The organism is Arthrobacter sp. NPDC056886, assembly GCF_042788715.1.
Lineage (GTDB): Bacteria > Actinomycetota > Actinomycetes > Actinomycetales > Micrococcaceae > Arthrobacter.
Window position 1 is genome coordinate 338145 of record NZ_JBHUBT010000002.1, and the last position, 56669, is coordinate 394813.

Below are 56669 nucleotides of genomic sequence, written 5' to 3' on the forward strand. Positions count from 1 at the left end.
CCGCAGCGAATCGCTCAGGCCCTCCACTGCAAACTTCGTCGCGTGGTACCAGGCGCCCAGCGGCTCGTACATCTTGCCGCCGATCGATGAGATGTTGATGATCCTGCCCGCCCGCGCGGCCCGCATGGCGGGGATCACGAGCTGCGTCATCCGCGCCAGGCCGAAGACGTTCACGTCGAACTGCCGCCGCCCCTCGGCCAGCTCCACCTCCTCGAGCGAACCGTAGGTCCCATAGCCGGCGTTGTTGACCAGGACGTCGATCCGGCCGTGCGCGGCCAGCACATCCCCGACGGCGGCGCTCATCGAGGCCTCATCCGTCACGTCCAGGGCCACGACCTTGACCCCGGAGGCCTTCAACGGCTCCATTTTCTCCACCCGCCGGGCCCCGGCATAGACGGTGAAGCCGGCCGAGGCAAGCGTTTTCGCGGTTTCAAAGCCGATCCCGGTGGACGCACCGGTGACGAACGCTACGGGCTGGGGCATGAGGAAAACTCCTTGGGCGCTGAACTCCTGGGGCAGGAGCGGCCGGAGACACGGACGGCCGGCGCCTCCCAGAGTATCTGGAAAGGGCCGGCCGTCTGGGGTGCTGCTAGTGGGTGTCGACTGCCTCGATCTCGGACTTGTCCTCGCCCCAGAGGGTGTGGAACGTGCCCTCGGCGTCGACGCGGCCGTAGGTGTGCGCACCGAAGAGGTCGCGCTGGCCCTGGATGACGGCGGCCGGCAGGCGCTTGCGGCGCAGGCCGTCGTAGTAGGCCAGCGAGGAGGAGAACACCGGCACCGGGATGCCGAGCTGAACCGCGGTGGACACTACCCGGCGCCAGGCCGGGAGGACCTCGGCGATCGCCTTGGTGAACGCCGGCGCGAAGAGCAGGTTGGCCGGTTTCTCCGCCGCGGCGTAGGCCTTGGTGATCTCCTTGAGCAGTTCGGCACGGATGATGCAGCCGCCGCGCCACAGCGAGGCGATCTCATCCAGCTTCAGGTCCCAGCCGTATTCCTTGGCCGCGGAGGTGAGCATGTCCAGTCCCTGGGCGTAGGAGACCAGCTTGGAGGCGTAGAGCGCCTGGCGGACGTCTTCGACGAAGCTCTCGGGGACCTCGACGGCGGCCTCGCCGCCGGCCAGCAGTTCCTGGGCCAGCACACGCTGCTCCGCCTGCGAGGACAGGGCGCGGGCGAAGACGGACTCTGCGATGCCCGACGTCGGGGAGCCGAGCTCGAGCGCGGAGATGACCGTCCAGCGGCCGGTGCCCTTCTGGCCGGCAGCGTCCACCACGACGTCGACGAACGGCTTGCCGGTCTTCGCATCGACGTGGCCGAGGACCTCGGCGGAGATTTCGATCAGGAAGGAGGCGAGGTCGCCCTTGTTCCACTCTTCAAAGATCTTGGCCTGGTCTGCCGGTTCAATCCCGGCGCCCGAGCGCAGGAGGTCGAAGGCTTCGCCGATGACCTGCATGTCGGCGTATTCGATGCCGTTGTGTACCATCTTGACGAAGTGGCCGGCGCCGTCGGTGCCGATCCAGGCGCAGCAGGGCTGGCCGTCAACGTGGGCGGCGATCTTTTCCAGCAGCGGGCCGAGGGCGTCGTAGGACTCCTTGGAACCGCCCGGCATGATCGAGGGGCCGTTGAGGGCGCCTTCCTCGCCACCGGAGACGCCGATGCCGACGAAGTGCAAGTCCTTCTTGGCGAGCGCGGCCTCGCGGCGGCGGGTGTCCTCGTAGTGCGAGTTGCCGGCGTCGATGATGATGTCGCCCGCCTCCAGGAGCGGCTCGAGCTGCTCGATCACGGAATCGACCGGCTTGCCGGCCTTCACCATGATCAGGACGCGGCGCGGCTTCTCCAGCGAATCAACGAGTTCCTGGAGGGTCTCCGTGCGGACGAAGTCGCCCTCATCGCCGTACTTGGCGAGCAGGGTGTCTGTCTTTTCCACCGACCGGTTGTGCAGGGCAACGGTGAAGCCGTTCCGGGCCAGGTTGCGTGCGAGGTTGGCCCCCATCACGGCGAGGCCGGTAACACCGATGTGTGCTGACATCAAAACTCCAATTCATTTCTGTACACCATGATCTTTGTAGACCATGGATGCACGGCGGTTCATCTAAGACGTTCATCTAGGACTCGGCAGGTTGCGCCGCAAAGGGCAGAACCCGCTCTTGAGGATTTGTGGCTGTCCATAAACCATATGTATTTCCGCGGGCTGCGGGAAAGCAGCGCCCACGTAGCGGAATACTGCGCGTCATAAACAGTCTATGATCCCAGGCGCCCGCCACGCCGGTCGGCCCGGAGCAGGCCCGCAGCATTATGCTTACGACTATGTCAACCAGCCTCCATCATCGTGCCATTGAGCACCTCGGAACCCGGATCGTGGCAGGCGACCTGCCGCCCGGGCACGTCATGCTTGCCGAGCACCTTGAGGACGAACTCAAGGTCTCCCGCTCGGTGGTCCGGGAGGCCGTCCGGGTCCTCCAGTCCCTGGGCCTGGTGGAGACCATCAAGCGGGTGGGCATCCGGGTGCTGCCCTCGAACCGGTGGAACCCGTTCGATCCGCTCGTGATCCGCTGGCGCCTGGCCGGCGAGGGCCGCGGCGCCCAGCTGCGCTCCCTGGCCGAACTCCGCACCGCCGTCGAGCCGGTGGCCGCCGAACTGGCAGCGGCCAACGCCCCCGAGTCTCTCCGCCGGGAGCTCGTGGAGATCTCGCACGCCATGCGCGACGCCGGCCAGGCCGGGGACGTGCCCCGGTTCCTGGAGCTGGACATCCTGTTCCATTCCCTGTTGTTGACCGGCTCCGGCAACGAGATGTTCGCCAACATGGTGGGCCAGGTGACCGAGACCCTGACCGGCCGCACCCTCCACGGCCTGATGCCGGACCACCCGCGGGAGACGGCGCTGCAGTGGCACGTGGAGGTGGCCGAAGCCATCGCCGCCGGGGATGCCGCCGCCGCGCGCGAGGCCTCCAACCGGATCATGCGGGAGACCATCTCGGAGATGGAGCCGAACTGGAAGAACCAGCCGCGGGTGTTCGTCCCGGTCGAGCGGCACTAGCCCGCTGGTCGCCCCACTGGGCGGACCGGATCCCGACGACGGCGGACCGCAGCGCGGCGCGCCTCACGCCGGCCGTGCGCCTCACGCCGGGGCCGGGCGGAAGTCCAGCAGGACCTTCCCGGAAACAGCGGCGTTCCTGGCGACGTCGAACGCTTCGAGCCCGCGGTCCAGCGAAAAGGTGTGGGTGACCACGGGATCCACCAGCAGCGATCCGTCGGCCAGTGCACCTAGAACCTCGTCGATTTCGTCGTTGAACCGGAACGAGCCCACCAGCTCCAGCTCGCGCGTGATGGCCAGGGAGATCAGCACGGGCTGCGGGCCCGACGGCAGGAGTCCCACCATCACCACCCTGCCGCCGCGGACCGCGCCCTTGATCGCCGAGGCCAGGCCCTGGTGGCTGCCCGAGGACTCGATGACGACGTCCGCCTCCACTGCCGCGATCGCCTCGGCATTGTCCCCGTTGAGGACGGCGTCGGCGCCCACGGCACGGGCGATTTCCAGCGGCTTGTCGTGCATGTCCACAGCCACGATCCGGCCTGCGCCGGCGCGCTTGAGGACCGCCACTGCCAAGGCGCCGATGGGGCCGCTGCCGATCACCAGCACCGTCTTTCCCGCCACGTCCCCGGCGCGCGACACGGCGTGCCAGGCGACGCTGGCCGGTTCCGTCAGGGCCGCGGTCCGCAGTTCCAGTCCCACCGGCAGCGGCCGGAGCATCCTGGCAGGCAGCGTGGCGTAGCGGCTGAAAGCCCCGTCCGTGTGCGGAAAGCGTGCGGCGCTGCCCAGATACGTGCACCCCGGGGACAAGTTGGGCCGGTCTTCGGGGTACCGGGCGCTGCCCGGACCGGGCGTGGCGGGATGCACGGCGACGGGCGTGCCGGCCCCGGGCCCCGATCCGTCAGCGGCGGCCCGGACCACGGTTCCCACGATCTCGTGGCCCAGGACCAGGGGAGCTTTCAGGACGGACTCGCCTGCGGCGCCGTGCAGCCAGTAGTGCAGGTCGGAGCCGCAGATGCCGCCGTAGGCCACGTCGACGACGGCTTCATCGGGCGCCGGTGCGGGCACGGGAATGTCCTCGATCCGCAGGTCTCCCGCCGCGTGGGCCACCACCGCGGGCGCCGTCGCCGGGAGTTCTGCCACGGCGCCCATCAGACCACCACCGTCATTCCGCCGTCGATGAAGATGGTCTGGCCGTTGACGAAGTCCGAGCCGGCAGAGGCCAGCCACACCGCGGGTCCGGCCAAATCCTGCACGGTCCCCCACCGGTGCGCCGGGGTCCGGCCCAGGATCCAGGAATTGAACTGCTCATCGTCCACGAGGTTCTGGGTCATCTCGGTGTGGATGTAGCCGGGCGCGATGCCGTTGATCTGCAGCCCGGACCCGGCCCATTCCGCGGTCATGGCCCGGGTCAGGTTCCGCAGGCCGCCCTTGGCCGCCACATACGGGGCGATGGTGGGCCGGGCGAGGTCGGTCTGGACCGAGCAGATGTTGATGATCTTGCCCCGGCCCCGGGGGATCATGTGCCGGGCCGCCGCCCGCCCCACCAGGAAGGCGCTGGTCAAATCGGTGGCAATCACCCGGTCCCAGTCCGCGACGTCGAGCTCCAGCATGGGGACCCGGTGCTGGATGCCGGCGTTGTTCACCAGGATCTCCAGCTGCCCCACGTTTTCCTCCACCCAGGCCACGCCGCGGGCGGCCTCGGCGTCGCTGGTGACGTCGAAGGCGCAGCCGTGGACCCGGCCCGGCGGGTAGTCCGCGGCCATCGCGGCCTCGGCGGCCTTGAGCCGCTCCGGGTTGATGCCGTTGAGCACCACGGTGGCGCCGGCGTCGGCCAGGGCCCGGGCCAGGGCGTTGCCGATCCCCCGGCTGGAACCGGTCACCAGGGCCACGCGCCCCGTCAGGTCAAAAAGTCCATTCATGGTTCGCTGATCCTCATTTGGTCTTGACTGGTGTGTTAACTGTTGTGTTGTCGCTGAGATTCGAGATGGTTTGCCGCACGACGGCGAGGTCCCGGTCCCCCAGCCCTTGGCGCTTGAGTTCCGCGTAGAGCTCGACGCCGGCGGCCGCCATCGGCACCGCGGCACCGGCCGCCGCGGCGCTTTCGAGCACGAAGGACAGGTCCTTGTGCATAAACTTGGCAGGTCCGGTGGGCTCGTAGTTTTTGGCGGCGAGCCGCGGGCCCACGATGTCCAGGACCCGGCTGCCGGCCAGCCCGCCGGCGAGCACCTCGTAGAGGGCGGCCACGTCCATGCCGGAGCGTTCGGCGAGCTCCGCGGCCTCGGCGAGCGCCGCCGTCGTGGTTCCCACGATCAGCTGGTTGCACGCCTTGGCGAGCGACCCCGCACCCAGCGGTCCGAGCCGCCGCACGGCGCTGCCCATCACGCGGAAGAGCGGCAGGAGGCGGCGGAAGTCTTCTTCGCTGGCGCCGGCCATGATGGCAAGGGTTCCGTCCACCGCACCTTTCGTGCCGCCGCTGACGGGCGCATCGACCACGACGGCGTTGCCTCCGCTCGCCTCCGCGACGCGCGCCCCGAATGCCTGCACCGCAGAGGGCGAGACGCTGCTCATGACCACCACGGCGGTTCCGGGGGCGGGCGGCCTGGCCGCCCAGCCGGCAAGGAGGGCGGCGCTGGCATCCTCAATGTCGGACAGATCCGGGAGCATGAAGACAATGACGGGCAGGTCGCGCAGCGCCTCGACCGCGGCCACGCTTGATCCGCCGCGGGCGACGAAGGCATCCAGGGCCGACGGCGACCGGTTCCAGGCGCTGACAGCCCACCCCGCCGCGAGGAGGTTGGCGGCCATCGGCGCACCCATCAGTCCGAGGCCGACGAAGCCGGCCTCCTTGCGGTCCATCTCCATGCTGCCTCACATCGTCGTGGCTAATCTTTACAGTGGTTAATAATTGAAACTGTTCAGCATTCTAGCCTCCATTCAGTATGATGAACACTATGACGACCCAAACCACCGTCGCGATCGCCGTCCCGCTCGAAGCAGAGCTGGTGGACCGCATCCGCGCCGTAGATCCGTCCGTGACCGTCCTCTACGAGCCCGAGCTCCTGCCGCCGGAACGCTTTCCCGCCGACCATGCGGGCGATCCGGACTTCCGCCGGACGCCGGAGCAGGAAGCGCGCTACTGGGACATGCTCAACAAGGCCCAGGTCCTATACGGGCTCCCCAACGAGAGCCCGGCGGGTCTCGCCAGGATCGCCGGCAGCAACCCGCGCCTTGAATGGATCCACGCCATGGCGGCAGGTGCCGGCGGTGCCGTGAAGGCCTCGGGGCTCGACGCCGCGACGCTGCAGAAGTTCAAGGTCACCACCTCCGCCGGGGTGCACGCCCTGCCGCTGGCCGAGTTCGCCGCCCTCGGCATCCTCAACGGCTTCAAGCGCAGCGCGGAACTGGCACAGGACCAGGCCGCCAAGGTCTGGCCCGAGCTCCGCACCCCCACACGCCTGGTCAACGGCTCCCGCCTGGTGGTCACCGGGCTGGGCGAGATCGGGCTCGAGACCGCACGGATCGCCCGCGCCCTGGGCATGATCGTCAGCGGCACCAAGCGGACCGTGGAGCCCATCGACGGGATCGACGAGGTGACGGACAACGACGGCCTCGCCGGCCTGCTCGGCACCGCAGACGCCGTCGTCAACACCCTTCCCGGCACGCCGTACACCGAGAAGCTTTTCGGCCGCGAGGTCTTCGCTGCCATGAAGCCCGGAACCGTCTTCGTGAACGTGGGCCGCGGCACGGTTGTGGATGAGGAGGCGCTCCTGGAGGCGCTCGACAACGGCCAGGTCTCCTACGCCTGCCTGGACGTCTTTGCCGTGGAGCCGCTCCCGCAGGACAGCCCGCTGTGGACCCACCCCAGGGTGATGGTGTCCCCGCACACCTCGGCCCTCAGCGCAGCCGAAAACCGGCTGATCGCCGAGCGCTTCTGCAGCAACCTGCGGACCTACCTCGACGGCGGCGAACTCCCCCACCTCGTGGACACCGTCCACTTCTACTAAGCCCCGCTTCCGCACCAAGCATCCAGGGCGGCCCCACCGGAAACGGTCGGGCCGCCCTTTGCTGTCCGGCGCCGCGCTGGGCGCACTGGGCCGCGTATCCGGCTGGCGACGCGCATCCAACCTGACGACGCCTGCCCCGCTCGGCGACGCGCATATTGCCTGTCGAGGCGGGTATTCCGGTCGCGCCCGGCACTGTGCGCGTCGCCAAGAGCTTCCCGTGTCGCAGAAAAGGCCGTGGCCCCTTCCTAAGTGGAAGGCGACGCGCATCCCCCTGAGCGACACGGGCTCCGCCCAGCGACGCGCACCCAGCTCGGCGGCGCGCATATTGCCTGTCGAGGCGGGTATTCCGGTAGCGCCCGGTATTGTGCGCGTCTCCGGACTATACCCGCAGCGAAAAAGGCCGTGGCCCCTTCCTGAGCGGAAGGGGCCACGGCCTGAAGTGTCCCGCAGGGGCGGGCTGAGAAGGGCGGGTGCGCCTAGCTGGCGTCCTCAATGAGGAGGAGGTCGCGTCCCACCGTCTCGGGAGTGAAGAAGGTGGTGACGAACGAGATCAGTGCGAGCACCAGCGAGTAGACGGCGAGCACCAGCCAGGAATGGTCTGTGGCGGCCAGCAGCGCGGCGCCCACCAGCGGGACCAGCCCTCCGGCCAGGACGGCCGAGAACTCGCGGCTCATGGCCACACCGGTGAAGCGGTACTGCGATCCGAAGAGTTCAGGCAGCAGCGGGCACTGGGGGCCGAGCATGGACTGAACGCCGAGGGCGATGCCCACCACCATGACAACCCAGACGAGCGTGACGTTGCCCAAGGTGACCAGGTAGAACGCCGGCAACGCGATGAGCGCCTGGAAGAGGGCACCGTAGCGGTAGACCGGCACGCGGCCGAACCTGTCCGAGAGGGCGCCGAACGTGATCACCATGACGGCGGCGAACCCTGCTGCAATGAGCAGGCCAACCGGACCGATGAACTTGTCGCCGGGAAAAACGCCGTCCTTGGAGGCCAGGAACGCGATCAGCAGGGCGGAGTAGATCGAGGAATTTCCGTTCTCACCCATCCGAAGTCCGATGCCGATCAGCACGTTCTTCTTGGAGTGCTTCCACAGCTGGCCGATGGGGTTCTTCACCACATTCTTGTGCTTCTCCAGCTCCTGGAACACCGGCGTTTCCTTCAGCCGGAGCCGAATGAACAGGGCCACAACAATCAGGAGCACACTGGCCAGGAAGGGCACCCGCCACAGCCAGCCTTGCAGGGTGGCCTTGTCAGCCATGGCAATGAGGGCAAACGTGCCGGCGCCGAGCAGGGTACCCAGCTGGATGCCAACGAACGGGAGAGAGGCGAAGAAACCACGACGGCGACGCGGCGCGACTTCTGAGATCAACGTGGTGGCGCCCGCCTGTTCCGCACCGGCACCCAGCCCCTGGCAAATGCGCAGGAACACCAGGAGCACGGCTCCCACCATGCCTGCCTGTTCGTAGGTCGGCAGCAGGCCGATGGCAAAGCTGGCGGTCCCCATCAGACCGATGGTGAGGATGAGGACCATTTTGCGGCCGAACCGGTCGCCGATGTAGCCGAAGACCATTCCGCCAAAGGGCCGGGCCGCGAAACCTACGCCGTACGTGGCGAAGGAAGCGATCAGGGCTCCGTCCTCGCCGAGCGGCGCGAAGAACAGCGGGCCGAAGATCAGGGCCGAAGCCAGGCCATAGATGTAGAAGTCGTAGTACTCCAGAGCGGAGCCTACAGAGCTGGCAAGCGTTGCCCGTCGCAGCTGTTCCGGATCGACGACGGCGCCGTCCGCTTCAGCGAGCGGTGTATTAGTACGAGTAGTCACAAGCACTCCCTCAAGAACACTCCAGAACCCCGTTGGCCTGGTGGGATGTGAGCAACCCCTCAAGGAGTCGATCACTATGTTGAACAGAGTACAGCATAGTGATCGACTAGCAAATGAATAATCAGACTTATTCGGGGTGACCCGGGACGGCCCGGCGTTTCGGGCCCTAGCCCATGGGATAGGCCCGGCGTTTCGGGCCCTAGCCCATGGGATTACCCAGGGACCGGGCGAGGTCCTGGAGTTCCTTCACCATCATGGCGCCCTGCTCCTGCGAGTACGTCGCCTTCAGTGCGGTGACCGAGAGGCCCAGGCTGGGGCCGTGTGCACCCCGCGTCGGGACGGCCACGGCCAGGCACACAACACCGGTGGTGGATTCCTCATCCTCGAACGCGTATCCCTGCTCCCGGATGACGGCAAGTTGCGCCTTGAGCTCGGCTCCGGTGCGCAGCGACTTTGGGGTCAGGGCGGGCAGTTCGGCGTCGTCGGCAAACATCTCGTCGACGTCGTGGTCATGCAGTCGCGCTATCAGCGCCTTGCCCACGGCGCAGAGGGAAACCGGCATCTTGTCGCCGATGTTGGACGTCAGACGCACCGCCGGGTGTCCCTCGTAGCGGGCGAGATAGATGACGTTCGTTCCATCCAGCATGGCGATCCGGACCGTTTCTCCCGACAGCGTCGGAGCCTGTTCACAGAAACGATAGAACTCCTGGACCTCGTCGAGGCGGCTGAGGTACGCCGCACCCAGCTCAACCAATTTGCGGCCGAGCGCGAAATCCGCGCCTTGGCGGTTGATAAGTCTGGCCTCCTCGAGCGCGAGCAGGAGGTTGGAGGTTGAGGACTTCGGAATTCCCAGCTCCCTGGCCAGATCACTGAGCGTCAGGCGTCCGGTTGCAGATGCTGCTAGGGCGTCCAGCACAGCGGCGGCGCGGGTGACGGCCGGTGCGGGTGACGCGCTCCCCAATCCGTCGGAGGTTCGGGAAACTCGGGAATCGGCCATGATTCTCCTTCAGGTATCGCGCGCAAGTCGCCGCGCCACTCAATCGAATGCCGTCCAGTCAGCTGAACACTAACCATCATAATGTCTGGCGTCGCGATGCGGGACCCGACCGACGCCGCTGACCCGTCGCTCCCCCGTCAGCGCTCCGCGGTGTGAACCGCCGGTCTGTCAGGCGGCGGACACCACGGGATTGGTCAGCTGGCCGATGCCTGCAATGTGGCAGGTGACAGTGTCGCCGGGAACGATTGGCGCGGACTCGGCGGGGAAACCCGTCAGCACCAGGTCGCCCGGGTGAAGCGTCATGAAGGAAGTCAGATAGGCGAGGATTTCCTCCACCCTCCAGCCGAGATCGGCGGAGCTGGCCGGCCTGAGATCCACCCCGTTGTGATTGATGCCAAGAGCCAGGTCTTCACCCGTCAGGTCCGTGACGATCCACGGGCCCGCAGGCGTGAACGTGTCCTGGCTCTTGGCACTGATCCACAGCTCGTCGGATACCTGCAGGTCCCTGGCGGAGACGTCGTTTCCAATGGTGTAGCCCAGGACTGCGCTCCTGGCGTTGCCGGGTGTTAGCCCGCGGGCCTTGCTCCCGACGACGATTGTCAGTTCGGCCTCCGGCTCGACGCGGCCCACCCCCGGCCGGAGTTCGATTGCGTCTCCCGGGCCGACAACGCTTGTGGTCGCCTTGTGGAAGGCCTGCGGCGGCAGGTCACGGCCTGCGCTGCCGGTATTGTGCGCCATGCCCAGGACGTTGGCGGGGACGCTGGGCGCGAGGAACGTAAATGATGCCTCATCCACGGTGGCGCCGATTTCCCAGCCGCCGCGGGGCGGACTGCCGGCATTGGCCGCAGAACCGGGGAACGGGGAGCTGGTAACCGTCCACAACGTGCCGGCCGCACTGCCAAATTCCGGTGCGTCGTTGGCGACGAAGAAATGTTCGTCCTCGGCCGCAGGGGAAATGGGGCGGACTCTGGCGATTCGGCGGGCAGTGGTTGCGGTCATGAAAACATCCTAGGCGGCAGGTTCCCACGCCCCGGAATTAGGCCATCGAATAGCCTAATTCGGGCGCGTCGAAACGCCGTCGGTGTTTCACATTTCCAATCGTTCACGGTATATTCGTTACAAGCCTTCCACCGCGGCATCCCCCAATAGTCGCGGTGGAAGGCTTTTCCATGCCCGGGTGACGCCGGTGTCCCGGGACCACCCTCACGAGCCGGCGGGACCGCCGATTGACGCCGGCCACGGCACCCTGGGCCTGACATCTAAGCCCCGACACCCTAGCCTCGGGACTCTATGCGGCGTCCGCAACCGCCCCCCGCAGCCGCCAGCCGCCGCCGAGGCCGTCCCGGATCAATTCCATGGTCGTCAGGGCCGATCCGCGGTTGCGGCCCAGCCTTGCCTGGATCTGCCAGACCTCGACGTCCACGCGGCTCAGGCCCTTGGGCATCCGGCGCTCGGCCTCCCACCAGCTGACCCGCTCAAACCAGCGCACCGGCTCGGCCCCGACCAACCACTCCCTGCCCCCGCGGACCACGGCCAGCGGCCGCCCGTCCGGGCCCATCTTCAACATCACGTGCTCCATGCCCCACACGCTAGGGCGGGGCACGGACATTTTAGGGGCCCAGACAATCTATGGCCCGGACAATTCCCAAGCACACGCAAATACGGGGCACAGGCAATTTCGGTGTACGGGCAAAGCTGTACGGGAAATTACGGGGCCCGGAGAATTTCGGAGCATGGGCAACCCAATGAACCGGCGGCCAGAAATCGTCCGAACGGAATCATTTGGACGCACAAAACCCCGCCGTGTGGACCATAGGGTCCTGCATGACGGGGTTTTTAGTGGTGGGTCCTACCGGGATCGAACCGATGACATCCACGGTGTAAACGTGGCGCTCTACCAGCTGAGCTAAAGACCCAAACCGCGGTATCCGTGCCTCAGCGCTTCAACCAACGAACAGCTACTGTACCGGATGTCACCGGCCAAGCGCCAATCGCCATCGCCAAGCCAACAGGCCGTCCCTACAGTGCCGGCAGCTCGGCGGCGAGCCAGGTCAAGGCCCCGCTGACGCCTGCGTCCAACTTGAGGGTGGCGAGATCGTCCCCGCGCGTCGGTCCCCTGTTGATGATGACCACGGCCTTGCCCTGCTTCGCCGCGTGGCGGACAAAGCGCAGGCCGCTCATCACCGTGAGCGACGAGCCAGCCACCAGCAGGGCACGGGCGGCGTCAACCATGGCGTAGGAGCGCTCGACGCGGTCCTTGGGTACGTTTTCTCCGAAATAGACGAAGTCCGGCTTCAAGGTTCCCGCGCAGGCGGGGCAGCGGGCGACGACGAACGATTCGATCAATCCAGCGTCCTCGACTGTGGCATCGGCGTCGGGGGCCATCTCAACCACCCCGGCGGCCTGCGCCCGTTCCAGGAACCCGGGGTTGAGTTCCTCCAGGACACTGGCCAGCATCCGGCGGCTGAACAGCCGGCGGCAGTCCAGGCACACAACCTGGTCGAACCGGCCGTGCAGGTCCACGACGTTGACGCTACCGGCGTCCTCGTGGAGACGGTCCACGTTCTGGGTGATGAGTCCGGTGAGAAGTCCACGCTGTTCGAGCCGGGCCACCGCGGCATGGCCGTCATTGGGATCCGCCCGGCGCAGGTGCGACCAGCCGATGTGGTTGCGGGCCCAGTAGCGTTGCCGGTTGCCGGGTTCGCCGATGAATTCCTGGTAGGTCATGGGGGTCCGCGGCGCGGCGCCGGGCCCGCGGTAATCCGGGATGCCCGAATCCGTGCTCAGGCCTGCACCGGTCAGCACGGCAAACTGCCGCCCGGACAGCAGGGCGTGGATGTCCTGCAGGACCCCGATTTCGCTGCGTTGGAGCTCCGCGGCGGTCTGGGCGGCACTCTCGGCGGCCGTGACCGGCGGGAGGCTGGCAAACCCGGTCATCCCGATTCCTGGCCGCCGCTGCCTCACCGGATCAGTTCCCGCCGAGCCCCGCGAGGGCTGTCCGGTATTCGGCAAGGTCCCGGGCCTGGCCGCGGGGATTCACCACCACGTAGCGGACGATTCCCGCCGCGTCGATGATAAAGGTGCCGCGCAGTGCCATGCCGCTCGCAGAGTCGAACACTCCGTAGGCGGAGGCCACGGCGCCGTGCGGCCAAAAGTCGGCGAGCAGGTCAAAGCCGTAGCCTTCCTTTTCGGCGTAGGCCCGTTGGGCGAACTTGCTGTCCACCGAGACAGCCAGCACGGCGGCATCGGCATCTTCGAACAGAGCCAGGTTGTCCCGGATTTCGCACAGTTCCCCGGTGCAGATGCCGGAGAAAGCGAAGGGATAAAAGACTATGACCACATTGCGGCCGCGGAAGTCCGAAAGTCGCACCGGCTCGCCGAATTGATTGGCAAGCTCGAAATCCGGGGCGGAATCGCCGACGCCGGGAACGGGCGCGACGGCGGCGGGCAGCGCAGCGGCAGACACCGCAGTGGCCTCATGCTGGACCGCTTGGGTCACTTGTTCTTCCGCGTAACCAGCCGGGTGGCGCTCCAGTCCTTCGAGACGCCGGCGGAAGTGGTGTAGTGGAGCCCTGCTGTGGGCGCGGCATCCTGGATGTCCGCCGGCGACACGTAGCCGTCCCGGCCGGACTTGGGAGTCAGGACCCAGACAACGCCGCCCTCAGTGAGGGTGGTCAGCGAATCGACCAGCGTATCAACAAGGTCTCCGTCACCTGCCCGCCACCAGAGAATGGCGGCATCGACCACCTCGTGGTCGTCCTCGTCGAGAAGCTCAGAGCCCGTGAGATCTTCGATATCGTCTCGCAAGTCGAAGTCGACGTCGTCGTCATAACCGAATTCCTGAATCAGGTCCCCGTCTTTGAAACCCAGTTTCTCCGCCACATTTACCGAAGTGGCGGCGTCGGCCTCGCTCACGTGTTGCTCCTATGCTTTGTGAATTGCTTCATGTTTTCAATGGCACTAGTGATTTCCATTACTCCAAGCCAACACCCTTTGAGCTCTCGCTTCAAGCTGTTGGCACCGCGATCCGCCATATTCTGCGTCACACAGGGCGATCAGAAGGCTGCCGGGCAACGCTTCGTCACACAACCAGTATGCCCGTGAAATACGGCGGCAGGTCCATGCGGCGGCTACGCATCCATCTGCCAGCACGACTAGAGTGGCTGATGACGACTACGCCTGCCCGGGCAACCGCCCGGCTATTTACAGGCAGGCGTACCGTGATTGGACCTTTGCCCGGCGCATACGACCGGGCTGTTGTAACCGATATGTCGCACACGTCGCGTTCACGCCTGGCAGTCACCCTGCCCGGAGCTGAGGGTGCCGATAGATGCGCTCAAAGAGAGGTTGGACGTGGCTGCAGGAGAAGATACCTCCCATATCCTCAGCGGGTTGACAAACCAGCTGCCTGATCGTGATCCGGAAGAGACCGCCGAGTGGCTGGAGTCCCTGGATACCCTGATTCAGGAACAGGGCACGGAACGTGCCCAGTACATCATGCGCAGCCTGCTCCAGCGGGCCGGGGCGCAGAGCGTGGGTGTTCCGATGGTCACCACTACGGACTACGTCAACACCATCCCGGTGGACCAGGAAGCGGAGTTCCCGGGCGACGAGGAGATCGAACGCAAGTACCGGGCCTGGCTGCGCTGGAATGCCGCGGTCATGGTGCACCGGGCGCAGCGCGCCGATATCGGCGTCGGCGGGCACATCTCCACCTACGCCGGCGCCGCGACGCTGTACGAGGTCGGGTTCAACCACTTCTTCCGCGGCAAGGACCACCCCGGCGGCGGGGACCAGGTCTTCTTCCAGGGCCACGCCTCCCCCGGCATGTACGCCCGCGCCTTCATGGAGGGCCGGCTGAGCGAGGAGGACATGGACGGCTTCCGGCAGGAGAAGTCCAAGGAGGGCCACGCCCTGTCCTCCTACCCGCACCCGCGCCTGATGCCGGAGTTCTGGGAATTCCCCACGGTCTCGATGGGCATCGGGCCGATGAACGCGATCTACCAGGCCCAGTCGAACCGGTACCTGCACAACCGCGGCATCAAGGACACCTCGGACCAGCAGGTCTGGGCGTTCCTGGGCGACGGCGAAATGGACGAGCCCGAGTCCCGCGGCCTGCTCCAGCTCGCGGCGAACGACAAGCTCGACAACCTGAACTTCGTGGTCAACTGCAACCTCCAGCGCCTCGACGGACCGGTCCGCGGCAACGGCAAGATCATGCAGGAACTCGAGGCCTTCTTCCGCGGCGCCGGCTGGAACGTCATCAAGGTGGTCTGGGGCCGGGAGTGGGATGACCTGCTGGCCAAGGACGAGGACGGCTCGCTCGTCAAGATCATGAACGAGACCGTCGACGGCGACTACCAGACCTACAAGGCCGAGTCCGGCGCGTTCGTCCGCGAGCACTTCTTCGGCAAGACCCCGCAGACCAAGGAAATGGTCCAGGACCTCACCGACGACCAGATCTGGAACCTCAAGCGCGGCGGCCACGACTACAACAAGGTCTACGCCGCGTACAAGGCCGCCACCGAGTTCAAGGGCAAGCCCACCGTCATCCTGGCCCACACGGTCAAGGGCTACGGCCTGGGCACGCACTTCGAGGGCCGCAACGCGACCCACCAGATGAAGAAGCTCACGATGGCTGACCTCAAGGCCTTCCGCGACCACCTGCGCATCCCGATCACGGACGAGCAGCTCGAAGCGGACCTCTACCGTCCCCCGTACTACCACCCCGGCATGGACTCCCCGGAGATCCAGTACCTGATGGGCCGCCGCAAGGAACTGGGCGGATTCGTCCCCGAGCGGCGCTCCAAGCACGTGGACGTCACCCTTCCGGATGAGAAGGTCTACGAAGTCGCCAACCGCGGCTCCGGCAAGCAGCACGCCGCCACCACCATGGCGTTTGTCCGCCTGCTCAAGGACCTCATGCGGGACAAGGAGTTCGGCAAGCGGATTGTGCCGATCATTCCGGATGAGGCACGCACGTTCGGCATGGACGCGTTCTTCCCCACGGCGAAGATCTACAACCCGAACGGCCAGAACTACCTCTCCGTGGACCGCGAGCTCGTCCTGGCGTACAAGGAGTCCATCTCCGGCCAGATCGTGCACGCCGGCATCAACGAGGCCGGTTCCGTGGCAGCCTTCACCGCCGCCGGCACGTCCTACGCCACTCACGGCGAACCGCTCATCCCGGTCTACGTGTTCTACTCGATGTTCGGGTTCCAGCGCACGGGCGATTCCTTCTGGGCAGCCGCGGACCAGATGACCCGCGGGTTCATCATCGGCGCCACCGCCGGACGCACCACGCTGACCGGCGAAGGCCTGCAGCACGCCGACGGCCACTCCCCGATCCTCGCCGCCACCAACCCGGCCGTCATCACCTACGACCCGGCATACGGCTATGAGATGGGCGTCATCGTGCGCGACGGCCTCAACCGGATGTACGGTCCCGGCCCGGCCGACAACGACCCGTCGCGGAACGTGATGTACTACATCACTGTCTACAACGAGCCGATCGTGCAGCCGCCGGCACCGGCGGAACTCGATGTCGAGGGCATCATCAAGGGCATCTACCTGCTGGCGCCGGCCAAGATTGACGGCCCGCGCACGCAGATCCTGGCCTCCGGAGTGTCTGTCCCGTGGGCCCTCGAGGCCCAGCGGGTCCTCGCCGAGGACTGGGGCGTTTCCGCCGATGTCTGGTCCGTGACCTCCTGGACCGAACTGCGCCGCGACGCCATGGCCGCCGAGGAAGACGCCTTCCTCAACCCCGGCCAGCCCGCCCGCGTCCCGTTCGTGACCCAGCAGCTCGCCGGCGCCACCGGTCCGATCGTGGCAGTCACCGACTACATGAAGGCCGTACCGGACCAGATCCGCCAGTTCCTCCCGAACGAGTTCGCCTCACTCGGCGCCGACGGCTTCGGCTTCTCCGACACCCGCGCCGCGGCACGCCGCTTCTTCAAGAACGACATCCACTCGGTTGTGGTCCGTTCCCTGGAGATGCTGGCCCGCCGGGGCGAAGTGGATGCCCAGGCGCCTGCCCAGGCCATCGAGAAGTACCGCCTGCACAATGTCAATGCCGGCACCACCGGCAACGCGGGCGGCGACTCCTAACCGCGCTCCGGCGCAAGAGCGAACGTACGACGGCGGTCCACACCTGTTGGTGGGGCCGCCGTCGGGCGTTTAACCGCTCCAAGTCCCGCCGCCTCCCCCCGTCTTTCTCCGCTGCCTCTCGCCGGGGGGCGGGCCGGGGGCGGGCCAGGAACCGGGCCGGCGGCGCTGTGACCTAGAACAAAGCGAGTTGTAGCCTTCGCACAAATGGAGCTTGGACGGCGCGCCCCGTATGCTCAATGCATGGCAGAGCCGATCACCACTCCCGAAAAACGCAAGCCGGCCTCGAGGGCGATGACTCCGGAAAAAGCCGAAACTCTCAAAAAGCTCCGGGCCAGCGTGGGCCAGCTGTCGACGACGACGCTGCGCCAGCTGGAGAAGTCCCTGCCGTGGTACGGCCGGCTGAACTCGGATGAACGGTCCGCCCTGGGCATGGTGGCCCAGAACGGCATCGCGGCCTTTGTCACCTGGTATGAGCGGCCGAGCTCGCCGTCGTGGATCCTTTCCGACGTCTTCGGCACCGCGCCAACCGAGCTAACCCGCTCCATCAGCCTCCAGAAGGCGCTCCAGCTGATCCGGATCGTCGTGGAAGTCGTGGAGGACCAGGTCCCGGTGATCGCCCCCGAGGCGGACCAGGGGGCCCTCCGGGAAGCCGTGCTGCGTTACTCGCGGGAGGTCGCGTTCGCGGCCGCCGACGTCTACGCCCGCGCCGCGGAATCCCGCGGCTCCTGGGACACCCGTCTGGAGGCCCTGATTGTCGACGCCATCCTCCGCGGCGAAAACACCGACGCGCTGCGGTCCAGGATCGCGGCCCTGGGCTGGAAGGCGCAGGAACGCTTCACCGTGATGGTGGGGAATTCCCCGTCCGAACCCAGCGCCAGCTACGTCAGCGAACTGCGGCGCACCGCGGGGCGCTTCGCCGAGGACGCGCTCGTGGGGATCCAGGGCGACCGGCTCATCCTGATCCTCGGCGGCGTCCACGACCGGGAGACCGCGTACCTGAAGCTCAGCGAGCTCTTCGCCCCCGGCCCGGTGGTCTACGGCCCGGAGGCCGGTTCCCTCCTCGAAGCCAGCGGCTCCGCCCAGTCGGCCTTTGCCGGCCTCACCGCGGCCCGGGCATGGCCTTCGGCGCCGCGCCCGGTGGCGGCCGATGACCTGCTCCCCGAGCGCGTGATCTCCGGCGACGACGCCGCCCGCCGCTCGCTGGTCAAGAACATCTACCGGCCGCTGCTGGCCGCCTCCAACGGGCTGGTTGAGACCCTGGGCACGTACCTCGAGCTGGGCCATTCGCTTGAGGCGACGGCCCGCGAACTCTTCGTCCACGCCAACACGGTGCGCTACCGGCTCAAGCGCGTGTGCGACGTCACAGGCTGGGATCCGCTGCTGCCGCGGGAAGCGTTCGTGCTGCAGACCGCCCTCGTGGTGGGCCGGCTTTCGGCCCCGCCGAAGGCCCCCACGGAGCGGCAGCCTCCCCGCAACGGCTCCTGAACCGTTGTAGACTTCCTACAAACTGACCCAGTGAGCTTGGTGCATGAAAACACGAATGTTCACGCGGTAATTTGGAAAGCTGGTTACGTGCTTGCAATCGTCTGCCCTGGACAGGGCTCCCAGACCCCTGGTTTTCTGGCCCCCTGGCTGGAACTGCCACCCGTCGCAGGCCTCCTGGCCTCCCTCAGCGAAATAGCAGGCATCGACCTCACCGCCCACGGCACCACCTCCGATGAGGAGACCATCAAGGACACTGCGGTAGCGCAGCCCCTGATCGTGGCCGCAGGCCTGGTGACCGCAAAGTCACTCTTCGACGTCGAACTCGGCTCGCTGCCGGTCATCCTCGCTGGCCACTCCGTCGGCGAAATCACCGCGGCCTCGCTCGCCGGGGTGCTGACGGAAACCGAAGCCATGACGTTTGTCCGCGAACGCGCCAACAGCATGGCCGCCGCCGCTGCCGCCACGCCCACCGGCATGAGCGCCGTCGTAGGCGGTGACCCCGCGGATGTCCTGGCAGCCATAGACGCCGCCGGAGCCACCGCCGCCAACGTCAACGGGGCCGGCCAGACCGTCGCCGCCGGCACCATGGAGCAGCTCAAGGCCCTGGCCGAGAACCCGCCGGCCAAGGCCCGGGTCATTCCGCTGAAGGTCGCGGGCGCGTTCCACACCTCGCACATGGCTCCCGCTGGCGCGGCCCTGCAGGCCCTGCGCCCGTCACTGCACCCGCAGAAGCCGCTGGTTCCGCTGCTGTCCAACTTCGACGGCGCGGAAGTCACCGACGGCGCTGCCGCCGTCGACAGCCTGATCGCCCAGGTCTCCCGTCCGGTCCGCTGGGACCTCTGCATGGAGACGATGGTGCAGCGCGGGGTAACCGGCGTGATCGAACTGGCTCCAGCCGGAACTCTGGCCGGCCTGGCCAAGCGCGGCATGCCCGGCGTCAAGACCGTCACCGTCAAGACCCCGGACGACCTCTCCGCGGCCCTGGCCCTATTTGCAGAACTGGAGGGAGGGGCATGAGCGTTCCCACTTTGAAGCAGGCACCCGTGCAGGAAAACACCCGCATCATGGGTGTCGGCGCCTACCGGCCCAGCGTGATCGTCACCAACGATGACGTGTGCCAGTGGATCGATTCCTCGGATGAGTGGATCCGCCAGCGCACGGGCATCGTCACCCGGCACCGCGCGCCCGCCGATGTCAGCGTGATTGACATGGCCGAGGGCGCCGCACGTGAGGCGTTGCAAAAGGCCGGCATTGAGGCCTCTCAGCTCGGCGCCGTGATCGTGTCCACGGTCACCCACCCGTACGCGACCCCCTCCGCTGCCGCGAGCCTCGCCGACCGCCTCGGCGCGACGCCGGCGCCTGCCTTCGATATCTCCGCGGCGTGCGCCGGCTACTGCTACGGCATCGCCCAGGGCGACGCCTTGGTGCGCTCCGGCGCGGCCGCCTACGTCCTGGTGGTCGGTGCGGAGAAGCTCTCCGACGTCATCGACAACACGGAACGGACCATCTCCTTCCTGCTCGGCGACGGCGCGGGCGCCGTCGTGATCGGCCCCTCCGACACGCCGGGCATCGGCCCTTCGGTGTGGGGATCGGACGGCAGCAAGTGGGATGCCATCGGCATGACCCACTCCATGCTGGACATCCGCGAGCTCGCCCTGACCGGCAAGCGCGGCGCCGCTGTCAGCGATGAGGAAGCGGCACTGACGGACGCGTCCCTGTGGCCGACCCTGCGCCAGGACGGCCAGACCGTCTTCCGCTGGGCCGTATGGGAGATGGCCAAGGTGGCCCAGCAGGCCCTGGACGCCGCCGGCATCCGGTCCGAGGACCTTGCCGCGTTTATCCCGCACCAGGCCAACATGCGCATCATTGATGAGATGGCCAAGAAGCTGCAGCTGCCCGAGACCGTCAAGATTGCCCGTGACATCGCCGACGCCGGCAACACGTCGGCGGCGTCCATCCCCCTGGCCACCCACCGCCTGCTTGAGGAAAACCCCGAGCTCAGCGGCGGGCTGGCGCTGCAGATCGGCTTCGGAGCCGGACTGGTCTTCGGCGCCCAGGTGGTCGTGCTTCCTTAGGCAGCCACCGTTTTTTCGAACTAAATACGTTCCGCCCGTTATACCTTTGCACCGCATGTCCTTCACTTTCAGGGCTCGCCCCCATGCTGTGCTCAGCAAGCATTCCCGCACCAAGCCGAACCCTCGGTTTGAATCATTTCCGCCCACGGCTGCCGGTATTTTTCCGGCGGCCGCGGGCAACAACCAGAAAAGGAGCCATCAATGGCTAGCAACGAAGAAATCCTGGCCGGCCTGGCTGAAATCGTCAACGAAGAGACCGGCCTGGCCACGGAAGCTGTCGAAATGGACAAGTCCTTCACCGAGGACCTGGACATCGACTCCATCTCGATGATGACCATCGTGGTCAACGCCGAAGAGAAGTTCGGCGTCCGCATCCCGGACGAAGAGGTCAAGAACCTCAAGACCGTCGGCGACGCCGTCAGCTTCATCGCCAACGCCCAGGCCTAGTCTGGCTTCCGCCGGCAACGGCGGACCCCGGTGCCCGGTCCGGGCGCTCCAGCAGTGCCCGGACCGGACCACCATCAAATGCAAGACCCCAAAGTTTTCCCCTCGCAGGCCCCGGCCATCCCGTTCGCGGTTCCGGATACGGCAGGCGCACCGACAGAGAGTGATCCCATGGCACGCAAAGTAGTCATTACCGGTCTGGGTGCCACCACACCCATCGGCGGCGATGTCCCCACGATGTGGAAGAACGCGCTCAAGGGCGTCTCCGGCGCGCACACGCTTGAGGACGACTGGGTGGCCAAGTTCGAGCTGCCTGTCCACTTCGCCGCACGCGCCTCCACGCCCGCCCTCGATGTCCTGACCCGGGTCGAGGCCAAGCGCATGGACCCGTCCACCCAGTTCGCCGTCGTCGCCGCCCGCGAGGCGTGGGCCGACTCCGGCATCACCGAAATCGACCACGACCGCCTGGCAGTTGCCTTCGCGACCGGCATCGGCGGCGTCTGGACCCTTCTGGACGCCTGGGACACCCTGCGCGAAAAGGGTCCCCGCCGCGTCCTGCCGATGACCGTGCCCATGCTGATGCCCAACGGCCCGGCCGCTGCAGTTAGCCTGGACCTTGGAGCCCGCGCCGGCGCCCACACCCCCGTTTCCGCCTGCGCGTCCGGCACCGAGGCCGTGCACGTTGGCCTGGACCTGATCCGCGCCGGCAAGGCGGACGTCGTCGTCTGCGGTGGCGCCGAAGCCGCCATCCACCCGATGCCGATCGCCGCGTTCGCCTCCATGCAGGCCCTCTCACGCCGCAACGACGATCCTGAGCACGCCTCACGCCCCTACGACCGTGACCGCGACGGCTTCGTGATGGGCGAGGGCGCCGGTGCCCTGGTGCTCGAGGCCGAGGAACACGCCCTGGCCCGCGGCGCGCGGATCTACGCCGAACTGGCCGGCACCTCGGTCACCGCCGACGCCTACCACATCACCGCCCCGGATCCCGAGGGCCTCGGCGCCACCCGTGCGTTGAAGGCTGCCATGTTCGACGGCCGCATCCAGCCCGAAGACATCGTGCATGTCAACGCGCACGCCACCTCCACTCCGGTCGGCGACAAGCCCGAGTACGCGGCCCTCAAGGCCGCCCTGGGCCAGCACGTGGACAGCGTCGCAGTCTCCGCCACCAAGTCCCAGATGGGGCACCTGCTGGGCGCCTCCGGAGCCGTGGAGGCCGTGCTGACCGTCATGGCCGTCTACGACCGCAAGGCACCGGTGACCATCAACCTCGAGAACCAGGACCCGGAAATCCCGCTCGACATCGTCACGACGGCCCGCGACCTGCCCGCCGGCAGTATCGCCGCGCTGAGCAACTCGTTCGGTTTCGGCGGCCACAACGCCGTGATCGCGGTACGCAGCGTGTAGCTCCCTCCTCGCAGCACGCCGAGAAGGCAGATGGCGGCAATGTTCTTCGTGAACATTGCCGCCATCTGCCTTTTGGCGCCTAGCTATGGAATTGCTGCGGTGTAGCGCCTGGTGCGGCCTTAGCCGACCTGGTGGAGCCAGCGCACGGGGGCGCCTTCGGCGGCGTGCCGGAAGGGCTCGAGTTCCTCGTCCCAGGCCTCTCCCAGGGCGAGCGAGAGTTCGTGGTAGACGGCGGAGGGGTCGCCGGCGCCGGATTCGTAGGCATAGCGGATGCGGTCCTCGGACACCATGATGTTGCCGTGGACATCGGTGGTGGCGTGGAAGATCCCCAGCTCCGGGGTATGCGACCAGCGGCCGCCGTCGACTCCCTGGCTGGGTTCTTCGGTGACTTCGTAGCGCAGATGCGCCCAGCCGCGCAGAGCGGACGCCAATTGAGCCCCCGTGCCCGGCGTTCCGGTCCACGACAGCTCGGCCCGGAACATTCCGGGCGCGGCAGGCTGAGCGGTCCACTCCAAGTCCGTCCGCTTGTCCACGACAGACCCTATGGCCCACTCAACGTGGGGGCACAAGGCAGTCGGGGCTGAGTGAACGAACAACACACCTCGGGTCAGTGCAACAGACATTCCATCCTCCATAGCTGTAGGTACGTCTTCCCCAACGACCTGTGCCTGGATGTCTGTCTGTTGCGCGGATCCGAAATTATGCCGGCGGTCCCTGCCAGACTACTAATATACAACCGGGTTCGAAGCTGGGACGTGGTGCATTCCAGCTTCAAGTTCAACTTGAAACTTCCCGGGCGTGAGTTTTATTCTGCCCTACGCCTCCTAATTACGCCAGTGCGATTCGGCGCGTCTTTTCGGGCGCGCCGCGCCCTTCTCCGCGGACCGGTATCCGGGCCGTCCCGGACTCCGCGTTGCGGGGCGATCCTCAGGCCCGGGGGTGCGCCTGCTGATAGCTCTGCCGGAGTCTCTCCACGGACACATGGGTGTAGATCTGGGTGGTGGCCAGACTGCTGTGGCCGAGGATTTCCTGCACCGCACGCAGGTCTGCCCCGCCGTCGAGCAGGTGGGTCGCGGCGGAGTGCCGCAGGGCGTGCGGTCCGGTGGCGGCGGTGTCCCCCAGCCGCTCCAGCATCCCCTTGATCACGCTGCGGACCTGGCGCTGGTCCACCCGTCCGCCGCGGGCGCCCAGGAAGAGTGCGGGGCCGCTGGTCCCGGTGGCGAGGGCCGGCCGGCCGCGGCGCAGCCAGTCGTCGACGGCGAGCGCCGCCGGCAGCCCGTAGGGCACCGTGCGTTCCTTGTTGCCCTTGCCGAGCACCCGGAGGGTCCTGCGGTCCGGGTCGAGGTCGTCCACGTCCATCCCGGCCAGCTCGCCAACCCGGACGCCGGTGGCGTAGAGCAGCTCCACCATGGCACGGTTGCGCAATGCCAGCGGTTCCCCCTCGGCCGAGGCGGATTCGGCGTCGTCCACGAGCCGCCGGACCTGTTGCTGGTGCAGGACTCCGGGCAGGGACTTCTCCCGCTTCGGGGCCTTGAGCCGCAGGGCGGGGTCGGCGTCGATCAGTTCCTCGCGGACAGCCCAGGCGGTGAAGGCCCTGGCGGTCGCGGCGCGGCGGGCCAGGGTGGCGCGGGACTTGCCGGACTCGCTCTGGGCGCCAAGCCAGCGCCGCAGGGTCCCGAGCTCCAGCCCGGCAAGGTCGTGGACCCCCTCGGTTGCCGCGTGCGCCAGCAGGCTTTCGACGTCGGAGAGATAGGCCCGCACGGTATGGGCGGACCGGCCCCGCTCGGCTTCCAGGTAGCGGCCGAAGTGTGCGGCGGCAAGCTGCATGGCGGCAGGCAGCGCGGCGGGGGGATCCTGTGTAGACACCCTCCTACTGTCGCAGTAATCCCGGGGCATTCAAGGAGCCTCTCGGCGAGCCGCGCCTTCCCGGCGGCGCTCATCACGTCAGTCTGCTTTCCCGGAGCGTTTCCAGCCGCCGTGCCGGGATTCGGCCAGGCCCAGCAGTCCCAGCCTGCCAAGCCCGGCGCGGACCGAGTCCGGGCTCAGTCCGGCCACCGTGGCCAGCTTCTCGATAGAGCTGGTGGTGCGCAGCGGCAGGGCATCGAGCAGGATCAGGTCCTCCAGGGTCAGGCCGTCGTGGACCTCCGTCCGGCCGGCCTTGTCCGGGGGCATCGCCTGGCCGCTCGGGGAGGCGAGCTCGGCGATTTCCCCGGCATCCGTGACGCACACGGCCCCGCCTTCGCGCAGCAGCCGGTGGCAGCCGGCGGAGTTGGCGCTGTGGATGGATCCGGGCACGGCGCCCACGGCCCTGCCGAGGGTTTCGGCATGGTGGGCCGTGTTGAGGGCGCCGGAGCGCCACCGGGCCTCGACGACCACCGTAACGGACGCCAGCGCCGCAATGAGGCGGTTGCGTTGCAGGAACCGATAGCGGGTGGGTGCGGACCCGGGCGGGACCTCGGCCAGGACTGCGCCGTGGTCCGCCACGGCCCGGAGCAGGTCCTCGTTGCCAGCGGGGTAGAAGCGGTCCACTCCCCCGGCCATGACGGCAATGGTGGGCACGCCGCCCGTGCTGCCCGTGCTGCCGGCCAGGGCGGCCCGGTGGGCGTGGGCGTCGATCCCGTAGGCACCGCCGGAGACGATCGTGAAGCCACGCTGGGCCAGCGAGTACGCGAGGTCACCCGTCACCGAGGCCCCGTAGCTGGTGCTGTCCCGGGAGCCCACCAGGGCTATGGCCATGGCCGCCGGGGGCAGTTCCTGCTCGACGCCGCGCCACCACAGGCACAGAGGCTCCTGCAGGCCGAGGTCCGCCAGTTGCCGCGGCCACAACTCATCCGTGGGAATGATGATCCGTCCGCCGAGCCGCTGCATGGTGGCCAGATCCCGCTCCGGCGCGAGGTCGGGCACGCGGGGGGCCCAACGCTTCAGCGCCTCGGTGAGTCCCGACCAGCCGCTGCCGGAGCCGCTCTCCGCCAGGATTCCGGTGATCTCCTGCTCGAGCCCGGGACCGGCAGCGAGCCCGCCGCTGGCAATCCGCAGGGCGTCCTGCGCTCCCGCGGCCTGCACCAGTGCCAGCGCCGCCGCGTCCTGCGGTTCGAACAGCCGGGACAGGGCGGCCCGGGTTGTTCGTTCATCATCGATCATGGTGGTTCCTTTCGCGGAGGCTAGGGGCGGCGCGGGTTTCGTGCGGCAGGCTCAGGGGGAGGCCGCGGCCTGGCGAAGGCCCAGCGCCTGCCCGACGTCGTCCCCGTCGGGCACGTCGCGCCGGGAGAGGTCCGCAAGGGTCCAGGCGAGGCGCAGCACGCGGTCGTAGCCGCGTGCTGTCAGCACACCGCGCTCCAGCGCGTAGTCCAGGATGCGGGTGGTGGGGGCATCGAGCCGGAGAGCCCCGCGCAGCAGCCGCCCCGGCACCTGAGCGTTGGTTTCCATCCCGAACGGCAGCAGCCGCTCGAGCTGGCGGCTCCGGGCGGCCCGGACCCGTTCTGCAATGCTGGCGGTGCCCTCCTCGGGCGCGGGCTGGCCGAAGCCGGCGAGCGACACCCGCTCGACTTCGAGCTGGATATCGACCCGGTCCAGCAGCGGCCCGGACATCCGGGCCTGGTATCGGCGGCGCATGGTGGGGGTGCAGATGCAGTCCACCCCTTTGCCAGTAGCCTTGCCGCAGGGACACGGGTTGGCCGCGAGGACCAGCTGAAACCGGGCGGGATAGGCCGCTGAGCCGGCGGAGCGGTGGATGACCAGCTCACCGCTTTCCAGTGGCTGCCGCAGGGCGTCCAGGACGCCGCGGTCATACTCCGGCGCCTCGTCCAGGAAGAGCACCCCGCGGTGGGCGCGGGACGCCGCCCCGGGCCGCGGCAGCCCGGACCCGCCACCGATGATGGCCACTGCGGTGGCGGTGTGGTGCGGGCTCTCGTAGGGTGGCCGGCGCAGGAGTTGCACGGAGCCGGACGGCAGCGAACACAGGGAGTGGATGGCGGTGACCTCCATGGCCTCGGTGTCGCCCAGGTCCGGCAGCAGGCCGGGCAGCCGCTCGGCCAGCATGGTCTTCCCGGCGCCCGGCGGTCCGGTCAGCAGCAGGTGGTGGGCGCCGGCGGCGGCCACTTCCAGGGCGTGCCGCGCCGCTGCCTGGCCGGAGACATCGCACATGTCCGGCACCAGCGCGGGTCCGTTGTCCCTACCGGGGCCGTCTATGTCGTCCGGCTCGGGTTCGAAGTCGAGCGCCAGGTCCTGCGGGTCGGCGCCGCAGTCGAACGCGAGCCGGGCCAAGGTGGCGTAGCCCCGGACCTGTGCGCCGGGGACGAGCTCGGCCTCCGCCACGTTGGCCCTGGCCACGACGACCTCGGGATAGCCGGCCCGGACGGCGGCCATCACGGCCGGAAGGATGCCCCGCACGGGCCGCAGCCGGCCGTCCAGGCCGAGCTCGGCGATAAAGACGGTGCGGCCGGTGGGCCGGATGTCGTCCGCCGCCAGCAGCACGGCCATGGCGATGGCGAGGTCGAAGCCCGAGCCGCGTTTGGGCAGGGACGCCGGGATGAGGTTGGCCGTGATCTTCCGGCGGCTCAGCGGGATCCCCGAGTTCTGTGCCGCGGAGCGGATCCGTTCCTTGGCCTCGTTCAGGGAGGCGTCCGGCAGGCCCAGGATCACGAACGCCGGCAGGGTCTGGCCGATGTCGGCCTCGACCTCGACGATGTAGCCGTTGAGGCCCACGAGCGCGACGGAATAGGTCCGGCCCAGCGCCATCTAGCCCACCCCCTTGAGGTGCTCGACGGCGGGCTCCCCGACGCCGTCGTCCAGCACGGCGATCACGTCCACGCGGCGCAGAGGCATCCGCAGCTCGTGGTCCCGGCACCACGCCGACGCGAGCCGGTGGAGGCGGGCCAGCTTGTCCGCTCCGACCGCCTCGAAGGGATGCCCGTACGCCAGGGATCGCCGGGTTTTCACCTCGGCGATGACCAGCGCGTCGCCGTCGAGCGCGACAATGTCGATCTCGCCCTCGGCACAGCGCCAGTTACGGTCCACCACCCGCATGCCGAGCGATTCAAGATACCCGGCGGCGACTTCCTCCCCGCGCCGGCCCAGCACATCCTTGGCTCTCATGACACCAGCGTGGGGTACCGCTACTGACGAACACAGGGCACAGTTCGGCTATGTGGAAACCTGATGGCCCGGCCCCCGTTTGAGGGCGATGTCGGTCCGGCAAAGAAACGTGGCACCAAGCAAAGCGGAGTCAGTCTGAAGCTGGCACCTCGTCTTCGGGTAACTGAAGTTGCTGGTCTAGTGGCCCGCCGGGCGAAGTAATGAACTGGTCTTTCCAGGCCGGGTCAATGATCATGAGAGACTTCACGCCTTCGCCAAACTCAGCACTGTAGTAGTGCTGCAGGGCCTTTTTCTCCATTTCGCTCAGCGGTGTTGAGGAGTCCAAGACGTCAAGGTATTCATTGACAGACCTGAAGTCGAGATTGGCAGATCGCCCGCGTACAACTCGGTAAGCCTTGGTAACGAATGACTGCCCCTTATACCGGTCCTCTGAGCTCACCGGTGTCGGGCTTATCACGGGAACGGTCAGGGCCTTATCAAAGTCTCGAACAATGCGAAGCAGTTCATCAACCTTTTCGGACAATGATCGATCCGGCGGCCTGAGCGCCGATCTGGCGTTGGCTAGGTGTTCGAGGGCTGCAGCCAACTGTTCCCACTCGTTATCGATGCGGCCGTCCAGCGTGTCCTGGCGAATATTTGGGCCGTACTCGTTCACCGACTTCATCAGGGACTTGAAGCCTTCGATGTCCGCCATCTTCATTTGAAAGTTCTTGAACGGACCCACAACGTCGTTGGTGTCGTCAATGTCCAGCAGGAGTACTCCGAGGCGCTTCCTGCGGTCCCCTACTTGTCGGGACAAGGCGCCGGCCTCATAGTTGAGCCACTGCTCTTGTTGGTTGGCCTTGGTTACGCAGATGATGCCAAAGTCGGTATCAGTCAGTTCTTCCTCGATCTGAGCCAACCACTGCTCCCCGGCCGGAATCTCTGGACTGTAAAAAGTGGTGACAGTATCGAACAACCGACCAATGGCCTCGTTCAGGACTCCGGCAAATTCGCAAGAGTTCTTAGACCAGCTAATAAAGACCTTCAAGACTTACCCCAGGTTCGCTCTGACAATTCATGTAAAGGCTACCAATGGGCATCGCATATTCAGCTCACCCACGAGGAATATCCAGCGGCCCGACACCTAGCACCAGATCGGGTGTCCAAGACTTTTCGGCGGAGTTGCATGGAAAGGCTCCCCAATGGCACTCAGCTCCAATCTCGCCGACGTCGTCGCCCACGTCGCCTCTCCCGCACCGGCAGCTAGCGCCTGGAGCAGATCACCACCCATGAAGGCGTTTCGCACGAGTACATTTTCTGCCGCTCCCGGCATCGCCTCCGAGAAGACATGGTTACCCGCCGTAAGCCGGCTGTATTTCCGTCGGGGGGCGCCGCAGAGCCAACTAGCCTTCTGCGTGCAGATCGCCCTCGTTAGGGAAGAACGTATCCGGGATGATCATGAAGTGGTCAGAACGGATTATTTCTCCTGAAGTCAGACTGACGACCCCTCGAACTTCATACATCTTGTCGACGCCCTGACTGTTCCCCTGCGGCGCTTGAAGGCGGAAATGCCACGTTGCAATCTCTTCAGCCTGCAAAACTCGACGCGTACCCATGACATCCGAGATGTCAGCGGACGCCGTCGGGTAGCCTCCAAGCTGTAAGCCTTCGGCTCGGAAAAAACCCCAGCCAGTTGGAGGATCTTTCCACTCAAACGAAATGCTCTCGACTCCGGCCGGTCGGCCCACGCTACGAACAGTTACCCCTACGAAGAACTCGTTATATATTCCATCGTGACGAGGCGTTCCGACCACACTCGCTTGTGCGCTGACGACGACCCGGCGCCGGGTACGGTAAGCAACCAACCAGGTCCAACTAAGGCTTATTACAGAGACGATGAGGGCGCCGGTGGCGGTGATGTCCGATGTTGTCATGAAGCTAGTTTCGCCGTCGCCATGACGGCTGGCTCGGCGACCCGCAGGTGCCAGACTCATTCCATCAGTCGACCGCACCCGAGGGGACGCTCCCCTGCACGCCCAAGCCCCTAGACCTGAGCGGCACAGCGCGCGCGGTAAGCGTGCGTGCCTTGTTTTCGGCGGCACGCCGCCCGCCGCGGCCGCTTCCCTCTCTTCTCGCTTAGAAAGGCCCCTCCGCCGCCTTCGAGCAGTACGAACTGAGTATCCCGGAGCCGCAGTGCCCCTCCATGACCGCAGCGACGATCGACACGCTCCAGATTATCGAGCTCTCTATCCGTCACACCCGTCCCGGCCTGGCGACCGGCAAGGCCTCGCCGCTCCTGGCGGAGACCGATCAGCAACGGGCGATGCTGGTTCACCTCCCGGGCGTCCTGGATCTCCGTCTGGAAGGCAACGAGGCTCCGGGCGAGTCCGGCGTCAGGTGGTCCGTCTCACGCGCCGCCCACACCCGCTGGAGCCGATGACTTGGTTGGCAGCAGGCAAGTTCCCGCTTCGGCGCCAGTTCCCCCGGGAGTTCAGGCGAGCACGTCCTGGACACTTTGCCGATGCTTGTCCTAGGCGCTACCACCTTCTCCTCGTCTGGCGCATGCCTAGCGATTCAAGATACCCGGCGGCGACTTCCTCCCCGCGCCGGCCCAGCACATCCTTGGCTCTCATGACACCAGCGTGGGGTACCGCTACTGACGAACACAGGGCACAGTTCGGCTATGTGGAAACCTGATGGCCCGGCCCCTCAACGAGCTAGGCGCAACCGATCAGTTCGTCGACGAGAACCGGCATACATCCAGCTGTCGCTGCAGGGGCACAAGTCGAATGAGAAGAGTATCCGCAGCTTGTTCAGCACGGCAGATCGCATACTTAAGGCCGGACAGGAAGAACCGCAGGAGGAACAGGAATGAAAGTACTTTTCCTCGATATTGATGGAGTCGTCAACCGTGTGGGTACGAGACAGCGCTATCGCGGCTTCATGGGCATCGACCCTGTCCTGGCATTCAAGGTCGCCAAGATCGTCCTCGACACTGATGCAGCCATTGTCCTTACGTCCACATGGCGGCATTTCCAAGGCGGCCGTGAAGAAGTCGACCGACACGTCTACGAGACCTTGGACGTTACTCCGACAGCCGACACGGGTTTTCGTGGCGAGGAGGTGAAGATGTGGCTGGACCAACATCCGGACGTTACCCGCTTTGCCATTCTCGATGATGACACCGATTTCTATGATGATCAGCCGTTATTCAAGACCAACTGGCAAACGGGAATCACTGACGAGGTTGCGCAGCAGGTAACCGAGTATCTAAACAGCAAGGAGAAACCCCCGGTGGAAGACAAGGGTGAAAGGTGAACGGCTGCTAGCCGAGGGAAGCTGTTGACGCCACGGACTTCCCGAGAATTGGTCCCAGCAAGGCGCTGAATTCGGCATTCAGATGGTTCGTATCGAAGTAGACAACCACTCCCCCGATCACCGCGTAGCAGTCTCGACGGTCGCAGAAGTGGTCCGTCAGGTCGATCAGGGAAACGCCGGGATTCCGAGCCGACCGGGCGGCCACAGTGAGCGGATCCTGCGGCTGCGCCACTGCCCGCGGAACAGCGCACCGGGCCGGATCGGCCTCATTCAAGGACACGCAGTCCGCGGCTCTCACACCGGCATTCAACGGGGGGTCCGCCAGCACGTAAACTCTGGCGCCGGTATCCGTCCACTTCTTCCAGGTCCGCTGGAACCCCTCGCCAAACTGCTGCCGTTCCGGGGCCCCGGAGCCGTCGTCGACTTTCATATCCCGGGCGAATGCCGACGAAAAGACGGCGGCCGGCCGGTCCTTGGCCACGGCACCGGCAACGGCCGCGGACCAGTCCATGCACCGTCTCGCTTCGCCCGGGTTGGTCTTGCCCTCATAACCAATGAAACGAACGTCAGCCACGGGGCAGCCGCCGAGCATGGCCGTCTTGACGAGCCAATGCCGCTCCCGGGCAAGGGCAAAGATGGCACCCTGCCACTGCTGGGCGTGGGAATCCCCCACCAGCCAGACAACCTTGGGATTCGGCCTGCCGGAGGAGAAATCACACGAAAGGTGAGTCTTGGTTCCGCCCGCCATCAGGGCCGTGAGCGCGGCGCCGCATTCCGGTGGCACGTTCCAGTACTGGTTTGCCTCTGTCAGGACGGGAACGGTGGCCGGCCCGAAGCGGCCAGGGCAGTGCGCGCCTGGTTCCATGGCCCGGGGTCCGCGGCAGGGCGAATTCCTTGCTGCTTCGATAGCCTCCTCCGCGGCAGCGTTCTGGACCCCCCAGGCCCAGGCTTGGCCTGCCGCTATGGCGCCGATGACCGCAATGCCGGCCGCCATCGCCAAGAAGCTGCGGCGGTTACTGAGGGCTAGGATCTTGGCCTTCTGCCCGCGGTCTTCGACAAATACCTTGGTGACGGCGGCCAAGGCAACCGTGACGAGTACGATGGCCAGCTTGTCTACCGAACTCAGTTGTCTGTCCAGCACGAACGGGGCGAGCACAATGAGCGGCCAGTGCCACAGGTACACCGAATACGAAATATTGCCAAGATACTGGACGGGGCCCAGGGCAGTGACCTTGTCATGCACCAAGGGTCGCCGTCCGCCGCTGGCGATGACCAGTGCCGTCCCCAGCACCGGCAGGAGCGCGGCGACGCCGGGAAAGTCGGTCTGCTCGGTAAAGAACAGACCGGAGAGCAGTACCAGGGCCAGCCCGGACAAGGATGCCGCATTGGCCGCTGCCCGCCCGAGGGCAAGCCGGGGTCCAGCGACGGCGATCAACGCCCCGGCACCGAACTCCCACGCACGGACCGGGGTCGCAAAGTACGCCTGGTTGGGGGCGAATTCAGTCATCAGCACAGACACGATCAGGCTTAGGATGCAGAGCGCACCGATGCCCAGGCCAAGCACCAGCTCCAGGCTCCGCTTCAACCGGCGCGCGAGCAGGAAAAGTCCGACCAGAAGCAGCGGCCACAGCAGATAGAACTGTTCCTCCACTGACAGGGACCAGTAGTGCTGGGCTACCGTAGCGGACTGCGTCGACGCCGAGTAGTCGACTGATTTGGCGGCCAGCACCCAGTTTTCGCCGTAGATGGCGGTAGCCAGGATTTCCTGGGCCGTGGCAGGCCAGCGGGAGAATGGAAGCCAGATCATGACCGCTGCGCTGGCTGCTGCCAGCACCAGGAATGCGGCCGGCAGCAGGCGCCTGACCCGCCGGGAGTAGAACGATGCGAGGCCCAAACGGCCCGTTGCGGACAGCTCCTTGTTCAGGTGCGACGTGATCAGGTAACCGGAGATGACAAAGAAGACGTCCACGCCCACGTAACCGCCGGTCAGCCGGGCGGGCCACAAATGGTTCAGCACCACCAGGCTGACGGCCACAGCCCGGAGCGCCTGGATGTCCGTTCGAAAAGGTGCCCGCCCTGTCCGTGCTGGCGGAGACTCCGCAGGCGCGGACTCGGACAAAAGTGCTGTGGGCATGGAGGAAACGATAGTGCATTCGCAGGAACGGCCCGGCCACCGTCAGAGCCTCCGGGAGAACCGAGCCCAGGCGCGTTACCGCAGGTCAACTGCGGATCGCATGCTCGCGCAGAAGACGGCCGAGGATTTCCGCCGGGCAGGCCCGCCAGGATTCAAAACCGTGACGGCCTTGACGGGACCTGTTGAGGCAATTGTCAGGCCGCGAAACGTAGCCAGGGCCCGCTTGGCCCGCCTAGGCTTTTCCCAACCCCCTGGCACTCCGCGGGGGCGCCCGTATTCTTTCCAAAGGATCGGCGTATGGAAGATCGCGCGGCTCCGACGCTGGCGGAAACCCACCCGCTGGGAACGTACCAGCCCACGGAACCACTTCCCCGCGAGCCGGGTGGGCAGGCTGCGCCCAATTGGTTCCCGCCAGCGCCGGGGCGCCAACCGGCGTCGGAGTCAGCACCTGCGCCAGCACCCGGGCGCCATCCTGCGCCAGCTCCCGCGCCAACCCGGCCTGAACCAGAGCCTGCGGTGCCGGCTGGAAAACGCAAGCACCGGATCCGGCGGCTCCTCGCAAGGGTCTTCAAGCTCGGCCTCGCCATGGCGGTCATCACCGAACTGGCCGCCGTCGCGTTCGTCTGGTTCGCTCCCCCGCGTACTGCATTCATGCTGCAGACCGGCGGCCCGATCGCCTACCAGTACGTATCCCTGAACCACATCAGCCGCTACGTCATTGCCGCGGCCGTTGCCCACGAAGACCAACAGCTGGGAACCCGTGTTGGCGCGTTCGACGTTGATGAGTTCCGGGACAGGGCCCTCGCGTACCTGCAGGGCAAGGAAGACCCGAGCGGTTCCACGGTCCCGCAACAGCTCGTGAAGAACATCTTCCTGTGGCCGGAACCGAACCCGCTGAGGAAGGGCCTGGAGGCAGGCCTTGCGACCGAGTTCAGCCTCACCCTGAGCCCGCAGCGGATCATGGAGCTGTATCTGAACTACGCACAGTTCGGCCCGAAGCTGTACGGCATCTGCGCAGCGAGCTGGTACTACTTCGACGAACCGCCATGGAAGATGTCCGAGTATCAGGCTGCGCAATTAATGGGCGTCTTGCCGCTGCCCACACTCGTCACCCGGTCCGCCGAAGGAGGGATCTATCTGGGCCCGGGGGTCCACCCCAAAGTGTGGGACTACGTCAACGGTGCGGCCAACGTATGGGTCCCCAAGCAGATCGAAGGTCTCGGCGGATGGAAGGCGGCCGTGGCCACCATCGGCATCTCCGACACAGCGACCGACCACGCGGCCGAGCGTGGAACCGCAAACCCGGATGGCTGCAGTTCGTATCCGGCGAGTGTGCTGGATCTGCTGCGGCAACACGGCATTGCACTGGACCGCAACGGGCACCCAGCGCCACTGCGTGGCTAGGAAACCGCGGCTAGGAAACTGCGGGGCTAGGAAACCGCGGCTAAGAAAACCGGGGCTAGCGCCCCAGGATCAGTTGCCCAGGTCCTCGACCTTGGGCAGGGCGAGTTCCTCGCTGCGCGGCAGTTCCTCGACGTTGACGTCCTTGAACGTGATGACGCGGACGCTCTTGACGAACCGGGCGGAGCGGTAGACGTCCCACACCCAGGCGTCCTGCAGGGTCAGGTCGAAGTAGACCTCGCCGTCGGCGCTGCGGGCCTGCAGGTCAACGTGGTTGGCAAGGTAGAAACGCCGTTCGGTCTCGACCACATAGCTGAACAGCCCGACGACGTCGCGGTATTCGCGGTAGAGCTGTAGCTCCATGTCGGTTTCATAGTTTTCAAGGTCCTCGGCACTCATGGTTCCATCTTGCACCATCCGGCGCCGGCCGTGCGCCACAGAGCGCCGGCCGTGCGCCACCGGCCGCCACCGTAGGGAGCACCTGCCGCTAGAGCAGCTGCCAGCTGACCCGGTGGTAGGGCGTGGGACCGGCGGTCCGCAGCGCCTCCTTGTGCGCCGCGGTGCCGTAGCCCTTGTTCTCATCCCAGCCGTAGGCCGGGTACTGGGTGTGCAGCTCGCACATCATCGCATCGCGCTCAACCTTCGCGAGGATGCTGGCCGCGGCGACGCTGAGGCACTGCATGTCGGCTTTCACCAGTGTGTGCACCGGGGCGTCGCAGCCGGGTTCGGCGGGAGCCTCGTCAAACAATGAGGGCTGGAGATCGGGCGAGAGCCAGTTGTGGCTGCCGTCCAGCAGAACCACTTCGGGCCGGACGCCGGCGGTGAGGACCGCGAACCAGGCCCGGTTGCCGGCAAGGCGGAGGGCGGCGATGATCCCGAACTCGTCAATCTCGTTCGCGGACGCGTGTCCGACGGCGGAGGCGACGCACCACTCCCGCACCAGCGGCACCAGCCGCTCCCGGTCCGCGACCTTCAGCAGCTTGCTGTCCCGGACATCGGCCAGGAGCTTCTGCTGCTGCAGGTCCACGACGGCGATCCCCACGCTGACGGGGCCGGCCAGGGCGCCGCGGCCCACCTCGTCGATGCCTGCGAGAAGCCGGGCGCCGGAGCTGCGGAAGCGGTGTTCGTAGTCGAGGGTGGGGGCGGCTGACATGGTGGGAGGCTTACTTTCCGGACGGGGCGGGCACGGCCCGGAAGACGTCCGGGTAGTTGTCCAGGGCCGATATCCTGTTCAGCGGCCACGCGATGACGGCGGCCTTGCCTTCAATGTCGGACTCGTTGACGAAGCCGCCGTTGGTGTCCATGTGGGCGCGGGAATCCGCGGAGTGGTTGCGGTTGTCGCCCATGACCCAGACCTTGCCCGCGGGCACCACGACGTCGAAGTCGCGGACCTGGGGAATCTCTGCGGGATTGATGTACTTCTCGTTCAGCGGCGTGCCGTTGACGGTGAGCTGTCCGCCGGCGTCGCAGCAGACCACGTGGTCGCCCGGGAGCCCGATGACGCGCTTGACCAGGTGCTGTTCCGAGTTATCCGGAAGCAACCCGACGAACGTCAGCCCGTCCTGCACCCAGGTAAACGGGCCCTTCCTCTTCTCGGCCGCGGGGGCAAGCCAGCCCTGGCTGTCCCGGAACACCACGACGTCCCCGTGTTGGAGCGCCATGGGCTCCGGCACGAGGAGGTTCACGAAGATGCGGTCGTTCACATCGAGCGTGTTGACCATGGATTCGGACGGGATGTAGAAGGCCCGGAACAGGAAGGTCTTGATCAGGAAGGACAGCACGATCGCCACGATGACCACCGTGGCAACCTCTTTCAGCCACAGGAAAAGCGGACTGTGCTCTTCACGGGCTTTGGCCTTTCTGGCCCGGCGCGAGGACGCATCCGCGTGGGCGGGACCGGCGGCCCGGTCCCCGGCGGCCCGGTCCCCGGCGGCCCGGTCCCTGTCGGCCCGGTCCCCGTCTGTCCGATCAGCCCGCTGCGCTCCGGTGCCTTCGTCCTCCGATGCCGACGCCGGCCCAACAGCTCGCGCCGCAGGCCCCGCCGCGTCCGGCACACCAGCCGGTGGATCCGCCGGCTCGTCCCCGGGGACCGCCGAGGCGGTAACCCGGGGTCGGTCCTGACCCTGCGGATCAGGAGTGCGCGGTTCGGTCTCGGGCATCTACTGTCCGTTCGTCGTCGTCGTTGCCGCGGCCGGTTCGGGCCGCGCTACTGCTGCAAATCTATCAAGCGGCCAGATGATCTGTACCGGTCTGCCAATGACGCGTTCCAGCGGCACCATGCCGCCGCCGGGGGCGCCGAGGAGGCTCCGGGAATCGGCCGACAGGGAGCGGTGGTCCCCCATGAGCCAGAGCCGTCCGGCCGGCACCTCAACAGCGAACTTCACCTTGCTGGGGGTGTCACCCGGATACAAGTACGGTTCCGCAACTTGCTGGCCGTTGACTGTGAGCTTGCCGCCGGCATCGCAACAGACCACGCGGTCGCCGGGCAGCCCGATGACGCGCTTGACATACGTGGTGTCGCTGCCCGCGAGGCCCAGCCAGCGGCCGGCTTCGGCGAGGGCATCCACCACGGGGCCGTTGCCGCTGTTGAGCGGGGCGAAAGAGCCGCGGCCGTCAAAGACCACCACGTCCCCCCGGCCCAGGGGTTCAGCCTGGAATCCGGTCCGCGCCACCAGGATCCGGTCCCCGGTGTGCAGGAGCGGTTCCATGGAGGCGGACGGGATGAAGAAGATGTCCACCCACAGCGAGCGGACCACGGCACTGATGGCCACGGCGAGCACCAGCGCCAGCAACGCAAAACGCCAGCCCGGTTTCCTGGGCTGGCGTTTTGGCTGTTCCATGTTCCGTATCCCTTGGCGCTGTCGTGAACTAAATTGCGCTGTTGCGGATAGCTCCGGCGCCGCATTAGCTGACGCACCGGGTACGGTCCGTGGAGCCGCGGTGGAAGCCTGCGGTGTAAGTCGGGAAGGACTTACTTGGCGGGCTGGAAGTCGCGCTTTTCCTTGATCTTCGCGGCCTTACCACGCAGGTTACGCATGTAGTAAAGCTTGGCGCGGCGCACGTCACCCTTGGAGACGAGCTCGATCTTGTCGATGATCGGGGAGTGCACCGGGAAGGTACGCTCTACGCCGACACCGAAGGAGACCTTGCGGACGGTGAAGGTTTCGCGGACGCCATCGCCGTGGCGGCCCAGGACGAAGCCCTGGAAGACCTGGACGCGGGAGTTCTTGCCTTCGATGATGTTCACGTGAACCTTGATGGTGTCACCCGCGCGGAACTCGGGAACATCGGTGCGCAGCGAGGCTGCATCTACGGAATCGAGGATATGCATTGATCCACTCCTGGTGAACGCCACAGGTCACTCACGTTGGGTTACGGCGGCCAAGCCCGGGGGCATTTGCCGCCCGGAAATTTCCGCCGAAAGTTTGTCAATCCGGCCCTGTCAGGAATAGACGGGACCGGGGTGCCGGGCTGTTGGTAGCGCTCCCCCTGTGGCAGGTTCGCAACCCAGCAGGCACAAGGACTAATTTTGCCACATTTTGTGCGGGTTAGCCCAATCCCGGCGGTTAGGCGTCGGGACGGCGCACCAGGTGACCGTCGACGACGTCGTACCCCAGGTCAGCGAACGCCGTGCGGTCCGCGCGCGGCAGCTTGCCGGCGTCGAACTCCGCGAGGAGGTCGGGGCGGCGTTCGGCGGTGCGCCGGTACTGCTCGTGCCGGCGCCACTGGGCGATCTTGCCGTGGTTGCCGCTCAGCAGCACCGCCGGGACGTCCCGCTCCCGCCAGCTGGAAGGCTTGGTGTAGACGGGGTACTCGAGCAGCCCGTCCGAGTGGGACTCCTCCACGAGGGACTCGGGGTTGCCGACGACCCCGGGCAGCAGCCGCCCGATGGCCTCCACCATGGCCAGCACGGCCACTTCACCGCCGTTGAGGACGTAGTCCCCCAGGCTCATCGGGCGCACCGTGAAGTGGTCCGCGGCCCATTCCAGGACCCGTTCATCGATGCCTTCGTAGCGTCCGCAGGCGAACACCAGCTGGTCTTCCTCCGCCAGTTCGTGCGCGGTGGCCTGGGTGAAACGCTCCCCCGCCGGCGACGGGACGATCAGGACCGGCTTGCCGGCGGATCCGGCAGCGTCGGGAGCTCCCGGTACGCCGGCGTCCCCGGCGCCTTCGGACTGCCCGGCGGCTTCAGCACGCTCCGCCCGCCCGGCGGCCACGGCGGTGAGGGCCTGCGCCCACGGCTCGGGCTTCATGACCATGCCGGCGCCGCCGCCGTAGGGGGTGTCATCCACGGTCCGGTGCCGGTCGGTGGTGAACTCCCGCAGGTCGTGGACCCTCAGGTCCAGCAGGCCGTCCTGGCGGGCCTTGCCGATCAGCGACAGCTCCAGCGGGGCCAGGTACTCCGGAAAGATGCTGACGACGTCGATTCTCATCTACGCGTTGCCCCGCGCTTCGGGGTTCTGGTCTTCCGGGTGCTGGTCCGGGCTTTTCTGGTCATCCGGGTTCTGATCTTCAGGGCTTTTCTGGTCGGGGGCCTCGTCGGTGTTGACCTCGAACAGTCCGGGCGGCGGGGTGACCAGGACGTACTTTTCGCCGACGTTGACCTCGGGCACAATCTGCTCCACGAACGGGATCAGGACTTCCTTGCCGTCGTTCGCGGTGACCACCAGCAGGTCCTGGACGGGCAGTGTGTGCAGTCCGGAGACCTTGCCCACCACGTTGTCGCCCACCCGGACGTCCAGGCCCACGAGCTCGTGCTCGTACCAGCCCTCATCGTCGTCGTCGGCGCCGATTTCTTCGGTTTCGATGAACAGCTTCGCGCCGCGCAGGGTCTCGGCCTCGTTGCGGGTCTCGATCTCATCGAAGGCCAGCAACAGGATGTCTTTGTTCCAGCGGGCGCTGAACACCGTCAGCGGCCCGGCAGAGGCGGGTTCCACGATGAACTGCGTGCCGGGGACAAAACGGTCGCCGGGCGCGTCGGTGAGCACCTGGACGGTCACTTCGCCGCGGATGCCGTGGGGCTTGCCGATTCGTGCCACCTGGAGCTGCATCTGTTCCTCTGTTCGGGGTTGGTGATTCTGTAGGTCTGGTCCGTAGATACGGGAAAACAGTCCGGCCCCTCCACCATTATCTGGTGAAGGGGCCGGACTCAAGACAAGTAGTGCTGAAAAGCGTTACCGGCGGCGGTCGGTGTCGACGACGTCGACCCTAACCGGCTCGCCGTCCGCCAGCGCCGCAACCACAGTGCGCAATGCGCGTGCGGTCCGGCCCTGCCGGCCGATCACCCGTCCGAGGTCGTCCTGATGAACGCGCACCTCGAGGGTTTCCCCGCGGCGGTTGTTCTTCGCACTGACCTTGACGTCCTCGGGACTGTCAACAATCCCGCGGACCAGGTGTTCGAGCGCTTCTGCCAGCAATTTACTCAGCCTCGGTGGTCTCTGCTTCGGCGGCGTCGGCGGGAGCCTCGGCAGCTTCGTCCTTCTTTGCCTTCTTGGTGATGGCTTCCGGGATGATCACGGAACCCTTTTCCGGGGTAACGAAGGCAGCCTTGGGAGCCTTGGTCTTCAAGGTTCCCTCCTGGCCCGGGAGACCCTTGAACTTCTGCCAGTCACCGGTGATCTTCAGGATCGCGGCAACCTGCTCGGACGGCTGTGCGCCGACGCCGAGCCAGTACTGGGCACGGTCCGTGTCGACCTCGATGTACGAGGGCTCTTCGGTCGGGTGGTACTTGCCGATCTCTTCGATGGCACGGCCATCACGCTTGGAGCGTGAGTCCATGACGACGATGCGGTAGTACGGTGCGCGCATCTTACCGAAGCGCTTAAGGCGAATCTTTACGGCCACTTTTGTGGTCACTCCTGTTTCTGAAACGGGGTCGAGCCCGGCGTTCTGCACCCGTGGGGCGGGCCGTACTTGGGGGTTCTAAAGGACAAGATCCAGACGCGGAGAGAGGGGCCACGCAGATCGAGTACCTGTTCATTGTGCCAGATCACCGGCAGGATTTCGACTTGACACGGGCCCGGCGCACCAGCGCGCGGCCTGGACAGGTCGACAGACAGGGCTGTGCGCGCCGGTCAGGACGTCCAGACGTAGAGGCCAGACCTGGTGGCGGGGTCCACTCCGGCGGCGAGCTCGGCGATCCGGCGGACATAGCCGCGCGCCTCGTCCGGGCCGAAGGGCATGTCCTCCTCGGCGGCCCAGTTGGCCGCGACGTCCTCAAGGACGTCGCCCTCCCCCTCGGTTTCATAGGTGAGCAGTTCCGCCAGCGTGCGGACCATCGCGGCGGGGACGCCGAGCAGGGAGTCGCTGGCCACGTCAACCATGGCCAGCTCATAATCCGCGCCCGGCGCGTGCACGGCCACTCCTGCGAGGTCTCCCAGCCGCTCCACCTCGAAGTCACTGATATCCGGGATCCGGACGGCCCCCGGTGCGGCCGGGCCGCCGCCTTGGAGTGCGCCGGCGCGCTTGAGGGCTTCTTCGTGGGTGGACACAAAGAGTTCGGTGAATCCCATGCAGCTAGTCCTTAAGGTTCGGCGGTACGCGGACCGCTGTTTTCGCACGTCGCCTCAGCCTAGCGCGCTTCGGCCCGGCCATCCCGCGCCACCTCCCCGCGGACATGCCCTCTCCTGGCGGCGACCAACGGACATATAGGCGCTATGTCCACTCCCAGGCGCCGCAAATGGACATGTCCGGCGGCCCTGTCAGCCACATGGGGACATGTCCACCTCAGGCCCGGCCATCCCGCGCCACTTCCCCCCGCGGACATGCCCTCTTCTGGCGGCCACCGATGGACATATAGGCGCTATGTCCAGTCCCGGGCCCGGCAAATGGACATGTCCGGTGGCCCTGGCAGCCACATGGGGACATGTCCACCTCAGGCCCGGCCACGCGCCCGGACCGGCCCGGACTGGGGACATGCCCTCGCCGCGGACATGCCCTCCGCTGGCGGCGACCAACGGACATATAGGCGCTATGTCCACTGGTCGCCGCGGCCAATGGACATGTCCCTCAAGCCTCGGCCTTAGCGCACGGCGACACGGATCCGGTTGCGCCATGGGTCCTCGAAGCGCAGCTCGGCGCCGGTGTGGTGCGAGTCGACGCCGGCGACCTTGAGCCGGTCGGCCAGGGCCGCGACGTCGTCAGCGGACGGCACTTCGATGAGGACCTCACCCAGGCCCAGCGTGTCGCGCCGGGGGCCCGCGCCGCGGCTGTTCCAGACGTTCATGGCCATGTGGTGGTGGTAGCCGCCGGCCGAGACGAACAGCGCCTGGCCATGCCAGCCCGCGGTCTTCTCGAAGCCGAGCGTGCCGACGTAGAACTCATGCGCCGACTGGACGTCGCCCACCTGCAGGTGGATGTGCCCGACGCCGGCGGCAGCCTGGCGCTGCCCGGTCACGGACTCCTCGGTCAGGTACTGCTGCAGGTAGCGCTGCGGCGGCAGGGCGAGGCTGTCCATGACGACGTTCTTGCCCTCCCAGGACCAGGCCTCCCGCGGCCGGTCCCAATACAGCTCGATGCCGTTGCCTTCGGGGTCGTTGAAGTAGAAGGCCTCACTGACGAGGTGGTCCGCACTGCCGGTGAAGGACTGGGGCTCATACTGGGCCGCGCTGGCAATGGTGGCCGCCAGGGAGGGCTGGTCCTCGAAGAGGAGGGCGGTATGGAATAGCCCAGCCTCGCCGCGGGACGGAAGATTCAAGCCAGGCGCGGGTGCCAGGTGGACCAGCGGCTTCTGCTGGCGGCCAAGGTAGAGCCCGCCGTCCTGCTCGGCCACCGTCTCCAGTCCGAGCGCCCGATGGTAGTAGTCGGTCATGAGCTTCATGTCACCGACCTTGAGCATCACAGTGCCCATGGTGAGTTCGGCAGGAAGGAGGTCCTGGGTGCTGGCTTCTGCGGTCATTGAAACGCTCCGTGGGTTCTGTAGCCACCGGCTTTCGGTGACTCTGCATAGAAGTAAATTACTTGAAGCTTCAATTTATTCCTAATGGCCGGCTGGTTGCCTGTTCACCGGCAGCCCGCGCAGCACGATGTGCCTGAGGTGGCGGAGCGTGGCCGGCCGGCTCCGCGGATCTTCGGCGGCGACCAGGACATCCGCGCTCGCCCCTTCACCGATGGACTCCGCGCCGAGCCACGTCCGCGCGGACCAGCAGGCGGCGTCGAGAGCGGCTGCGGCGGGAAGGCCTGCGGCGTGCAGGGCCTGGATCTCGTCCACGATCCGGCCGTGGCTGATCACGCTGCCGGCGTCGGTGCCGGCATAGATGGCCACCCCCGCCTCGCGGGCTTCGAGGACCCGCTCCGCCCGCCGCTCCCACAGCGAGCGCATGTGGGCGGCGTAGCGGGGGAACTTGGCCTCCGCCCGGGCGGCGATGTCCGGGAACGTGGCGATGTTGATCAGGGTGGGCACAATTGGGACGCCCTGTTCGAGGAAGCGCGGCAGGTGCCGGGGCAGCAGCCCGGTGGCGTGCTCGATGCAGTCGATCCCGGCGTCGAGCATGTCATCCAGGGTGTCTTCGGCGAAGCAGTGGGCGGTGACGCGGGCCCCTTCGTCGTGGGCGGCCTGAACGGCGTCCTTGACCGTCCGGGCGGGAAAGCTGGCGGCGAGGTCGCCAGCGTCGCGGTCGATCCAGTCCCCCACGAGCTTGACCCAGCCATCGCCTGCGCGGGCCTGCTTGCGCACCGCCTCGACGAGATCCTCGGGTTCCACCTCCACGGCCAGGCCCGGCAGGTAGCGCCGGGTCCTGGCGAGGTGCCGGCCGGAGCGGATGATCCGGGGAAGGTCCGCGCGCTGCTGGAGCCAACGGGTGTCGTGGACCGCGCCGGCGTCGCGGACCAGCAGCGTCCCGGCGTCGCGGTCCGCCAGAGCCTGGGATTCCGCGGTGGCCTCGGAAACGTCCCCGCCCGGGCCCAAGCCGATATGGCAGTGGGCGTCCACGAGCCCGGATATCACCCAGCCGTCCAGCACAAGGTCCGGGGCGGCGGCCGGACGGCGGAAGGTCAGCAGGCCATCCACCGACCAGAGCCCGCGGCGTTCCTGGTCCGCCGCCGTGAGGATGGGGCCGCTGAACTCGATGATGCCGGTCATGGCCTAAAGCCTAGTCCCACGTAGGTCCGCCGGCCGCGTCATACTCGACAGCCGTCAACAGGTGCGTGGTAGCTTCGTCTACGACCACACGGGTGCCCTTGCAGGGGCTGAGATCGGGCTGACGCAGCCTGCGACCGTTGAACCTGTCCGGGTAATGCCGGCGAAGGAAGTGAGTATTTTTCGTGAATACCCAATTGACGCAGCACAGCCCTGTCCACATCCAGTCAGCCCACAACGAATCAGCAGCCGCCACGCGGTCGCTGAAGTCCCACTCGCTGGCCTTCACCACAGACCCGGACCATGGCATCCGAGTCCCGGTGACCGAGATTGCGCTGGAACCCTCACCGGGCGGCGCCCAGAACGCTCCGTTCCGGGTCTACCGCACGGCCGGCCCGGGCAGCGAGCCGGTCCGCGGGCTCGAACCGTTCCGGGCGCCCTGGATCGAGGCCAGGGCGGACACCGAAACCTACGCCGGCCGGGAACGGGAGCTGCTCGACGACGGCAAGTCGGCGGTGCGCCGGGGTGCGGCGTCGGCCGAGTGGCGGGGCGGACGCCCGGTGCCCCGCCGCGCGGTCGAGGGCAAGACCGTCACGCAGATGCGCTACGCCCGGGACGGTGTCATCACCCAGGAGATGCGGTTCGTCGCACTGCGCGAGAACTGCGACGTGGAGCTGGTGCGCAGCGAGGTGGCCGCGGGCCGGGCGATCATTCCCAACAACGTCAACCACCCCGAATCCGAGCCGATGATCATCGGCAAGGCGTTCCTGGTGAAGATCAACGCCAATATCGGCAACTCCGCCGTGACCAGCTCCATCGCCGAGGAGGTCGACAAACTCCAGTGGGCCACACAATGGGGCGCGGACACCGTCATGGACCTCTCCACCGGGGACGACATCCACACGACGCGCGAGTGGATCATCCGCAACTCCCCCGTCCCCATCGGCACGGTCCCCATCTACCAGGCGCTGGAGAAGGTCAACGGCGAGGCGAACGCCCTGACCTGGGAGATCTTCCGGGACACCGTGATCGAACAGTGCGAGCAGGGCGTGGACTACATGACCATCCACGCCGGGGTGCTGCTGCGCTATGTACCGCTGACGGCCAACCGGGTCACCGGCATCGTGTCCCGCGGCGGTGCCATCATGGCCGGCTGGTGCCTGGCGCACCACCAGGAGAACTTCCTGTACACCCACTTCGACGAGCTGTGCGAGATTTTCGCGAAGTACGACGTCGCGTTCTCCCTGGGTGACGGGCTGCGGCCCGGCGCGACGGCGGACGCCAACGACGCGGCGCAGTTCGCCGAGCTGGACACCCTGGCCGAGCTCACGCAGCGGGCCTGGGAGTTCGATGTGCAGGTCATGGTGGAGGGTCCCGGGCACGTGCCGTTCCACCTGGTCCGGGAAAACGTGGAGCGCCAGCAGGAACTCTGCAAGGGCGCCCCGTTCTACACGCTCGGGCCGCTGGTCACCGATATCGCACCGGGGTATGACCACATCACCTCGGCGATCGGCGCCACGGAGATTGCCCGTTACGGCACCGCCATGCTCTGCTACGTCACGCCCAAGGAACACCTCGGCCTGCCGAACAAGGACGACGTGAAGACGGGCGTGATCACCTACAAGATCGCGGCCCACGCCGCCGACCTCGCCAAGGGCCACCCGGGCGCCCACGAACGCGACGATGCCCTGTCCAAGGCGCGGTTTGAGTTCCGCTGGCGGGACCAGTTCGCGCTGTCCCTGGACCCGGTGACGGCCGAGGCCTTCCACGATGAGACGCTGCCCGCGGAGCCTGCCAAGACGGCCCACTTCTGTTCGATGTGCGGGCCCAAGTTCTGTTCCATGCGGATCAGCCAGGACATCCGGGACGAATACGGTTCAGCTGATTCGCAGGCGGCCCTGGCGCAGATGGCGGCCGGAATGCGGGCGAAGAGCAATGAGTTCCTTGCCTCGGGCGGCAAGGTCTACCTGCCGGAGCCCGCGGTGGGAGGCCCCGCAGCCTTCTAGGGCAGCTTCTAGGACGCCCGGGCGTGCTGGTGGCGGCTGACCTCGGCGATGTACGAGCGGATGGCCCGGTCCCCCTCGGTTGAATCCTGGGGCCGGTGCCCTCCCGGCGCCGTGCGGTGCAGGGCACCGGTCTCGCGCAGGTAGCCGGCGATTTCCTCATACAGCGGTTCCCAGCCCCCGGTCAGGACCAGCGTCGGCACGCCCGGCACGATCTGCAGCGGGGCCTCCCACGGCGGCGCCTGCAGGCGGAGCCGGCGCGCAGCCCGGAGGGCCTCCGGCGTCGTGGCCCCGGGGGCGTCCGCCGCAAACGCGCGGCGGATGAACTCCCGCTGGAAGTCGTCGTCGCTGAGGTTGTGCCGGACGTCGAAGAGCGGCTGCATGAGCGCCCGGTGCGCGGCGGTGGCCGGGAGCTCCGCGGTCAAGGACAGGCAGGCCGGTTCCACCAGGGTCAGCGACTGGACGAGGTCGGGACGTTCGACGGCGGCCATCATCGCGGCGATGGCGCCCTGCGAATGGGCCACCACGTGGCCGCCGGCCTCGCCGCGGCCGTCGTCCGCCAGCGACGCGAGCACGATTGCGGCGTCGGCGGCGAAGTTGGATTCGAGCGGTTCCGCGACGGCGTCAAACCCGTGCCGCCGCAGGAACAGGGCGTCGTAGTCCAGCGCCATGCCGTGCTGCTTTGGCCACGCGGCGGCACCGAAGCTGCCATCCCCGTGGACGAAGACTACGCGCTGCTTGAACATTGTCTAACCCTATGGCACTTCGGTGCTGTTGCCGCCGCGACACAGTCCCGGCGGCCCCCGGCAGGTGCGGCTATTTGCTGCCGCCGAGGAACTTGTCGAAGCCCTTGGGCAGGTTCAGCTGGGATGGATCGAAGTCGCCGCCCTGCTGGCCGAACGACGCTCCGGTGGGCAGCGGCTTGGGGCCGGCGGCCCGCCGGGCCTCGGCGTCGCGCAGTTCCTGCGCAGCCTTGGCCGGATTGCCGGAGCGGGCCTTCTTCTTGGGCGCGGACTTGGCTCCCTTCCGGGCACCGCCCCCGCCGCCCATGCCGGGCATCCCCGGCATGCCGGGCATTCCGCCGCCGGCGGCCATCTTCTTCATCATCTTCTGAGCCTGGGCAAAGCGCTCCAGCAGGCCGTTGACCTCGGAGACGTGCACGCCGGAACCGCGGGCAATGCGGGCCCGGCGGGAGCCGTTGATGATCTTCGGGGCTACGCGCTCGTGCGGGGTCATCGACCGGACAATGGCCTCGACGCGGTCGATCTCGCGCTCGTCGAACTGTTCCAGCTGCTGGCGGATGTTCTGCGCACCCGGCATCATCATGAGCATTTTCTTCATGGAGCCCATGTTGCGGATCTGCTGCATCTGGGCGAGGAAGTCATCCAGGGTGAAGTCTTCCTGGTCGGCGAACTTCTTCGCCATCCGGGCGGCTTCATCCTTGTCCCAGGACTTCTCGGCCTGCTCGATCAGGGTGAGGACGTCACCCATGTCCAGGATGCGCGAGGCCATGCGGTCCGGGTGGAAGAGCTCGAAGTCGTCCAGGCCTTCGCCGGTGGACGCGAACATGACCGGCTTGCCGGTCACCGACGTGACGGAGAGCGCGGCACCGCCGCGGGCGTCGCCGTCGAGCTTGGAGAGCACGATGCCGGTGAAGTTGACGCCCTCATCGAACGCCATGGCCGTGTTGACGGCGTCCTGGCCGATCATGGAGTCGATCACGTACAGGACTTCGTTCGGGACGATCGCGCGGCGGATCTGGCGCGCCTGCTCCATCATCTCGGCGTCGATGCCGAGACGGCCGGCGGTGTCCACGATCACGACGTCGTGAAGGGTGCGCTTGGCTTCCTCGACGCCGGCACGGGCGACGGCGACCGGGTCCCCGGCAGGGTGGTCCAGCTCGGTGGACGTGGCGCCCGGGTGCGGGGCGAACACGGGCACGCCGGCGCGCTGGCCGACCACCTGCAGCTGGGTGACGGCGTTGGGGCGCTGGAGGTCGCAGGCCACCAGCATGGGGCTGTGGCCCTGGGCCTTGAGCCACTTGGAGAGCTTGCCGGCCAGGGTGGTCTTACCGGCGCCCTGCAGGCCGGCCAGCATGATGATGGTGGGTCCGGTCTTGGCGAGGCGGATCCGGCGGGTCTCGCCGCCGAGGATCTCTACAAGTTCCTCGTTGACGATCTTCACGATCTGCTGGCTCGGGTTCAGCGCGCCGGAGACTTCGGCGCCGAGGGCACGCTCGCGCACGCGGCCGGTGAACTCCCGGACCACGGGCACGGCTACATCGGCGTCCAGGAGGGCACGCCGGATCTCGCGGACTGTGGCGTCAACGTCCGCCTCGGTCAGGCGGCCTTTGCCACGCAGATTCTTGAAGGTTGCTGTCAACCGGTCAGAGAGTGAATTGAACACGCGCCGTGCACTTCTTTCAGTGGATCTACAGGTGGCGGCCGGTGCGGCACGCCAGCGTCGCGACTGGTGTTCGCCTGAGCGAACCGCCTCGACAACAGGACTCGACTATCTAGGGTACCAAGATGCGCCTTCAAGATGGCATGCTGGCTTAGGTGACCAGCCAAACAACTGTAAAAACCCTGCTCATCCTTGGTGCTTCCGGCGATCTTACGGGCAGGCTCCTGTTGCCGGGGCTGGCCCGCCTGGTGGCCCGGGGCCGCGCCGACGGCCTCACCCTGGCCGGGGCGGGATCGGATCCCTGGACGCCGGAGCAGTGGCTGGGCCGGATCGAGGAGTCCTTCGCGGACGAGAATTCCCAAGCCGATGCGCACGGCAAGGGGGAACTCAAACGGATCCGCCAGGAGAGCATCTACCACCAGCTCGATGTCACGGCCAAGGGCCAGCTCGCCGGGCTGCTCGCGCAGCTGGAAGGCCCCGTAGCCGTCTACTTCGCCCTGCCGCCGCACGTCAGCCAGCTCGCGTGCGAGGCCCTGGCGCCAGAGGACGTGCCCGCCGGCACCCGGCTGGTCATGGAGAAGCCGTTCGGCTCGGACGAGCAGTCCGCACAGCACCTGAACAAGACACTGGCGGCGCTGGTCCCGGAGGACCACATCCACCGGGTGGACCACTTCCTCGGCAAGGCAACCGTTCTGAACATCCTTGGCCTGCGGTTCGCGAACACGTTCCTGGAGCCGGTGTGGAACCGGCAGCACATCGAAAAGGTCGAGATCATTTTCGACGAGGACCTCGCCCTGGAAGGCCGCGCCCGCTATTACGACGGCGCCGGTGCCCTCCGCGACATGATCCAGAGCCACCTATTGCAGATCATGGCCCTCCTGGCCATTGAGCCGCCGGCCTCCGTGAACGAACGGGACCTCCGCGATGCCGTGGCCACGGTGCTGCGGGCCAGCAGTGTCAAGGCCCCGTACCGCCAGAACACCCGCCGGGCACGGTACACCGCCGGTTCCATCAACGGCCGGAACGTCCCGGACTACGCCAAGGAAGACGGCGTGGACGCCGCCAGGGGCACGGAGACCCTCGCCGAGGTGCAGGTGGAGATCGACAACTGGCGCTGGCAGGGCGTGCCGTTCATCCTGCGCTCGGGCAAGGCGCTGGACACAAAACGCAAGGAGGCCGTGGTGACCTTCCGGCCGGTGCCGCACCTGCCGAAGGGGTTCACCGGTGTGGACGCCCCTAACCAGTTGCGGATCGGTTTTGGCCCGGACACGCTGCAGTTCGACGTCGACGTGAACGGCCCTGGCGATGTCCTGAGCCTGGACCGGGCCACGCTGCAGGCCGAGCTGAGCGCTTCCGAGCTCCTCCCCTACGGTGAAGTGCTGGAGGGCGTCCTGGCCGGCGATCCGCTGCTCTCGGTGCGGGCAGACACCGCCGAGGACTGCTGGCGCATCCTGGCGCCTGTGCTGAAGTCCTGGACCGCCGGACATGTCCCGCTGGAGGAATATCCGGCCGGGACCCCGGGGCCGGAGGGCTGGCCGGCGTAGCACCGGCGCAGCAGCAGGGCGCAGCAGGGCGCAGCAGCAGGGCGCAAAACCAGACGTAGCACCAGACCACAAAGCGGGCCGGATGCCTTGTGGGGCATCCGGCCCGCTGTGTCAGCGCCGCTGTATCTGTATCTGTGTCAGTCTCCCGTTCTGGGAGTGGAGCGGGGAGCAGCTAGATCGCTGCCGAACCGCGCTCTCCGGTGCGGACCCTGACAGCCTCGAATACATCCATCGTCCAGACCTTGCCGTCCCCGGCGCGGCCGGTGTTCGAACTCGCGATGATGACATCCAGGATGTCGTCCGCCTGCTCGTCGGTGGCCAGGACTTCTACCCGGATCTTGGGCAGGAGGTCCACGTTGTACTCGGCCCCGCGGTACACCTCGGTGTAGCCCCGCTGCCGGCCGTAGCCGCTGGCTGCGCTGACCGTGAGGCCCTGCACGCCGTAGGCTTCCAGGCCTTCGCGAATAGCCTCAAGCTTTTCCGGTCGGACGATTGCCGTGATCAGTTTCATGCCCCCACACTTTCCTTACCCGTTGCGTTCTGCTTGCCGTTGGACGCGGCGTCCACCGGAACCTCGGAGAGTTCCTCTTCGCCCATCGGCTTGCCGGTGATCAGTTCGTGCAGCGGCTGGAAGCTGCCGCCGTGCCCGCCGACGCCGAACTCGTAGGCGGTCTCTGCGTGCAGGCTCAGGTCCACACCGACGACTTCCTGTTCCTGGGAGACCCGGAAGCCCATGAGCTTGTGGATCGGGAAGGCGATGATGAACGTCATTACGGCGGTGAAGACGATGGCCATCAATGCCGCGAGGGTCTGGGCCACCAGCTGCGTGGTGCCGCCGCCGTAGAACAGGCCAGCGGTGCCCTGGGTCGGGGTGGCCAGGAAGCCGATCGCCACGGTGCCGACAACACCGGAGACGAGGTGGACGCCGACGACGTCGAGCGAGTCGTCGTAGCCGAACTTGAACTTCAGGCCGACGGCGAGCGCGGAGGCCACACCGGCAGCGACGCCGAGGGCGATCGCGCCCAGCGGAGAGACGTTGGCGCAGGCCGGGGTGATGGCGACCAGGCCGGCCACCACGCCGGAGGCGGCACCAAGGGAGGTCGGGTGGCCGTCGCGGAAGCGTTCCACGGCGAGCCAGCCGAGCATGGCGGCGGCCGGGGCGGCCAGGGTGTTGATCCAGATCAGACCGGCCTGCTCCACAGTGGCCGCGGCACCGGCGTTGAAGCCGAACCAGCCGAACCACAGGATTGCGGCGCCGAGCATGACGAACGGAATGTTGTGCGGGCGGTGGTTCGGGTCCTTGCCGAAGCCCTTGCGGTTACCGATGATCAGGACCAGGATCAGGCCGGCGACGCCAGCGTTGATGTGGACCACGGTGCCGCCGGCGAAGTCGATGACCGGCGCGAACGTCTGGCCGAACCAGCCGCTGGCGGAGAAGAGCCCGCCGCCCCAGACCATGAAGGCCATCGGCGCGTAGACGAGGGTGGCCCAGACGGGGGTGAAGACCACCCAGGCGGAGAACTTGGCGCGGTCCGCGACTGCGCCGGAGATCAGGGCCACCGTGATGATGGCGAAGGTGGCCGCGTAGCCGACCTTGAGCAGATCAGCCGGTTCGGTGAAGCCGTGGAGGCCGAAGTGGCTGAACGGGTTGGCGAAGATCTGGAAGAAGTTGTCTTCGTTGCTCGTCGCCATCGAGGCGCCCCACAGGACCCACATGATGCTCACGGTTCCAATGGCGACGAAGCTCATCATCATCATGTTCAAAGCCGACTTGGCGCGGGTCATGCCGCCGTAGAAGAATGCCAGGCCCGGGGTCATGAACAGCACGAGTGCCGCGGCGACCAGGAGCCAAACGAGACCTGCGGTGAGTTCCATGGTCTACGTCCTCTCTTGCAATAGGTGCGGAGTAGTCCGCCGGTCCCAACGCATTATTTGCGTTCTACATCGAGTTTCGCGGGGCCGTGTTTCGCTGGCGGAGGATTTACATTGCCGGGTTGTTACAAGAACCTCCCGGACGTAAATGGTGCGTCTCACACTTGTTACGGTTATGTTTCATCGGATTAATTCCGCGCTTGACGAGCCGCCGCCAGCCGGCCCCGCATCTGCCCAAGGACGAACGCATCATGACCAACACCTCCCGCCCCGCCGGCGACGCCGCAGCCCAGGTTCCCTCCCGGGCCCCGGGGCGTTCCCGGCTGCCCCGGGACATCAAGGTGATGCTGGTGGCGGCCTTCCTGATCGCGATCGGGTTTGGTCTTGTGGCCCCGGTGCTTCCCCAGTTCGCCACCACGTTCGACGTCGGCGCCACGGCGGCCGCCGTGATCGTGAGTATCTTCGCGTTCATGCGCCTTGTCTTCGCCCCGGCCGGCGGCGCCCTGATCGTGAAACTGGGCGAACGGCCCGTCTACGTGGCCGGGCTGCTGATCGTGGCCGCGTCGACGGCGGCGTGCGCCTTCGCCCAGAACTACTGGCAGTTGCTGGTGTTCCGCGGCCTGGGCGGGGCGGGTTCGGTGATGTTCACGGTGGCGTCCATGGCGCTCGTGGTCCGGCTCGCGCCGCCGGAAAGCCGCGGCCGGGTTTCCGGGGCCTATGCCTCCGCCTTCCTGATCGGCAACGTCTGCGGCCCTATTGTCGGCGGGCTGCTCGCCAACTTCGGCCTGCGGGTGCCGTTCCTTGCCTACGCGGCCGCCCTGGTGCTGGCCGCCCTCGTGGTGCAGACCCAGCTCAGCCATGTCCCGGCCGCCTCCCGGCAGCCCGGCGCCACAGCCCCGGCGATGGAACTGAAGGACGCGCTGCGGGACAGCGCCTACCGGGCCGGCCTGTTTTCGAGCTTTGCCAACGGCTGGGCCACCTTCGGCGTGCGGATGGCCACGGTGCCGCTCTTCGCCGTCGTGGCGCTCGGCGCGGGGCCGGAATCGGCCGGCTGGGCCCTGGCGGTCTTTGCGGGCGGAAACGCGGTGGCGCTGACGTTCTCCGGGCGGCTCGCCGACACTCTGGGCCGCAAGCCGCTCCTGCTGGCCGGGCTGCTGGTCACCGGCACGGCCACGGCGGCCATCGGGTTCACCCACCAGCTGCCGTGGTTCCTGTTCGCCTCCGCTTGCGCCGGGATCGGCTCCGGCCTGCTCGGACCGGCCCAGCAGGCCGCCATCGCCGACGTGATCGGCAACGAGCGCTCCGGTGGCCGCGTCCTGGCCGTCTTCCAGATGGCCTCGGACAGCGGGGCGATCGTCGGACCCGTGGTGGCCGGGCTCCTGGCGGACCGCCTGGGCTACGGCTGGGCCTTCGGCGTCACGGGCGGCATGCTGCTGGCGGCCGCCGCCGTCTGGCTGCCGGCCCGCGAAACGTTCGGCCGCCCCGCCGCGAAGAGCGCCTGACCTGCGGCGGTGCCGCCACCGGTCCGCCTGGCGGGCAATTCTGTCCAGAGCCGGGTCCAGATCCCTTCGGGTCTGCGGCGGCCGCCCTCCTTGGCTAAGCTGGGGGCACGTGTAACAAACTCCCGGAGGTAATTCCCCATGGCCAGATTCGACTCTTCCCCCGGGAAAGCCGATAGCCCCGACCCCGCCCAACCCGCCAGCGCGGGAGCGAGCGCGGGGAAAAGGAAGCGCACACGGATCCTCGCCGGCGCCGGATTCGTCGCCGTGGCAGCGGCAGCGGCAGTGGTGGTTCCCCTGGCCCTCGGAAGCCCGACACCCGCCCCGCCTGCCGCTTCCGAGACCGCGCAGTCGTCATCGCCTACGGCGCTCGCCCCGGCCGAGGTGGGACCGAAGGTCACCTATTACAAACAGGCGGGCCCGCCGGCCGGGTCACCGCTGGAGAAGGTTGAGCCCCTGAAGCTCGGTGTCTCCAACGACCTCGTTGGCACCTCGCTGAACAAGGGCGCAATGGGGATCTCCCTGGAGGCCACGGACCTGGCCGATCCCGACCTCAGCAGCGATAACGCGTCGATGGTGAAGCTGCTCAAGGAGATGGACCAGCCGGTCCTGCGTTTCGGCGGCAACGCCGTGGACCGGCGCTTCTTCTGGACGTCCACGGGCGAGGCCGTCCCAGCCGATTACAAGGGCGACAAGACCCACCCGGTCAAGGCCGTAGGACCGGCAGACCTGACCCGGCTGAAGACTCTTCTGGAGGCCGGCAATGCGAACGTCACCCTCACGGTGGACTTGGGCCACTACAACCCGGCCCGGGCCGCGGACATGGCCAAGAATGCCTCGCAGATCCTCGGTAACCGGCTGCTCAGCATCACCGTGGGCAACGAGCCCAACGGATTCGTCTTCAACGACGTGAAGACCGACGGCTACAGCCTGGAGCAGTACATTCGGGAACTGAAGGACTACGCGACCGCAATCTATGCCGTGGCGCCCAACGTTCCCATCTCCGGACCGGGCGCCTTTGACTCGAAGTGGTGGCAGCCCTTCGTTGATGCGGACCTCCCGCAGAAGAAGATCCTGACGTTCCATCACTACCCGCTCTCCAACTGTGACGGCCGCTTGCCCCAGGATTCGCCCACGATGGCAAACGCAATGAGCCGGCAGATGCACGACCGCGCCATCGAGTACCAGAAGGCGGCCCTCGCGGTGGGTCATGCCGCGGGCCTGGAAACCTGGATTCCGGAAACCGGGATCTCAGCGTGCCCCGGTTCCAACGAAACCTCCCGTACCCACGCATCCGCGCTGTGGGCGGCAGACTATGCCCTCACCGCCGCCCAGCTGGGCATCACCCGCATCAGCTACCACAGCTCGTTGCTGACGTGCAAGGGCGGCCCGCCCCTGTCCGCCATCTGCAGCGCCGGCGCCTACCCGTTCGGCAACGGCCAGATGTCCGGCCGGGCCAACTTCTTCGGCCTGTCCATGGTGGCCGAGCTCGAGGCCGGCAAGTTCATGAAACTGAACAGCTCCGGAGGCGGCCTGGCCTTCAGCTACGCGCTGAAGAACGCGGACGGGAGCACCAGCGTGGTGATCATCAATGAAAACGACCCCCAAAAGGCCGCGCAGACCGACGTCACCCTGGACCTCCCAGGCAAGCCCGTCACCGGGACCATGACCCAGCTCAGCGGCCCCAGCTACTCGGCCGAGAACCAGACTGTCATCGACGGCGCCAAGACCGAGCCCCCGCCCGTCGCCAAGCGCGCCACGGTGCCCGGCTTCGCGTACAAGTCCCAGACCCAGCAGTTCAAGCTGACCGCCGGAACAGTGACGGTGCTGAACTTCAAGTACTAGCACCCTGACGTACTAGCCGGCCGCGGCGGGAACAACGCGGCGGCAACAAAGAGTGCCCCGGTCCACAGGACCGGGGCACTCTTTTTTGTTGCGGTGCGCTAATTCAGCAGCGCATCCACGAAGGCTTCGGCGTCGAACGGCGCGAGGTCATCGGCGCCTTCGCCCAGGCCGATCAGCTTGACCGGGACGCCGAGGGACTTCTGGATGGCCACGACGATCCCGCCCTTGGCAGTGCCGTCCAGCTTGGTCAGGACAATCCCGGTGATGTTCACGACCTCGGAGAACACCCGGGCCTGGTTGAGTCCGTTCTGGCCGGTGGTTGCGTCCAGGACCAGCAGCACCTCGTCCACCTCGGCAAGCTTTTCGATGACCCGCTTGACCTTGCTGAGCTCGTCCATGAGGCCCACTTTGTTCTGCAGGCGCCCCGCGGTGTCGATCATGACGACGTCGACTTCCTGGTCGATGCCGGCCTTGACGGCCTCGTAAGCCACGGAGGCCGGGTCTGCACCGGCGATGTCCGACTTCACCGTGGGCACGCCGACGCGCTGGCCCCACGTGGCCAGCTGCTCGGAGGCGGCGGCGCGGAAGGTGTCCGCAGCGCCCAGCAGCACGTCCTTGTCCTCGGCCACGAGCACGCGGGCCAGCTTGCCGACGGTGGTGGTCTTGCCGACGCCGTTGACGCCGACCACCATCATGACCGCGGGCTTGTCGGCATGGCGCTCGATGTTCAGGCTCCGGTCCATGGTGGGGTCCACGAGCTTGATGAGTTCCTCGCGCAGCAGGGCCTTGACGTGTTCAGGGTCCCGCGTGCCGATCACCTTGACGCGTTCGCGGAGCGCGTCCACGAGCTGCATGGTCGGCTCGGTGCCGAGGTCGGCCAGCAGGAGGGTTTCCTCGACCTCGTCCCAGACGTTTTCATCGATCTTGTCCGCCGAGAGCAGGGCCAGGAGGCCCTTGCCCAGGACATTGTTGGACTTGACCAGCCGCTCCCGCAGCCGGACAAGGCGGCCGGCCACCGGCAGCGGGGTTTCCACCGGCACGGTTTCCAGGCCGGCTGCGTTGTCCGGCACCTCGACCGTTGGTTCTTCGAGCTCGACGGCGTCCGGCGACGTCCCTGCCGGCGCCGCCGCCGCGGGGCGGTCCTCCACAAGGGTCCCGGCTCCCGGGCCCTGCACGGGGTCGTTTGCGTCACGCGTGCCGGAATAGGTCTTGGTGCTCTTCCGGGTCTTCATGAGCACCGGGATCAGCACACCGATGACCACCAGAACAGCGAGAATGGGCAGAATAATGGGGAGGATGTCGTTCACTCCCCTAGCTTCTCACAAACCCCAAATGGGCCGTGGCCAGCGTTTTCATTCCGCCTAGACGTCCGCGCTGGCTAGATCTCCACTGCCTAGACGTCCGCGCCTAGCCGCTGGCTGATCACCGTGGACACGCCGTCGCCGCGCATTGTGACGCCGTAGAGGGCGTCGGCGACTTCCATGGTGCGCTTCTGGTGCGTGATGACGATCAGCTGGCTGGATTCGCGGAGCTCTTCGAAGATGGTGATGAGCCGGCCCAGGTTGGTGTCATCGAGTGCGGCCTCGACCTCGTCCATGACGTAGAAGGGCGAGGGCCGTGCCTTGAAGATGGCCACCAGCAGCGCCACCGCCGTCAGGGAACGCTCGCCGCCGGAGAGCAGCGAGAGCCGCTTGATTTTCTTGCCGGCCGGTCGGGCTTCCACCTCGATCCCGGTGGTGAGCATGTCGGAGGGGTCGGTCAGGACCAGCCGGCCTTCGCCGCCGGGGAACAGCCGGGCGAAGACGCGGACAAACTGCCGGGAGGTGTCATCGAATGCCTCGGCGAAGACCTTCTGGACGCGGTCGTCGACTTCCTTGATGATGTCCAGCAGGTCCTTGCGGCTGGACTTCAGGTCTTCGAGCTGGGTGCTGAGGAACTGGTGGCGCTCCTCGAGTGCGGCGAACTCCTCCAGCGCCAGCGGGTTGACCTTGCCAAGGGCCGCGAGGTCGCGTTCGGCGCGTTTGAGCCGTTTTTCCTGCTCGGCCCGGACGAAGGGCTTGCCCTCGGAAATCTCGCGGCCGTCCTCGTCCACCGGGGCGCGCAGGGCGGCCCATTTGTCCGCC

Annotated in this window: 53 protein-coding genes, 1 tRNA gene and 1 riboswitch (2 of these 55 cut by a window edge); of the genes, 15 read left to right on the forward strand and 39 right to left on the reverse strand. The window is 67.0% G+C overall.

Annotated features, from left to right (window positions below; all coding sequences use genetic code 11):
* Positions 1-483, reverse strand: the 5' portion of a protein-coding gene (locus ACFRJ8_RS04730; RefSeq protein WP_377985011.1) for an oxidoreductase. The gene continues 351 nt to the left of window position 1, outside the view; only the first 483 of its 834 coding nucleotides appear in the window; its start codon is at positions 481-483; its stop codon lies off the left edge, out of view.
* A 106-nt stretch (positions 484-589) separates the two neighbouring features.
* Positions 590-2026: an NADP-dependent phosphogluconate dehydrogenase gene (gene gndA, locus ACFRJ8_RS04735; RefSeq protein WP_377985012.1), complete on the reverse strand. Its 1437-nt coding sequence runs from the start codon at positions 2024-2026 to the stop codon at positions 590-592.
* Positions 2027-2304: 278 nt separating this feature from the next.
* Here gndA and ACFRJ8_RS04740 point away from each other — a divergent pair, with 278 nt between their 5' ends.
* Positions 2305-3033, forward strand: a complete 729-nt coding sequence (locus ACFRJ8_RS04740; RefSeq protein WP_377985013.1) for a FadR/GntR family transcriptional regulator — start codon at positions 2305-2307, stop codon at positions 3031-3033.
* Between the two features lie 81 nt (positions 3034-3114).
* Here the strand turns inward: ACFRJ8_RS04740 and ACFRJ8_RS04745 are convergent, their stop codons facing one another.
* From ACFRJ8_RS04745 to ACFRJ8_RS04755, 3 genes are read right to left on the reverse strand one after another with little or no spacing between them, the layout of a single operon-like run.
* Complete coding sequence (locus tag ACFRJ8_RS04745; RefSeq protein WP_377985014.1) at positions 3115-4179, reverse strand: L-idonate 5-dehydrogenase; 1065 nt, start codon at positions 4177-4179, stop codon at positions 3115-3117.
* Positions 4179-4949 (reverse strand): SDR family oxidoreductase, encoded by a 771-nt coding sequence (locus ACFRJ8_RS04750; RefSeq protein ID WP_377985015.1) that lies wholly within the window; start codon positions 4947-4949, stop codon positions 4179-4181. The genes ACFRJ8_RS04745 and ACFRJ8_RS04750 overlap by 1 nt, the downstream gene beginning before the upstream one ends.
* Positions 4950-4962: 13 nt before the next feature.
* Entirely contained in the window at positions 4963-5886 is a 924-nt protein-coding gene (locus ACFRJ8_RS04755) for an NAD(P)-dependent oxidoreductase (RefSeq protein ID WP_377985016.1), read from the reverse strand.
* 83 nt (positions 5887-5969) lie between these two features.
* Here ACFRJ8_RS04755 and ACFRJ8_RS04760 point away from each other — a divergent pair, with 83 nt between their 5' ends.
* Positions 5970-7034, forward strand: coding sequence for a D-2-hydroxyacid dehydrogenase (locus ACFRJ8_RS04760; RefSeq protein WP_377985017.1), 1065 nt, complete (start codon positions 5970-5972; stop codon positions 7032-7034).
* Positions 7035-7510: 476 nt separating this feature from the next.
* Here ACFRJ8_RS04760 and ACFRJ8_RS04765 read toward each other — a convergent pair whose 3' ends face one another.
* The 8 genes from ACFRJ8_RS04765 to ACFRJ8_RS04800 form a co-directional block, all read right to left on the reverse strand.
* On the reverse strand, positions 7511-8866 hold the full coding sequence (locus ACFRJ8_RS04765; RefSeq protein WP_377985018.1) for an MFS transporter: 1356 nt from the start codon (positions 8864-8866) through the stop codon (positions 7511-7513).
* 193 nt (positions 8867-9059) lie between these two features.
* The gene (locus ACFRJ8_RS04770) at positions 9060-9857 is read right to left on the reverse strand and encodes an IclR family transcriptional regulator (protein ID WP_377985019.1); all 798 of its coding nucleotides are present in this window, start codon (positions 9855-9857) and stop codon (positions 9060-9062) included.
* 168 nt (positions 9858-10025) lie between these two features.
* Entirely contained in the window at positions 10026-10856 is an 831-nt protein-coding gene (locus ACFRJ8_RS04775; RefSeq protein ID WP_377985020.1) for a fumarylacetoacetate hydrolase family protein, read from the reverse strand.
* 289 nt (positions 10857-11145) lie between these two features.
* Entirely contained in the window at positions 11146-11436 is a 291-nt protein-coding gene (locus tag ACFRJ8_RS04780; protein WP_377985021.1) for a hypothetical protein, read from the reverse strand.
* Between the two features lie 261 nt (positions 11437-11697).
* Positions 11698-11773 (reverse strand) — tRNA-Val (locus tag ACFRJ8_RS04785).
* A 103-nt stretch (positions 11774-11876) separates the two neighbouring features.
* Positions 11877-12794 (reverse strand): NAD-dependent protein deacetylase, encoded by a 918-nt coding sequence (locus ACFRJ8_RS04790; protein ID WP_377985022.1) that lies wholly within the window; start codon positions 12792-12794, stop codon positions 11877-11879.
* 31 nt (positions 12795-12825) lie between these two features.
* The gene (locus tag ACFRJ8_RS04795; protein WP_377985186.1) at positions 12826-13323 is read right to left on the reverse strand and encodes a peroxiredoxin; all 498 of its coding nucleotides are present in this window, start codon (positions 13321-13323) and stop codon (positions 12826-12828) included.
* A gap of 29 nt (positions 13324-13352) precedes the next feature.
* Positions 13353-13772 (reverse strand): DUF3052 domain-containing protein, encoded by a 420-nt coding sequence (locus ACFRJ8_RS04800; protein WP_018773429.1) that lies wholly within the window; start codon positions 13770-13772, stop codon positions 13353-13355.
* 438 nt (positions 13773-14210) lie between these two features.
* Between ACFRJ8_RS04800 and aceE the strand changes: the two genes are divergently transcribed.
* The 6 genes from aceE (at position 14211) to fabF (ending at position 22375) form a co-directional block, all read left to right on the forward strand.
* On the forward strand, positions 14211-16964 hold the full coding sequence (gene aceE, locus ACFRJ8_RS04805; RefSeq protein WP_377985023.1) for a pyruvate dehydrogenase (acetyl-transferring), homodimeric type: 2754 nt from the start codon (positions 14211-14213) through the stop codon (positions 16962-16964).
* A gap of 240 nt (positions 16965-17204) precedes the next feature.
* Positions 17205-18449, forward strand: coding sequence for a CdaR family transcriptional regulator (locus ACFRJ8_RS04810; RefSeq protein WP_090578659.1), 1245 nt, complete (start codon positions 17205-17207; stop codon positions 18447-18449).
* 87 nt (positions 18450-18536) lie between these two features.
* A complete protein-coding gene (locus tag ACFRJ8_RS04815; RefSeq protein WP_377985024.1) occupies positions 18537-19466 on the forward strand; it encodes an ACP S-malonyltransferase in 930 nt (309 codons plus the stop codon).
* Entirely contained in the window at positions 19463-20524 is a 1062-nt protein-coding gene (locus ACFRJ8_RS04820) for a beta-ketoacyl-ACP synthase III (RefSeq protein ID WP_277525557.1), read from the forward strand. Before ACFRJ8_RS04815 ends, ACFRJ8_RS04820 begins: the two co-directional genes overlap by 4 nt.
* 201 nt (positions 20525-20725) lie before the next feature.
* Positions 20726-20971, forward strand: a complete 246-nt coding sequence (locus ACFRJ8_RS04825; RefSeq protein ID WP_018773434.1) for an acyl carrier protein — start codon at positions 20726-20728, stop codon at positions 20969-20971.
* A gap of 168 nt (positions 20972-21139) precedes the next feature.
* On the forward strand, positions 21140-22375 hold the full coding sequence (fabF, locus tag ACFRJ8_RS04830) for a beta-ketoacyl-ACP synthase II (protein WP_377985025.1): 1236 nt from the start codon (positions 21140-21142) through the stop codon (positions 22373-22375).
* Between the two features lie 119 nt (positions 22376-22494).
* Here the strand turns inward: fabF and ACFRJ8_RS04835 are convergent, their stop codons facing one another.
* The 7 genes from ACFRJ8_RS04835 to ACFRJ8_RS04865 form a co-directional block, all read right to left on the reverse strand.
* Positions 22495-22998: a DUF3145 domain-containing protein gene (locus ACFRJ8_RS04835; RefSeq protein WP_026266435.1), complete on the reverse strand. Its 504-nt coding sequence runs from the start codon at positions 22996-22998 to the stop codon at positions 22495-22497.
* A 304-nt stretch (positions 22999-23302) separates the two neighbouring features.
* Positions 23303-24202 carry a tyrosine recombinase XerC gene (locus tag ACFRJ8_RS04840; RefSeq protein WP_377985187.1) on the reverse strand — a complete coding sequence of 300 codons (900 nt, stop codon included), beginning with the start codon at positions 24200-24202 and terminating at the stop codon, positions 23303-23305.
* A gap of 117 nt (positions 24203-24319) precedes the next feature.
* On the reverse strand, positions 24320-25516 hold the full coding sequence (gene dprA, locus ACFRJ8_RS04845; protein ID WP_377985026.1) for a DNA-processing protein DprA: 1197 nt from the start codon (positions 25514-25516) through the stop codon (positions 24320-24322).
* Between the two features lie 51 nt (positions 25517-25567).
* Positions 25568-27112 (reverse strand): YifB family Mg chelatase-like AAA ATPase, encoded by a 1545-nt coding sequence (locus ACFRJ8_RS04850; protein WP_377985027.1) that lies wholly within the window; start codon positions 27110-27112, stop codon positions 25568-25570.
* Positions 27113-27469 carry a YraN family protein gene (locus tag ACFRJ8_RS04855; RefSeq protein ID WP_377985028.1) on the reverse strand — a complete coding sequence of 119 codons (357 nt, stop codon included), beginning with the start codon at positions 27467-27469 and terminating at the stop codon, positions 27113-27115.
* A 130-nt stretch (positions 27470-27599) separates the two neighbouring features.
* Positions 27600-28499 (reverse strand): TIR domain-containing protein, encoded by a 900-nt coding sequence (locus tag ACFRJ8_RS04860; RefSeq protein WP_377985029.1) that lies wholly within the window; start codon positions 28497-28499, stop codon positions 27600-27602.
* Between the two features lie 355 nt (positions 28500-28854).
* Positions 28855-29385: a hypothetical protein gene (locus ACFRJ8_RS04865; RefSeq protein ID WP_377985030.1), complete on the reverse strand. Its 531-nt coding sequence runs from the start codon at positions 29383-29385 to the stop codon at positions 28855-28857.
* 269 nt (positions 29386-29654) lie between these two features.
* Between ACFRJ8_RS04865 and ACFRJ8_RS04870 the strand changes: the two genes are divergently transcribed.
* Both ACFRJ8_RS04870 and ACFRJ8_RS04875 read left to right on the forward strand, forming a co-directional pair.
* Positions 29655-29891, forward strand: a complete 237-nt coding sequence (locus tag ACFRJ8_RS04870) for a hypothetical protein (protein WP_377985031.1) — start codon at positions 29655-29657, stop codon at positions 29889-29891.
* Between the two features lie 431 nt (positions 29892-30322).
* Positions 30323-30769 (forward strand): HAD domain-containing protein, encoded by a 447-nt coding sequence (locus ACFRJ8_RS04875; protein ID WP_377985032.1) that lies wholly within the window; start codon positions 30323-30325, stop codon positions 30767-30769.
* A 7-nt stretch (positions 30770-30776) separates the two neighbouring features.
* On the opposite strand, the gene ACFRJ8_RS04880 is transcribed toward ACFRJ8_RS04875, so the two are convergent.
* Positions 30777-32903, reverse strand: a complete 2127-nt coding sequence (locus ACFRJ8_RS04880; RefSeq protein WP_377985033.1) for an acyltransferase family protein — start codon at positions 32901-32903, stop codon at positions 30777-30779.
* Positions 32904-33419: 516 nt separating this feature from the next.
* Here ACFRJ8_RS04880 and ACFRJ8_RS04885 point away from each other — a divergent pair.
* Positions 33420-34307 (forward strand): transglycosylase domain-containing protein, encoded by an 888-nt coding sequence (locus tag ACFRJ8_RS04885; RefSeq protein ID WP_377985034.1) that lies wholly within the window; start codon positions 33420-33422, stop codon positions 34305-34307.
* 69 nt (positions 34308-34376) lie between these two features.
* Here the strand turns inward: ACFRJ8_RS04885 and ACFRJ8_RS04890 are convergent, their stop codons facing one another.
* The 12 genes from ACFRJ8_RS04890 to ACFRJ8_RS04945 form a co-directional block, all read right to left on the reverse strand.
* Entirely contained in the window at positions 34377-34703 is a 327-nt protein-coding gene (locus tag ACFRJ8_RS04890; RefSeq protein ID WP_018773443.1) for a DUF2469 domain-containing protein, read from the reverse strand.
* Between the two features lie 88 nt (positions 34704-34791).
* Positions 34792-35457, reverse strand: coding sequence for a ribonuclease HII (locus ACFRJ8_RS04895; protein WP_377985035.1), 666 nt, complete (start codon positions 35455-35457; stop codon positions 34792-34794).
* A 10-nt stretch (positions 35458-35467) separates the two neighbouring features.
* Positions 35468-36463, reverse strand: a complete 996-nt coding sequence (gene lepB, locus ACFRJ8_RS04900) for a signal peptidase I (protein ID WP_377985036.1) — start codon at positions 36461-36463, stop codon at positions 35468-35470.
* On the reverse strand, positions 36464-37144 hold the full coding sequence (lepB, locus tag ACFRJ8_RS04905) for a signal peptidase I (protein ID WP_377985037.1): 681 nt from the start codon (positions 37142-37144) through the stop codon (positions 36464-36466). It abuts the gene before it with no gap.
* A gap of 131 nt (positions 37145-37275) precedes the next feature.
* Positions 37276-37635 carry a 50S ribosomal protein L19 gene (gene rplS / locus ACFRJ8_RS04910; protein WP_090578701.1) on the reverse strand — a complete coding sequence of 120 codons (360 nt, stop codon included), beginning with the start codon at positions 37633-37635 and terminating at the stop codon, positions 37276-37278.
* A 235-nt stretch (positions 37636-37870) separates the two neighbouring features.
* Positions 37871-38737 carry a tRNA (guanosine(37)-N1)-methyltransferase TrmD gene (gene trmD / locus ACFRJ8_RS04915; protein WP_377985038.1) on the reverse strand — a complete coding sequence of 289 codons (867 nt, stop codon included), beginning with the start codon at positions 38735-38737 and terminating at the stop codon, positions 37871-37873.
* Positions 38738-39355 carry a ribosome maturation factor RimM gene (gene rimM / locus ACFRJ8_RS04920; RefSeq protein ID WP_377985039.1) on the reverse strand — a complete coding sequence of 206 codons (618 nt, stop codon included), beginning with the start codon at positions 39353-39355 and terminating at the stop codon, positions 38738-38740. It lies immediately after the preceding gene.
* Positions 39356-39478: 123 nt separating this feature from the next.
* Complete coding sequence (locus ACFRJ8_RS04925; protein ID WP_018773450.1) at positions 39479-39721, reverse strand: RNA-binding protein; 243 nt, start codon at positions 39719-39721, stop codon at positions 39479-39481.
* A 1-nt stretch (position 39722) separates the two neighbouring features.
* Positions 39723-40148 (reverse strand): 30S ribosomal protein S16, encoded by a 426-nt coding sequence (rpsP, locus tag ACFRJ8_RS04930; RefSeq protein ID WP_026266438.1) that lies wholly within the window; start codon positions 40146-40148, stop codon positions 39723-39725.
* Positions 40149-40378: 230 nt separating this feature from the next.
* Entirely contained in the window at positions 40379-40816 is a 438-nt protein-coding gene (locus ACFRJ8_RS04935; protein WP_377985040.1) for a hypothetical protein, read from the reverse strand.
* Between the two features lie 509 nt (positions 40817-41325).
* Positions 41326-42201 carry a VOC family protein gene (locus ACFRJ8_RS04940; protein ID WP_377985041.1) on the reverse strand — a complete coding sequence of 292 codons (876 nt, stop codon included), beginning with the start codon at positions 42199-42201 and terminating at the stop codon, positions 41326-41328.
* 81 nt (positions 42202-42282) lie between these two features.
* Positions 42283-43383: an amidohydrolase family protein gene (locus ACFRJ8_RS04945; protein WP_377985042.1), complete on the reverse strand. Its 1101-nt coding sequence runs from the start codon at positions 43381-43383 to the stop codon at positions 42283-42285.
* Between the two features lie 78 nt (positions 43384-43461).
* A riboswitch (TPP riboswitch) is annotated at positions 43462-43569 on the forward strand.
* Between ACFRJ8_RS04945 and thiC the strand changes: the two genes are divergently transcribed.
* The gene (gene thiC, locus ACFRJ8_RS04950; RefSeq protein ID WP_377985043.1) at positions 43566-45386 is read left to right on the forward strand and encodes a phosphomethylpyrimidine synthase ThiC; all 1821 of its coding nucleotides are present in this window, start codon (positions 43566-43568) and stop codon (positions 45384-45386) included. (Overlaps the previous riboswitch by 4 nt.)
* A gap of 8 nt (positions 45387-45394) precedes the next feature.
* Here the strand turns inward: thiC and ACFRJ8_RS04955 are convergent, their stop codons facing one another.
* Together ACFRJ8_RS04955 and ffh are read right to left on the reverse strand one after the other, a co-directional pair.
* Positions 45395-46129: an alpha/beta fold hydrolase gene (locus tag ACFRJ8_RS04955; RefSeq protein WP_377985044.1), complete on the reverse strand. Its 735-nt coding sequence runs from the start codon at positions 46127-46129 to the stop codon at positions 45395-45397.
* Positions 46130-46199: 70 nt separating this feature from the next.
* Positions 46200-47789 carry a signal recognition particle protein gene (gene ffh / locus ACFRJ8_RS04960; protein ID WP_377985045.1) on the reverse strand — a complete coding sequence of 530 codons (1590 nt, stop codon included), beginning with the start codon at positions 47787-47789 and terminating at the stop codon, positions 46200-46202.
* 152 nt (positions 47790-47941) lie between these two features.
* On the opposite strand from ffh, the gene ACFRJ8_RS04965 reads away from it, so the two are divergent.
* Positions 47942-49330 (forward strand): glucose-6-phosphate dehydrogenase, encoded by a 1389-nt coding sequence (locus tag ACFRJ8_RS04965; RefSeq protein ID WP_377985046.1) that lies wholly within the window; start codon positions 47942-47944, stop codon positions 49328-49330.
* A 172-nt stretch (positions 49331-49502) separates the two neighbouring features.
* Here ACFRJ8_RS04965 and ACFRJ8_RS04970 read toward each other — a convergent pair whose 3' ends face one another.
* Together ACFRJ8_RS04970 and ACFRJ8_RS04975 are read right to left on the reverse strand one after the other, a co-directional pair.
* Complete coding sequence (locus ACFRJ8_RS04970) at positions 49503-49841, reverse strand: P-II family nitrogen regulator (RefSeq protein WP_028276847.1); 339 nt, start codon at positions 49839-49841, stop codon at positions 49503-49505.
* On the reverse strand, positions 49838-51205 hold the full coding sequence (locus ACFRJ8_RS04975) for an ammonium transporter (RefSeq protein WP_377985047.1): 1368 nt from the start codon (positions 51203-51205) through the stop codon (positions 49838-49840). The genes ACFRJ8_RS04970 and ACFRJ8_RS04975 overlap by 4 nt, the downstream gene beginning before the upstream one ends.
* A gap of 248 nt (positions 51206-51453) precedes the next feature.
* Between ACFRJ8_RS04975 and ACFRJ8_RS04980 the strand changes: the two genes are divergently transcribed.
* Together ACFRJ8_RS04980 and ACFRJ8_RS04985 are read left to right on the forward strand one after the other, a co-directional pair.
* Entirely contained in the window at positions 51454-52704 is a 1251-nt protein-coding gene (locus ACFRJ8_RS04980) for an MFS transporter (RefSeq protein ID WP_377985048.1), read from the forward strand.
* Positions 52705-52842: 138 nt separating this feature from the next.
* On the forward strand, positions 52843-54546 hold the full coding sequence (locus ACFRJ8_RS04985) for a hypothetical protein (protein WP_377985049.1): 1704 nt from the start codon (positions 52843-52845) through the stop codon (positions 54544-54546).
* A 98-nt stretch (positions 54547-54644) separates the two neighbouring features.
* On the opposite strand, the gene ftsY is transcribed toward ACFRJ8_RS04985, so the two are convergent.
* On the reverse strand, positions 54645-55853 hold the full coding sequence (gene ftsY, locus ACFRJ8_RS04990) for a signal recognition particle-docking protein FtsY (RefSeq protein ID WP_377985050.1): 1209 nt from the start codon (positions 55851-55853) through the stop codon (positions 54645-54647).
* A gap of 86 nt (positions 55854-55939) precedes the next feature.
* Positions 55940-56669: the final stretch of a chromosome segregation protein SMC gene (gene smc / locus ACFRJ8_RS04995; protein ID WP_377985051.1), read on the reverse strand. It continues 2930 nt past the right edge of the window; the window shows 730 of its 3660 coding nt (coding positions 2931-3660); the start codon falls outside the window, past its right edge — the gene reads right to left on this strand; its stop codon occupies positions 55940-55942.

Bases quoted from the DNA above. Each gene is read 5' to 3' on its own strand.
- gndA (WP_377985012.1), bottom strand. From the start codon at position 2,026: ATGTCAGCACACATCGGTGTTACCGGCCTCGCCGTGATGGGGGCCAAC.
- ACFRJ8_RS04740 (WP_377985013.1), top strand. From the start codon at position 2,305: ATGTCAACCAGCCTCCATCATCGTGCCATTGAGCACCTCGGAACCCGG.
- ACFRJ8_RS04745 (WP_377985014.1), bottom strand. From the start codon at position 4,179: ATGGGCGCCGTGGCAGAACTCCCGGCGACGGCGCCCGCGGTGGTGGCC.
- ACFRJ8_RS04750 (WP_377985015.1), bottom strand. From the start codon at position 4,949: ATGAATGGACTTTTTGACCTGACGGGGCGCGTGGCCCTGGTGACCGGT.
- ACFRJ8_RS04755 (WP_377985016.1), bottom strand. From the start codon at position 5,886: ATGGACCGCAAGGAGGCCGGCTTCGTCGGCCTCGGACTGATGGGTGCG.
- ACFRJ8_RS04760 (WP_377985017.1), top strand. From the start codon at position 5,970: ATGATGAACACTATGACGACCCAAACCACCGTCGCGATCGCCGTCCCG.
- ACFRJ8_RS04770 (WP_377985019.1), bottom strand. From the start codon at position 9,857: ATGGCCGATTCCCGAGTTTCCCGAACCTCCGACGGATTGGGGAGCGCG.
- ACFRJ8_RS04775 (WP_377985020.1), bottom strand. From the start codon at position 10,856: ATGACCGCAACCACTGCCCGCCGAATCGCCAGAGTCCGCCCCATTTCC.
- ACFRJ8_RS04780 (WP_377985021.1), bottom strand. From the start codon at position 11,436: ATGGAGCACGTGATGTTGAAGATGGGCCCGGACGGGCGGCCGCTGGCC.
- ACFRJ8_RS04790 (WP_377985022.1), bottom strand. From the start codon at position 12,794: ATGACCGGGTTTGCCAGCCTCCCGCCGGTCACGGCCGCCGAGAGTGCC.
- ACFRJ8_RS04810 (WP_090578659.1), top strand. From the start codon at position 17,205: ATGGCAGAGCCGATCACCACTCCCGAAAAACGCAAGCCGGCCTCGAGG.
- ACFRJ8_RS04820 (WP_277525557.1), top strand. From the start codon at position 19,463: ATGAGCGTTCCCACTTTGAAGCAGGCACCCGTGCAGGAAAACACCCGC.
- ACFRJ8_RS04825 (WP_018773434.1), top strand. From the start codon at position 20,726: ATGGCTAGCAACGAAGAAATCCTGGCCGGCCTGGCTGAAATCGTCAAC.
- fabF (WP_377985025.1), top strand. From the start codon at position 21,140: ATGGCACGCAAAGTAGTCATTACCGGTCTGGGTGCCACCACACCCATC.
- ACFRJ8_RS04835 (WP_026266435.1), bottom strand. From the start codon at position 22,998: ATGTCTGTTGCACTGACCCGAGGTGTGTTGTTCGTTCACTCAGCCCCG.
- ACFRJ8_RS04840 (WP_377985187.1), bottom strand. From the start codon at position 24,202: ATGCAGCTTGCCGCCGCACACTTCGGCCGCTACCTGGAAGCCGAGCGG.
- dprA (WP_377985026.1), bottom strand. From the start codon at position 25,516: ATGATCGATGATGAACGAACAACCCGGGCCGCCCTGTCCCGGCTGTTC.
- ACFRJ8_RS04850 (WP_377985027.1), bottom strand. From the start codon at position 27,112: ATGGCGCTGGGCCGGACCTATTCCGTCGCGCTCGTGGGCCTCAACGGC.
- ACFRJ8_RS04855 (WP_377985028.1), bottom strand. From the start codon at position 27,469: ATGAGAGCCAAGGATGTGCTGGGCCGGCGCGGGGAGGAAGTCGCCGCC.
- ACFRJ8_RS04865 (WP_377985030.1), bottom strand. From the start codon at position 29,385: ATGACAACATCGGACATCACCGCCACCGGCGCCCTCATCGTCTCTGTA.
- ACFRJ8_RS04870 (WP_377985031.1), top strand. From the start codon at position 29,655: ATGACCGCAGCGACGATCGACACGCTCCAGATTATCGAGCTCTCTATC.
- ACFRJ8_RS04875 (WP_377985032.1), top strand. From the start codon at position 30,323: ATGAAAGTACTTTTCCTCGATATTGATGGAGTCGTCAACCGTGTGGGT.
- ACFRJ8_RS04880 (WP_377985033.1), bottom strand. From the start codon at position 32,903: ATGCCCACAGCACTTTTGTCCGAGTCCGCGCCTGCGGAGTCTCCGCCA.
- ACFRJ8_RS04890 (WP_018773443.1), bottom strand. From the start codon at position 34,703: ATGAGTGCCGAGGACCTTGAAAACTATGAAACCGACATGGAGCTACAG.
- ACFRJ8_RS04895 (WP_377985035.1), bottom strand. From the start codon at position 35,457: ATGTCAGCCGCCCCCACCCTCGACTACGAACACCGCTTCCGCAGCTCC.
- lepB (WP_377985036.1), bottom strand. From the start codon at position 36,463: ATGCCCGAGACCGAACCGCGCACTCCTGATCCGCAGGGTCAGGACCGA.
- lepB (WP_377985037.1), bottom strand. From the start codon at position 37,144: ATGGAACAGCCAAAACGCCAGCCCAGGAAACCGGGCTGGCGTTTTGCG.
- rplS (WP_090578701.1), bottom strand. From the start codon at position 37,635: ATGCATATCCTCGATTCCGTAGATGCAGCCTCGCTGCGCACCGATGTT.
- trmD (WP_377985038.1), bottom strand. From the start codon at position 38,737: ATGAGAATCGACGTCGTCAGCATCTTTCCGGAGTACCTGGCCCCGCTG.
- rimM (WP_377985039.1), bottom strand. From the start codon at position 39,355: ATGCAGCTCCAGGTGGCACGAATCGGCAAGCCCCACGGCATCCGCGGC.
- ACFRJ8_RS04935 (WP_377985040.1), bottom strand. From the start codon at position 40,816: ATGGGATTCACCGAACTCTTTGTGTCCACCCACGAAGAAGCCCTCAAG.
- ACFRJ8_RS04940 (WP_377985041.1), bottom strand. From the start codon at position 42,201: ATGACCGCAGAAGCCAGCACCCAGGACCTCCTTCCTGCCGAACTCACC.
- ACFRJ8_RS04945 (WP_377985042.1), bottom strand. From the start codon at position 43,383: ATGACCGGCATCATCGAGTTCAGCGGCCCCATCCTCACGGCGGCGGAC.
- ACFRJ8_RS04955 (WP_377985044.1), bottom strand. From the start codon at position 46,129: ATGTTCAAGCAGCGCGTAGTCTTCGTCCACGGGGATGGCAGCTTCGGT.
- ACFRJ8_RS04970 (WP_028276847.1), bottom strand. From the start codon at position 49,841: ATGAAACTGATCACGGCAATCGTCCGACCGGAAAAGCTTGAGGCTATT.
- ACFRJ8_RS04975 (WP_377985047.1), bottom strand. From the start codon at position 51,205: ATGGAACTCACCGCAGGTCTCGTTTGGCTCCTGGTCGCCGCGGCACTC.
- ACFRJ8_RS04980 (WP_377985048.1), top strand. From the start codon at position 51,454: ATGACCAACACCTCCCGCCCCGCCGGCGACGCCGCAGCCCAGGTTCCC.
- ACFRJ8_RS04985 (WP_377985049.1), top strand. From the start codon at position 52,843: ATGGCCAGATTCGACTCTTCCCCCGGGAAAGCCGATAGCCCCGACCCC.